Source organism: Achromobacter xylosoxidans A8 (genome assembly GCF_000165835.1).
GTDB classification, from domain to species: Bacteria; Pseudomonadota; Gammaproteobacteria; order Burkholderiales; family Burkholderiaceae_B; genus Achromobacter; species Achromobacter xylosoxidans_B.
The window spans coordinates 956,759-1,012,223 of the sequence record NC_014640.1; the positions used below are offsets into that span (position 1 = coordinate 956,759).

Annotated in this window: 51 protein-coding genes (2 of these 51 cut by a window edge); 22 read left to right on the top strand and 29 right to left on the bottom strand. The window is 67.2% G+C overall.

Annotation, left to right across the window (positions count from 1 at the left end; all coding sequences use genetic code 11):
• The 3 genes in view from AXYL_RS04445 to AXYL_RS04455 are tightly spaced (at most 11 nt apart) and all read right to left on the bottom strand, a layout consistent with a single transcriptional unit that may run on beyond the window.
• Window positions 1-642, bottom strand: partial view of a class I adenylate-forming enzyme family protein gene (locus AXYL_RS04445; protein WP_013391628.1) — the 5' end (the start) only. The gene continues 879 nt to the left of window position 1, outside the view; the window shows 642 of its 1,521 coding nt (coding positions 1-642); the start codon lies at window positions 640-642; its stop codon lies off the left edge, out of view.
• Between the two features lie 11 nt (window positions 643-653).
• Window positions 654-1,826 carry a thiolase gene (locus AXYL_RS04450; RefSeq protein WP_013391629.1) on the bottom strand — a complete coding sequence of 391 codons (1,173 nt, stop codon included), beginning with the start codon at window positions 1,824-1,826 and terminating at the stop codon, window positions 654-656.
• Entirely contained in the window at window positions 1,823-2,227 is a 405-nt protein-coding gene (locus AXYL_RS04455; protein ID WP_041654914.1) for a Zn-ribbon domain-containing OB-fold protein, read from the bottom strand. Before AXYL_RS04455 ends, AXYL_RS04450 begins: the two co-directional genes overlap by 4 nt.
• Window positions 2,228-2,423: 196 nt before the next feature.
• Between AXYL_RS04455 and AXYL_RS04460 the strand changes: the two genes are divergently transcribed.
• From AXYL_RS04460 to paaG, 3 genes are read left to right on the top strand one after another with little or no spacing between them, the layout of a single operon-like run.
• Window positions 2,424-3,614, top strand: coding sequence for an acyl-CoA dehydrogenase family protein (locus AXYL_RS04460; RefSeq protein ID WP_013391631.1), 1,191 nt, complete (start codon window positions 2,424-2,426; stop codon window positions 3,612-3,614).
• Window positions 3,615-3,649: 35 nt separating this feature from the next.
• On the top strand, window positions 3,650-4,762 hold the full coding sequence (locus AXYL_RS04465; protein ID WP_013391632.1) for an acyl-CoA dehydrogenase family protein: 1,113 nt from the start codon (window positions 3,650-3,652) through the stop codon (window positions 4,760-4,762).
• A complete protein-coding gene (gene paaG, locus AXYL_RS04470; RefSeq protein ID WP_013391633.1) occupies window positions 4,759-5,577 on the top strand; it encodes a 2-(1,2-epoxy-1,2-dihydrophenyl)acetyl-CoA isomerase PaaG in 819 nt (272 codons plus the stop codon). Before AXYL_RS04465 ends, paaG begins: the two co-directional genes overlap by 4 nt.
• Before the next feature lie 16 nt (window positions 5,578-5,593).
• Here the strand turns inward: paaG and AXYL_RS04475 are convergent, their stop codons facing one another.
• Window positions 5,594-6,487: a LysR family transcriptional regulator gene (locus tag AXYL_RS04475; RefSeq protein ID WP_013391634.1), complete on the bottom strand. Its 894-nt coding sequence runs from the start codon at window positions 6,485-6,487 to the stop codon at window positions 5,594-5,596.
• A gap of 150 nt (window positions 6,488-6,637) precedes the next feature.
• On the opposite strand from AXYL_RS04475, the gene AXYL_RS04480 reads away from it, so the two are divergent.
• From AXYL_RS04480 to AXYL_RS04495, 4 genes are read left to right on the top strand one after another with little or no spacing between them, the layout of a single operon-like run.
• Window positions 6,638-7,468, top strand: a complete 831-nt coding sequence (locus tag AXYL_RS04480) for a MaoC family dehydratase N-terminal domain-containing protein (protein WP_013391635.1) — start codon at window positions 6,638-6,640, stop codon at window positions 7,466-7,468.
• On the top strand, window positions 7,465-8,658 hold the full coding sequence (locus AXYL_RS04485) for a CaiB/BaiF CoA transferase family protein (RefSeq protein ID WP_013391636.1): 1,194 nt from the start codon (window positions 7,465-7,467) through the stop codon (window positions 8,656-8,658). The genes AXYL_RS04480 and AXYL_RS04485 overlap by 4 nt, the downstream gene beginning before the upstream one ends.
• Window positions 8,655-9,488, top strand: a complete 834-nt coding sequence (locus tag AXYL_RS04490) for an HpcH/HpaI aldolase/citrate lyase family protein (RefSeq protein WP_013391637.1) — start codon at window positions 8,655-8,657, stop codon at window positions 9,486-9,488. Before AXYL_RS04485 ends, AXYL_RS04490 begins: the two co-directional genes overlap by 4 nt.
• Before the next feature lie 32 nt (window positions 9,489-9,520).
• The gene (locus AXYL_RS04495; protein ID WP_013391638.1) at window positions 9,521-10,417 is read left to right on the top strand and encodes a sugar kinase; all 897 of its coding nucleotides are present in this window, start codon (window positions 9,521-9,523) and stop codon (window positions 10,415-10,417) included.
• A 7-nt stretch (window positions 10,418-10,424) separates the two neighbouring features.
• Here AXYL_RS04495 and AXYL_RS04500 read toward each other — a convergent pair whose 3' ends face one another.
• Genes AXYL_RS04500 through hda form a run of 4 tightly spaced genes read right to left on the bottom strand, consistent with a single transcriptional unit; the run spans window position 10,425 to window position 13,681 of the window.
• On the bottom strand, window positions 10,425-10,916 hold the full coding sequence (locus AXYL_RS04500) for a 2-amino-4-hydroxy-6-hydroxymethyldihydropteridine diphosphokinase (RefSeq protein WP_013391639.1): 492 nt from the start codon (window positions 10,914-10,916) through the stop codon (window positions 10,425-10,427).
• Between the two features lie 3 nt (window positions 10,917-10,919).
• Complete coding sequence (gene pcnB, locus AXYL_RS04505; RefSeq protein ID WP_013391640.1) at window positions 10,920-12,284, bottom strand: polynucleotide adenylyltransferase PcnB; 1,365 nt, start codon at window positions 12,282-12,284, stop codon at window positions 10,920-10,922.
• Window positions 12,285-12,983, bottom strand: a complete 699-nt coding sequence (locus AXYL_RS04510) for an HAD family hydrolase (protein ID WP_013391641.1) — start codon at window positions 12,981-12,983, stop codon at window positions 12,285-12,287.
• A complete protein-coding gene (hda, locus tag AXYL_RS04515; protein WP_013391642.1) occupies window positions 12,980-13,681 on the bottom strand; it encodes a DnaA regulatory inactivator Hda in 702 nt (233 codons plus the stop codon). Before hda ends, AXYL_RS04510 begins: the two co-directional genes overlap by 4 nt.
• Window positions 13,682-14,163: 482 nt before the next feature.
• Here hda and purM point away from each other — a divergent pair, with 482 nt between their 5' ends.
• Window positions 14,164-15,213, top strand: a complete 1,050-nt coding sequence (gene purM / locus AXYL_RS04520; protein WP_013391643.1) for a phosphoribosylformylglycinamidine cyclo-ligase — start codon at window positions 14,164-14,166, stop codon at window positions 15,211-15,213.
• A gap of 61 nt (window positions 15,214-15,274) precedes the next feature.
• On the opposite strand, the gene miaA is transcribed toward purM, so the two are convergent.
• Both miaA and mutL read right to left on the bottom strand, forming a co-directional pair.
• Window positions 15,275-16,243 (bottom strand): tRNA (adenosine(37)-N6)-dimethylallyltransferase MiaA, encoded by a 969-nt coding sequence (gene miaA, locus AXYL_RS04525; protein WP_013391644.1) that lies wholly within the window; start codon window positions 16,241-16,243, stop codon window positions 15,275-15,277.
• Between the two features lie 2 nt (window positions 16,244-16,245).
• A complete protein-coding gene (gene mutL / locus AXYL_RS04530) occupies window positions 16,246-18,198 on the bottom strand; it encodes a DNA mismatch repair endonuclease MutL (protein WP_013391645.1) in 1,953 nt (650 codons plus the stop codon).
• 102 nt (window positions 18,199-18,300) lie between these two features.
• Here mutL and AXYL_RS04535 point away from each other — a divergent pair, with 102 nt between their 5' ends.
• Window positions 18,301-18,939 carry a VTT domain-containing protein gene (locus AXYL_RS04535; protein ID WP_013391646.1) on the top strand — a complete coding sequence of 213 codons (639 nt, stop codon included), beginning with the start codon at window positions 18,301-18,303 and terminating at the stop codon, window positions 18,937-18,939.
• Window positions 18,940-19,040: 101 nt separating this feature from the next.
• Here AXYL_RS04535 and AXYL_RS04540 read toward each other — a convergent pair whose 3' ends face one another.
• Window positions 19,041-20,426, bottom strand: coding sequence for an N-acetylmuramoyl-L-alanine amidase (locus tag AXYL_RS04540; RefSeq protein ID WP_013391647.1), 1,386 nt, complete (start codon window positions 20,424-20,426; stop codon window positions 19,041-19,043).
• Window positions 20,354-20,893 (bottom strand): bifunctional alanine racemase/tRNA (adenosine(37)-N6)-threonylcarbamoyltransferase complex ATPase subunit type 1 TsaE, encoded by a 540-nt coding sequence (locus AXYL_RS04545; protein WP_013391648.1) that lies wholly within the window; start codon window positions 20,891-20,893, stop codon window positions 20,354-20,356. The genes AXYL_RS04540 and AXYL_RS04545 overlap by 73 nt, the downstream gene beginning before the upstream one ends.
• A gap of 162 nt (window positions 20,894-21,055) precedes the next feature.
• Here AXYL_RS04545 and fumC point away from each other — a divergent pair, with 162 nt between their 5' ends.
• Window positions 21,056-22,453: a class II fumarate hydratase gene (fumC, locus tag AXYL_RS04550; RefSeq protein WP_013391649.1), complete on the top strand. Its 1,398-nt coding sequence runs from the start codon at window positions 21,056-21,058 to the stop codon at window positions 22,451-22,453.
• 65 nt (window positions 22,454-22,518) lie between these two features.
• Here fumC and AXYL_RS04555 read toward each other — a convergent pair whose 3' ends face one another.
• The gene (locus AXYL_RS04555) at window positions 22,519-23,415 is read right to left on the bottom strand and encodes an AEC family transporter (RefSeq protein WP_041652285.1); all 897 of its coding nucleotides are present in this window, start codon (window positions 23,413-23,415) and stop codon (window positions 22,519-22,521) included.
• Between the two features lie 238 nt (window positions 23,416-23,653).
• Between AXYL_RS04555 and AXYL_RS04560 the strand changes: the two genes are divergently transcribed.
• A complete protein-coding gene (locus AXYL_RS04560; protein ID WP_013391651.1) occupies window positions 23,654-24,646 on the top strand; it encodes a tripartite tricarboxylate transporter substrate binding protein BugE in 993 nt (330 codons plus the stop codon).
• A 90-nt stretch (window positions 24,647-24,736) separates the two neighbouring features.
• Here AXYL_RS04560 and AXYL_RS04565 read toward each other — a convergent pair whose 3' ends face one another.
• Complete coding sequence (locus tag AXYL_RS04565; protein WP_013391652.1) at window positions 24,737-25,642, bottom strand: LysR family transcriptional regulator; 906 nt, start codon at window positions 25,640-25,642, stop codon at window positions 24,737-24,739.
• Between the two features lie 138 nt (window positions 25,643-25,780).
• Between AXYL_RS04565 and ggt the strand changes: the two genes are divergently transcribed.
• Entirely contained in the window at window positions 25,781-27,538 is a 1,758-nt protein-coding gene (gene ggt / locus AXYL_RS04570; RefSeq protein ID WP_013391653.1) for a gamma-glutamyltransferase, read from the top strand.
• Window positions 27,539-27,550: 12 nt separating this feature from the next.
• Here ggt and AXYL_RS04575 read toward each other — a convergent pair whose 3' ends face one another.
• The 3 genes from AXYL_RS04575 to AXYL_RS04585 are packed head-to-tail and all read right to left on the bottom strand — an operon-like array spanning window position 27,551 to window position 31,428.
• Complete coding sequence (locus tag AXYL_RS04575; RefSeq protein WP_013391654.1) at window positions 27,551-28,678, bottom strand: CaiB/BaiF CoA transferase family protein; 1,128 nt, start codon at window positions 28,676-28,678, stop codon at window positions 27,551-27,553.
• A gap of 11 nt (window positions 28,679-28,689) precedes the next feature.
• Entirely contained in the window at window positions 28,690-29,679 is a 990-nt protein-coding gene (locus tag AXYL_RS04580; protein ID WP_013391655.1) for a Bug family tripartite tricarboxylate transporter substrate binding protein, read from the bottom strand.
• 48 nt (window positions 29,680-29,727) lie between these two features.
• Window positions 29,728-31,428 carry an acyl-CoA dehydrogenase family protein gene (locus AXYL_RS04585; RefSeq protein WP_013391656.1) on the bottom strand — a complete coding sequence of 567 codons (1,701 nt, stop codon included), beginning with the start codon at window positions 31,426-31,428 and terminating at the stop codon, window positions 29,728-29,730.
• Between the two features lie 125 nt (window positions 31,429-31,553).
• Here AXYL_RS04585 and AXYL_RS04590 point away from each other — a divergent pair, with 125 nt between their 5' ends.
• Window positions 31,554-32,456 (top strand): LysR family transcriptional regulator, encoded by a 903-nt coding sequence (locus tag AXYL_RS04590; protein WP_013391657.1) that lies wholly within the window; start codon window positions 31,554-31,556, stop codon window positions 32,454-32,456.
• Window positions 32,457-32,713: 257 nt separating this feature from the next.
• Window positions 32,714-34,387 (top strand): SulP family inorganic anion transporter, encoded by a 1,674-nt coding sequence (locus tag AXYL_RS04595; protein WP_013391658.1) that lies wholly within the window; start codon window positions 32,714-32,716, stop codon window positions 34,385-34,387.
• Between the two features lie 55 nt (window positions 34,388-34,442).
• Here AXYL_RS04595 and purU read toward each other — a convergent pair whose 3' ends face one another.
• The 6 genes from purU to AXYL_RS04625 all read right to left on the bottom strand — a co-directional run bounded on the left by purU (window position 34,443) and on the right by AXYL_RS04625 (window position 39,712).
• On the bottom strand, window positions 34,443-35,297 hold the full coding sequence (gene purU, locus AXYL_RS04600) for a formyltetrahydrofolate deformylase (protein ID WP_013391659.1): 855 nt from the start codon (window positions 35,295-35,297) through the stop codon (window positions 34,443-34,445).
• 135 nt (window positions 35,298-35,432) lie between these two features.
• Window positions 35,433-36,542 (bottom strand): NAD(P)/FAD-dependent oxidoreductase, encoded by a 1,110-nt coding sequence (locus AXYL_RS04605; protein ID WP_013391660.1) that lies wholly within the window; start codon window positions 36,540-36,542, stop codon window positions 35,433-35,435.
• The gene (locus AXYL_RS04610; RefSeq protein WP_013391661.1) at window positions 36,539-37,063 is read right to left on the bottom strand and encodes a flavin reductase family protein; all 525 of its coding nucleotides are present in this window, start codon (window positions 37,061-37,063) and stop codon (window positions 36,539-36,541) included. Before AXYL_RS04610 ends, AXYL_RS04605 begins: the two co-directional genes overlap by 4 nt.
• 40 nt (window positions 37,064-37,103) lie before the next feature.
• Window positions 37,104-37,733: a pyridoxamine 5'-phosphate oxidase gene (gene pdxH / locus AXYL_RS04615; protein WP_013391662.1), complete on the bottom strand. Its 630-nt coding sequence runs from the start codon at window positions 37,731-37,733 to the stop codon at window positions 37,104-37,106.
• 105 nt (window positions 37,734-37,838) lie between these two features.
• A complete protein-coding gene (locus AXYL_RS04620; RefSeq protein WP_041652293.1) occupies window positions 37,839-38,501 on the bottom strand; it encodes a gamma-glutamylcyclotransferase in 663 nt (220 codons plus the stop codon).
• 2 nt (window positions 38,502-38,503) lie between these two features.
• Window positions 38,504-39,712 carry an MFS transporter gene (locus tag AXYL_RS04625; RefSeq protein WP_085947784.1) on the bottom strand — a complete coding sequence of 403 codons (1,209 nt, stop codon included), beginning with the start codon at window positions 39,710-39,712 and terminating at the stop codon, window positions 38,504-38,506.
• A 410-nt stretch (window positions 39,713-40,122) separates the two neighbouring features.
• Between AXYL_RS04625 and AXYL_RS04630 the strand changes: the two genes are divergently transcribed.
• From AXYL_RS04630 to AXYL_RS04640, 3 genes are read left to right on the top strand one after another with little or no spacing between them, the layout of a single operon-like run.
• Window positions 40,123-41,307 carry an efflux RND transporter periplasmic adaptor subunit gene (locus tag AXYL_RS04630; protein WP_013391665.1) on the top strand — a complete coding sequence of 395 codons (1,185 nt, stop codon included), beginning with the start codon at window positions 40,123-40,125 and terminating at the stop codon, window positions 41,305-41,307.
• A gap of 1 nt (window position 41,308) precedes the next feature.
• Window positions 41,309-43,267, top strand: coding sequence for a MacB family efflux pump subunit (locus tag AXYL_RS04635; protein WP_013391666.1), 1,959 nt, complete (start codon window positions 41,309-41,311; stop codon window positions 43,265-43,267).
• A 5-nt stretch (window positions 43,268-43,272) separates the two neighbouring features.
• Window positions 43,273-44,709 (top strand): efflux transporter outer membrane subunit, encoded by a 1,437-nt coding sequence (locus tag AXYL_RS04640; protein WP_013391667.1) that lies wholly within the window; start codon window positions 43,273-43,275, stop codon window positions 44,707-44,709.
• Between the two features lie 367 nt (window positions 44,710-45,076).
• Here AXYL_RS04640 and AXYL_RS04645 read toward each other — a convergent pair whose 3' ends face one another.
• A complete protein-coding gene (locus AXYL_RS04645; protein WP_237709977.1) occupies window positions 45,077-45,814 on the bottom strand; it encodes an IclR family transcriptional regulator in 738 nt (245 codons plus the stop codon).
• 161 nt (window positions 45,815-45,975) lie between these two features.
• On the opposite strand from AXYL_RS04645, the gene AXYL_RS04650 reads away from it, so the two are divergent.
• The 4 genes from AXYL_RS04650 (at window position 45,976) to AXYL_RS04665 (ending at window position 50,564) form a co-directional block, all read left to right on the top strand.
• On the top strand, window positions 45,976-47,223 hold the full coding sequence (locus AXYL_RS04650) for a CaiB/BaiF CoA transferase family protein (protein WP_013391669.1): 1,248 nt from the start codon (window positions 45,976-45,978) through the stop codon (window positions 47,221-47,223).
• Entirely contained in the window at window positions 47,223-48,455 is a 1,233-nt protein-coding gene (locus tag AXYL_RS04655) for a CaiB/BaiF CoA transferase family protein (protein WP_013391670.1), read from the top strand. Before AXYL_RS04650 ends, AXYL_RS04655 begins: the two co-directional genes overlap by 1 nt.
• Window positions 48,456-48,537: 82 nt before the next feature.
• A complete protein-coding gene (locus tag AXYL_RS04660) occupies window positions 48,538-49,314 on the top strand; it encodes an enoyl-CoA hydratase/isomerase family protein (RefSeq protein ID WP_013391671.1) in 777 nt (258 codons plus the stop codon).
• A gap of 419 nt (window positions 49,315-49,733) precedes the next feature.
• Window positions 49,734-50,564, top strand: coding sequence for a ThiF family adenylyltransferase (locus AXYL_RS04665; protein ID WP_013391672.1), 831 nt, complete (start codon window positions 49,734-49,736; stop codon window positions 50,562-50,564).
• A 9-nt stretch (window positions 50,565-50,573) separates the two neighbouring features.
• Here the strand turns inward: AXYL_RS04665 and AXYL_RS04670 are convergent, their stop codons facing one another.
• From AXYL_RS04670 to AXYL_RS04680, 3 genes are read right to left on the bottom strand one after another with little or no spacing between them, the layout of a single operon-like run.
• Window positions 50,574-50,885, bottom strand: a complete 312-nt coding sequence (locus tag AXYL_RS04670) for a non-heme iron oxygenase ferredoxin subunit (protein WP_013391673.1) — start codon at window positions 50,883-50,885, stop codon at window positions 50,574-50,576.
• A 17-nt stretch (window positions 50,886-50,902) separates the two neighbouring features.
• On the bottom strand, window positions 50,903-51,376 hold the full coding sequence (locus tag AXYL_RS04675; RefSeq protein WP_013391674.1) for an aromatic-ring-hydroxylating dioxygenase subunit beta: 474 nt from the start codon (window positions 51,374-51,376) through the stop codon (window positions 50,903-50,905).
• Window positions 51,377-51,378: 2 nt separating this feature from the next.
• Entirely contained in the window at window positions 51,379-52,638 is a 1,260-nt protein-coding gene (locus AXYL_RS04680) for an aromatic ring-hydroxylating dioxygenase subunit alpha (RefSeq protein ID WP_013391675.1), read from the bottom strand.
• A gap of 210 nt (window positions 52,639-52,848) precedes the next feature.
• On the opposite strand from AXYL_RS04680, the gene AXYL_RS04685 reads away from it, so the two are divergent.
• Window positions 52,849-53,751, top strand: coding sequence for a LysR family transcriptional regulator (locus tag AXYL_RS04685; RefSeq protein ID WP_013391676.1), 903 nt, complete (start codon window positions 52,849-52,851; stop codon window positions 53,749-53,751).
• Here the strand turns inward: AXYL_RS04685 and AXYL_RS04690 are convergent.
• A complete protein-coding gene (locus AXYL_RS04690) occupies window positions 53,748-54,380 on the bottom strand; it encodes an aminotransferase class IV family protein (protein ID WP_013391677.1) in 633 nt (210 codons plus the stop codon). The two genes, AXYL_RS04685 and AXYL_RS04690, sit on opposite strands and share 4 nt — an antisense overlap.
• Before the next feature lie 89 nt (window positions 54,381-54,469).
• Window positions 54,470-55,465, bottom strand: the 3' portion of a protein-coding gene (locus AXYL_RS04695) for an aminodeoxychorismate synthase component I (RefSeq protein WP_013391678.1). 141 nt of this gene lie beyond the right edge of the window; 996 of the gene's 1,137 nt are visible here — the last part of the coding sequence; its start codon lies beyond the right edge, outside the window; its stop codon occupies window positions 54,470-54,472.

The following is a 55,465-nucleotide window of genomic DNA, read 5'->3' on the forward strand; positions in this document are numbered from 1 at the left end:
GCCGAAGATGTGCGACATGGGCAACGCGGCGTAGCCGATGTCCTGCGGCGTCAGGCGGCGCGAGGCCGCGGAGACGCGCGCGAAATGCAGCAGGCCGCGATGCGGCACCAGGACGCCCTTGGGCGCGCCCGTGGTGCCGGACGTGTAGATCACGGTGGCCACTTCAGCGGCCGTATCTCCTGTCTCGGCCTGCGTGGGGCCGTCCGCCCTGGCAGCCTGCACGCCTGGTCCCCAGACGTCCGGATCGGCGTCAGCGGCGCCCGCGTGTTCGGCGTGAGCCGCGGCGGCGGGCGAGATGCCGCTGGTGTAGAGCAGCAGTTCAGGCTGCGCATGGCTGCGGATGGCGTCGATCTCGCGCGTGGACAGGCGCGCATTGACGCCCACCGGCCAGGCGCCCGTCAAGCTGCAGGCAAACAACGCGGCGATCATGGCCGCGCAGTTTTCTCCCGCGATCAGCACGCGGTGTCCGGGACGCACGCCCTGGCTTTCCAGCCAGGCGGCCGCGGCTTGCACGCGGCGCAAAAACTGCGCGTAGCTCAGCTTGCCGCCGCCTTCCTCGTGCAGGAAGGTGGCGTCAGGCCGCAGGCCGGCTTGCTGCGCCAGCAATTGATGGATGCGGGTAAGAGGGGCTGCCGGGGACATGGTTGCGTCGTTCAAAGCGTAGCCTGGGTGCCCAGGATGGCGGTGGATTGGCTGGACAGGGTGCCGCCGTTGCCGTGCACCAGGGCCAGGTGAGCATCGGCGACCTGGCGCGCGCCGCATTCGCGGCGCAGTTGGCGGACGGCCTCGATCATGATGAAGACGCCGTACATGCCGGGATGCACGCAGCACAGCCCGCCGCCGTTGGTGTTGACCGGCAGCGTGCCACCCGGAGCGATGGCGCCGCCGGCGATGAAATCCTTGCTTTCGCCCTTGGCGCAGAAGCCCAGGTCTTCCAGGAACAGCAGGGTGTTGATGGTGAAGGCGTCGTACAGCTCCACCACGTCGATGTCCTGGGGCGCCACGCCTGCCATGTCGAAGGCCCGTTTGCCGGACTCGGCCGCGGCGGTCACGGTCAGGTCTTCCATGGACGATATCTGGCGGTTCCAGACCGCGGTGGCATTGCCCAGCACGTAGACCGGCGGGCGCGGCAGGTCGCGGGCGCGCTCGGCGCGCACCAGCACATAGGCGCCCGCGCCGTCGGTCACCAGGCAGCAGTCGCGCACGCTGAGCGGGTCGGACACCATGCGGGCCGAGAGGATTTGCTCCAGCGTGGCGGGCTCGCGCAATTGCGCTTCGGGGTTCAGTTGGGCCCATTGGTTGGCGGCCAGTGCCACCTGCGCCAGGTGCTCGCGGCGCGTGCCGTACTGATGCATGTGGCGCGCGGCGGCCAAGGCATAGGACGACAGGGGACTCAGCGGTTCGTAAGGCGTTTCGTAGGGCTGCGGATCGAACTGCTTGCGGACCCGGCCGATCTCGGCGCGGCTCAAGGTGGAGGTGCGCTGCGTGCTGCCGTAGCAGACCAGCACCGCGTTGCACTGGCCGGAGGCCAGCGCATGCAGCGCCGGCAGCAGGTGCGCGACGAAGCTGGAGCCGCCCAGCATGGTGCTGTCGATGAATGTCGGACGGATGCCCAGATGTTCGATCACCGGCATGGCCCACATGGGCGCGGCCACGCTGGCGGTGCAGATGCCGTCGATGTCGCGCATGCTGAGGCCGGCGTCCGCTACCGCGCGCTGCGCGGCCTGCACCAGGATTTCCATTTCGGTGTAGCCCGTGGCCTGGCCCAGGCCCGCGTGGCCGACGCCCGCTACCGCCACGGCGCCGCGCAGATCGTTCAGCGTCATGGCGCCTCCTTGTTGGGAATGAAGACCACCAGGCCGTGACCGGCCTGCTGTGTTACCTGCGCGCGCACCTGCATGCCGATATGCACGGCGTCTGGCGCCACGCCCTCGACCCGGCTCATCAGCCTGACGCCTTCCCGCAGGTCGATCAGTGCCACGTTGTAGTCGCCGCCTGCCTCGGGCTTGCGGCGCACCACGGTGGTGGAATAGACCTCGCCGCGCCCGTCGGGCGTGGCCCAGGCGAGCTTGTCCGCGCCGCAGTGGGGGCAGATCATGCGGGGATAGAACACCGCGCGGTCACAGCCCGCGCAATGCTGGATGAGGAAGCGGCCTTGGTCCAGCGCCTGGCGGTACTGCGCTTCGACGCCTTGCGGCGCGGCAGCCTGGTGATCGGGAACGGTCATGATGCCTACGGGTTCCAGTGGATGACGCTTGCAAGTGTCGGCACTGGCGGCGGGTTCGGCCATTCTTCATTGCTGAAGCTGGCCTTCTGCCGGCCCGTAGTGGGGCGCCCTATGTCCAGCGCGAAGCCCGTCTTCGGAAGAGGCAGATTGTCCGGTGCGCCGGGCCGTGGCTAGATAGCGGAAAAGGAGCCCGACCATGAATCTGACCTGGACGCCGCAGGAGCGGCTATTCCGCGAAGAAGTGCGCGCCTTCGCCACGGACAAGCTGCCGCAGGACATCCGCGACAAGGTGCTGCGGCACCAGCGGCTGGAGCGCGATGACTATGTGCGCTGGCACAACATCCTGGCCGACCAGGGCTGGGGCGCGCCGAACTGGCCCGTCGAACATGGCGGCACTGGCTGGAACGCCTTGCAGCGGCTGATTTTCGAGGTGGAATGCTTCAAGGCCGGCGCACCGCGCCTGTTGCCCTTCGGCTTGTCCATGATCGGCCCGGTCCTGATGAAGTACGGCAGCGCCGAGCAGCAGGCCAGCCTCCTGCCGCGCATCATCCGCGTCGAGGACTGGTGGTGCCAGGGCTACTCCGAGCCCGGCTCGGGGTCCGATCTTGCTTCGCTCTCGACCCGCGCGGTGCGCGATGGCGACGCCTACATCGTCAACGGCCAGAAGACCTGGACCACGCTGGCACAGTACGCCGACTGGATGTTCTGCCTGGTCCGCACCGATCCCGAGGCCCGCGCGCAGCGCGGTATTTCGATGCTGCTGCTGGACATGCGTACGCCGGGCGTGACCGTGCGTCCCATCCGTACGCTGGACGGCGGACACGACGTGAACGAGGTCTGGCTGGAAAACGTGCGCGTGCCGGCGGCCAATCTGGTGGGCGTGGAGAACCAGGGCTGGACTTATGCCAAGTACCTGCTGGGCCATGAACGCACCGGCATCGCGGGCCTGGGCCATTGTCACCGTGAGCTGGGCATCCTCAAGCGCATGGCTGCGGACGCGAGTTCCCGCGGCAAACCGCTGCTTTCGGACAGCCGGTTCCGCGACCGCATTTCGCGCATCGAGGTCGACATCATGGCGCTGGAAATGCTGCTGCTGCGCGTGGCGTCCAGCAACGACGGCACGCCGGGGCCGGAAGCCTCGGTGTTGAAGATCCGCGGCTCCGAGATCCAGCAGGACCTGGCCATGTTGCAGATGGAGGTGGCGGGGCCGGACGCCTGGCCCTACGACCCCGATTGGCTGGAGGCCGGCAACGGCTACGGCGGCCCGGGACCCGAAATGGCGGCCGCGGCCGGCGCGGGCTATGCCGATATGCGCAAGACCTCGATCTACGGCGGCACCACCGAAGTGCAGAAGGGCATCATCGCCCGCCTGGTGCTGGGCCTGTAGGCCCGGTCTCGCGCAACCCGACAGGAATACGACGCATGGATTTCATCTATACCGAAGAACAGCGCATGCTGGCCGACAGCCTGCGGCGCCTGGTGGACCAGGAATGGACGCACGCGCGCCGCCGCGCCCGCCAGGCTGCGGGCAAGCTGGATGCCGACGCGTGGGCCGCGCTGGCGGAGCTGGGCGTGCTGGGCCTGACCATTCCGCAGGATTTCGGCGGGTTCGGCGAAGTGCCGGCCAGCCTGCTGCCGGTGCATGTGGAACTGGGCCGCGGGCTGGTGTCCGAGCCGGTCATCCCCAGCGCGGTCATGGGCGCGGCGCTGCTGGACGCCTGCGGCGGCGAGGCGCGCGGCCTGTGGCTGCCGGCCATCGCCTCGGGCGACGCCATCGTCAGCGTGGCGTACCAGGAACCCGGCCGCCGCTATGAGGCCGATCCGCGCGATTGCCGCGCCGCCAAGATCGCCGAAGGCTGGCGCCTGGACGGCGTCAAGCATCTGGTCTGGCACGGCGCCGCGGCCACGGCATGGCTGGTCAGCGCGCGCGGCGATGATGGCCAGTCCTTGCTGCTGGCGGTGCCGGCCGGCACGGCGGGTGTGCAGCTCACCGATACGCCCACGCTGGACGGCGCGCGCTGCGCCCGGCTGGATCTGAAGTCGGTCAGCCTGCCGCCCGACGCCTTGCTGGCCGAAGGCGCCGCCGCGGACGAGGCCCTGGCCCAGGCGCTGCAGTGGGGCACGGCCGCGCTGTGCGCGCATGCGGCGGGCGCAATGGAACGGCTGCTGGAGATCACCGTCGACTATCTCAAGGCGCGCAAGCAGTTCGGCCAGCCGCTGGCCTCGTTCCAGGCCTTGCAGCATCGCCTGGCGGAGATGCTGGTGGCCAAGGAGCTGGCTTTGTCCATGGCCTATGTGGCGGTGGCGGCCCTGACCGAAACCGACGCTGCCCAGCGCCGCCGCATGATCGCGTCGGCCAAGCTGGAGGCCGCGCGCGCCGGCCGCCTGGTGGCGCAGATGGCGGTACAGCTGCATGGCGGCATGGGCATGACCGACGAACTGGACGTGGGCGACTACTTCAAGCGGCTTACCGTGGTGGACCAGTTGCTGGGCGATACCGCCGAGCAACTGGCCGTGCTGGAGGAACTGGCATGAGCGCGGCGGCGACCCAGGCCGACGGCGGCTATACCCAGATCCGCTTCACGCTGGAACGGGGCGTGGGCGTCATCACCCTGAACCGGCCCGACCGGCTGAATAGTTTCACGGAAGTGATGCATGCCGAACTGGCGCGAGCGCTGGACGTGATGGAGTCCGACAGTGGCCTGCGTGGCCTGATCATCACCGGCGCGGGGCGGGGTTTTTGCGCGGGCCAGGATCTCGGCGAGCGCAAGCCGGCCGAGGACGGCGAGCGCCGCGATCTGAGCCTGATCCTGGAAAAATGCTATCGGCCCCTGATCACCCGGTTGCGCGCCTTGCCCGTGCCCGTGGTGTGCGTGATGAACGGCGTCGCGGCCGGCGCCGGCGCCAGCCTGGCGCTGGCCTGCGACGTGGTGTTCGCGGTGGAGTCGGCGCGCTTCATCCAGGCCTTCAGCAAGATCGGCTTGCTGCCGGATGCCGGCGGCACCTGGTTCCTGCCGCGCCTGGTGGGCTCCGCCCGGGCCATGGGCGCGGCGCTGTTTGGTGAAGCGCTCAGCGCCCGGCAGGCGGAAGCATGGGGGCTGATCTGGCGCGTGGTGCCGGACGAGGCGCTGGCGGCGACGCTGGCGGAAGTCAACGATACGCTGGCGGCCGGTCCTAGCCGCGCCTATGCGGCCACCAAGGCCGCGCTGCACGCTTCCAGCGGCAATACGCTGGCGCAGCAGTTCGATCTCGAATGCCGCTTGCAGCGCGAACTGGGCTACACCGACGACTACCTGGAAGGCATGCGGGCGTTCGCGCAAAAGCGCCCGCCGGCATTCACCGGCACCTGAGGCTTGCGGGCGGCCTTCAGGGCGCCCGCGGCGCCTGAATCTGTTCGATGAGTTCGCGCGCGCAGCCCGGCAGGGCGTCGATGTCGCGCACCAGCAACTTGCGTTCGCGCACCACCCAGGGTTCGTCCAGCTCGACCACGCGCAGTTTCATGTCGGCGCCATAGCGCCGCGCCGCGGAGTCGGGGATGACGCCGATGCCCACGCCTGCCTGCACCATCCGGCAGATGGAATCGAAGCTGTAGAGCTGGATGCGCTGGGGCAGGCGCTGGCCGACCTGGTCCAGCTGGTCGCGCAGGAAGGCGACCAGGGTGGAGCCTTCGTGCATGGTGATGAAGGGATAGCGCACCGCCTCGGCCAGCTTGATCTTTTCCTGGTCCTGCAGCGGATGGCCGTTGGGCACCACCAGCACCAGCTTGTCGGTGCTGAAGTGGATGGTCTGCAAATCGGGGGCGTCCACCGGGCCGGCCACGATGCCCAGGTCGGTGGTGCCGTCCAGCACGCCGCGCACGATATCGCGGGTCAGGCGTTCCTGCAGGTCCACGGTGACGCCGGGGTGGGCGGACAGGAATTGCGCCAGGATGTCTGGCATGAATTCCGTGACTGCCGTGGTGTTGGCGAAGATGCGAATGTGGCCGGCGTCGCCGTCGGCCTGTTCCTGGAAGTCATGTTTCAGGTGGTCCACCTGGCGCATGATGACCCGCGCGTGCTGCAGCAGCTTCTGGCCCGCAGGCGTGATTTCCACGCCGCGGCTGTCGCGGTACAGGAGGCGGGTATTGAGTTGGTTCTCCAGCGCCTTGATGCGCACGCTGACGGCCGCCAGGGACAGGTGCGCCCGCTTGGCCGCCTGGGTCAGGCTGGGGGATTCGGCGATGTGGATGAACAGGCGTAGGTCGGCGAGGTCGAAGTGCATGGGCCATATATTACGGCGCGCGGCGGCGGGCCGGGAGGCGGACGCCCGATTCAGGCGGCGCAAACCCCGCCTTGAGCAAAAACGAATTCACAAGCGGGACGGCTTGCGGGCATGCTTCAGTCTGTAAAAACCCCAGCAGAGGATATCGGCATGACATCTACAGATCCGGCCGCATGGATCGGCAGCGGTGAACGCAAGACGGACGCCATGGACCCCGGCCATGCCGCGCGCATCGCGGCCACGCTGGGCGGCCCCGCACCGGCCCAGGGCGATGCCTTGCCTCCGCTGTGGCAATGGGCGTTCTTCATTTCCACGGTGGACATGGACGGGCTGGGGACAGATGGCCATCCGGCGCGCGGCGGCTTCCTGCCGCCGGCCCAGGACCGCAACCGCATGTGGGCGGGCGGCCGGGTGGAGTTCCGCCAGCCGCTGAAGGTTGGCGTGCCCGCGGAACGCGAGTCCACCGTGATCGACGTCAAGGAAAAAGCGGGGCGCACCGGCGCGCTGCTGTTCGTGACGGTGCGGCATGAGTTCCGCCAGGAAGGCGTAGTGGCCATCCACGAAGAACAGGACATCGTCTACCGTCAGCCGACCCCGCCCAAGCTCAGCGGCAGCGAGCCCGCGCCGCAGGCCCAATGGCGCGATACCGTCGAGCCGTCGCCGGTGCTGCTGTTCCGCTATTCGGCGGTGACCTTCAACGGCCATCGCATCCATTACGACCATCCCTACGTGACCGGGACCGAGGGCTATCCCGGGCTGGTGGTGCACGGTCCGCTGATCGCCACGGAGATGGTCGCCGCCTTTACCCGGGCCCACCCGCAGGCGCGCCTGACCCATCTGGCGTATCGCGGCCTGCGTCCGCTGATTGCGCCCACGCCCTTCCAGGTGGCTGGCCGCTTGACCGAACCGGGCGTGGCCCAGCTCTGGGCCGAGCAGGACGGCACGCTGGCCCACCAAGCTGAACTGAGGTTTACCGAATGAGCATCGAGGCCCCCCGTCCCCTGGACGGCATCACCGTCGTCAGCCTGGAACACGCCATTGCCGCGCCGTTCTGCACCCGCCAGCTGGCGGACATGGGCGCGCGCGTCATCAAGATCGAACGCCCCGGTGGCGGCGACTTCGCCCGCGGCTACGACGAGCGCGTGCGCGGCCTGTCCTCGCATTTCGTCTGGACCAACCGGTCCAAGGAAAGCCTGACGCTGGACCTCAAGCGCGAGGAGGCGGGCGGCGTGATGGAGCGCCTGCTGGAGACGGCCGACGTGCTGGTGCAGAATCTGGCGCCAGGCGCCGCCGCGCGCCTGGGCCTGTCTTTTGATGCCCTGCACAAAAAGTACCCGCGCCTGATCGTCTGCGACATCTCGGGCTACGGCGAGGGCGGGCCCTACCAGGACAAGAAGGCCTACGACCTGCTGATCCAGAGCGAAAGCGGCTTCCTGTCGGTGACCGGCACCAAGGACGATCCGGTCAAGGCCGGCTGTTCCATCGCCGACATCTCCGCCGGCATGTACGCCTATTCCGCGATCCTGAACGCCTTGCTGCTGCGACAGAAAACGGGCCTGGGCAGCCGCCTGGACGTCTCCATGCTGGAAAGCATGGTCGAGTGGATGGGATTCCCCATGTATTACGCGTTCGAGGGCGGCACGCCGCCTGTGCGCGCGGGCGCGGCGCACGCGTCCATCTATCCCTACGGCCCGTTCCCCGTGGGCGACGGCGCCACCATCATGCTGGGCCTGCAGAACGAGCGCGAGTGGCGCGTGTTCTGCGCCCAGGTGCTGCGCCAGGCGGAACTGGCGGAAGACCCGCGCTTCATCTCCAATTCGCTGCGTACCGCCAACCGCGATGACTTGCGCGCGCTGATCGTGGCTGCGTTCGCCGACTTGTCCATTGAACAGGTGACGCAGCGGCTGGAAGACGCGCAGATCGCCAACGCGCGCGTCAACGACATGGCCGGCGTCTGGGCGCACCCGCAGCTACAGGCCCGCGGCCGCTGGAGCCAGGTCGACAGCCCCGCAGGCGTTCTGCCCGCGCTGCTGCCCCCGGCCAGCAGCAACGCCTTCGCGCCGCGTATGGCGGCGGTGCCCGCGGTGGGCCAAAATACCGATGCGGTGCTAGCATCATTGGGATACGCGCCCGATCAGGTGGCGCAGTTCCATGCATCGGAGGTCGTGTGACGCATCCCGTTGTCCGTAGCGCGCTGTTCGTGCCGGCTTCGCGCCCCGAGCGCATTCCCAAGGCGCTGGCCGCCGGGGCCGACGCCGTCATTGTCGATCTGGAAGATGCGGTGGAGCATCTGGCCAAGGCCTCCGCGCGGGAAGCGCTGTGCGATTTCCTGGGAACGAATCCCGGCGCGCGGCTGTGGGTGCGGATCAACGATGCCTCCACTTCCTGGCACGACGACGACCTCAAGGCCTGCCGCGGCAAGCCCGGGGTGGCCGGCGTGCTGCTGCCCAAGGCCGAAAGCCTGGCGCAGGTGCGCCACGTGGTCCAGGCGGGTCTGCGCGTGATTCCCATTCTGGAAAGCGCCCAGGGCATACTCAATGTTGCTGAAGTCGCCGCCACCCCCGGGGTCGAGCGCCTGGCGTTCGGCAGCCTGGATTACGGCCTGGACTTGGGATTGACACCCGATACGCCGGGCGCGGAGACGGTGCTGGACCAGGCGCGCGTGCAGGTGCTGCTGCACAGCCGCGCCGCCGGCCTGGCGCCGGCCCTGGACGGCGTGTTCCCGGGCGTCCAGGATCAGTCCGGGCTGGCGCACGCCGCGGCTCGCGCGCAGCAGATGGGGTTCGGCGGCATGCTGTGCATCCATCCCACGCAGGTGCCGGTGATCCATGCGGCCTTCGTGCCTGCGGCGCAGGAACTGGCATGGGCGCGCCGCGTCATCGCCACGCACCGCGACACCTCGGCCGGCACCTTCATGCTGGACGGCAAGATGGTCGACGCGCCCGTCATCGCGCGCGCGCGGCTGGTGCTGGCGCAGGCGGGCGAAACCACCGGTTTCTAGGCCGGTTCCGATCACTTCTTTCCGGCAGGTCTATGAGCGAAGCGCTCTTCATCGGACATACTTATATCGACGTCACCGTGCTGGCGGACGAGTGGCCCACGGGCGATGAAAAAAGCGTGGCGCGCGACTACGCCGTGTCTTTCGGCGGCAATGCGGTGACGGCGGCGTTTGCCTGCGCGCGGCTGGGCACGCCGCCCGATCTGATCTGCTCGCTGGCTTCGGATTGGCTGGGCCACATGTACACGGACATGGCGGCGGCGCACGGGGTCTCGCTGCATGCGCGCAAGGTGGGCCGGTCGTCCCTGTCCTTCATCATGCCCAATCACGGCAAGCGCGCCATCGTGCGCGCGCGCGACGTGGATTACCTGAACGATTTTCCCAGGCTGGACATCGGCGGCTATCGCGCCCTGCACCTGGACGGCCATCAACCGGACGCCGCCCTGCACTACGCGCAGGCCTGCAGGCAGGCGGGCGTGCTGACCTCGCTGGATGGCGGGGGTGTGCGCGAGAACACCGATGAATTGCTGCGCTATATCGACGTGGCGGTCTGCGCGGAGCGCATGTGCGAACAGTTGGGGCTCACGCCGCAGGGGCTGCTGGATCTGCTGAAGGCCCGCGGCTGCCGCATAGGCGCCGTGACCATGGGCGAGCACGGCATGCTCTGGTACGACGAGACGGGGACGGTGGCAGTCCTGCCCGCGCTGGAGGTGCCGGCCGCCAGCATCGTCGATACCTCGGGGGCCGGGGACGTGTTCCACGGCGCCTACGTCTGGTCCTATCTGAACCGTCCGGAGCTGCCCTGGGCGGAGCACTTCACGTTCGCGCGCGCCGCCTCGTCCCATAAGATCCAGCATCTGGGCAATGAAGCGGGCCTGCCGCGGGTCGAGGACGTGGAGCGCGCGCTGATGGCCTACGCGCCGAAGGAGTAGCGGGCGCTCAGTCCGCGATGCGTGCTATCGGCTGGTCGTGGATCGTGCCGATCCAGTGGTCGATGAGCTTGCCTTGCAGCGACAGCCCGGGAGCAAGATCGCGCAAGGGCATCAGCACGAAGGCGCGCAGGTGCATGCGGGGATGCGGCAGAACCAGCCGCTCATGGTCCAGCGCGGTGTCGCCATACAGCAGCAGGTCCAGGTCCAGCGTGCGCGGCGCGTTCTTGTAGGGCCGCTCGCGGCCATGCAGATTTTCCAGCGCCTGCAACGCGTCCAGCAGGGCCAGCGGCGCCAGGCGCGTGTCCAGCGCTGCCACGGCATTGGTGAAATCCGGTCCAGAGGCTTCCACCGGCGCGGTGCGATAGAACGGCGATGCTGTCACCGCCACGATGCCGTCGGTTTCCTTCAATTCGGCCAAGACACGGCGCAGGGTTGCTGCGCCGTCGCCCAGATTGGCGCCCAGGCCGACATAGGCGCGGACGAGGGCTGTTGCGGACATGGCTCAGTCGGCGCTGGGCGTGCCGCGCGACGGCGAACGGCGCGGGCGGCGGCGCTTGCGCGGGGCGGCGGCCGGCGCATCGCCGGCTTCGCGCGGCTGGCGGGCCACTTCTTCGATCATCTCGCTGCGGGTGACGTCGTCGGCGTTGGCCAGGTCCATCCACCATTGCGCCAGCACGCTGTCGAATTCGCCGGCGGCGGCGCGCAACTGCAGGAAATCGCAGGCGGCGCGGAAGCGCGGCTGCTCGATCATGCGGTAGATGGTCTTGCCCATGCGGCGTTCGAAACGCGGCTGCATGAACCAGATCTCGCGCATGTCCGACGAGAAGCGGCGCTGGATGGCGAGCTTTTCGGTCTGTTCGTCCAGCACCGAATCGGCGGCCTGCGACAGCGCGGGAATGGTGTGTTCGCCCTGCGCCCGCAGCTGCTTCCAGCGCGCCTCGACCTGCTGCCATAGCAGCGCGGCAAACAGGAAGCTGGGGCTGATGGTCTTGCCGGAGCGCACGCGCGCGTCGGTGCGTTCCAGCGCCAACTCCACGAAATGTTCGCCGCCGGGCTGCTCCAGCACCACGTCCAGCAGGGGCAGGAGGCCCTTGTGCAGGCCGTCGGCGCGCAGCTGGCGCAGGCAGTCCATGGCATGGCCGCAGGTCAGCAGCTTGAGCATTTCGTCGAACAGGCGCGAGGCCGGCACGTTGTCGATGAGCTCGGCCATGGTGCTGATAGGCTGGCGCGTGGCCGGGTCTATCGTGCCGTTGAGCTTGGCGGCGAAGCGCACGGCGCGCAGCATGCGGACCGGGTCTTCGCGATAGCGCTTGGCCGGGTCGCCGATGATGCGGACCTGGCGCTTCTTGAGGTCGGCCACGCCGTTGTGGAAGTCGATGACTTCCTCGTTGTGCGGGTCGTAATAGAGCGCGTTCATGGTGAAGTCGCGGCGCGCCGCGTCTTCTTCGTGCGAGCCGAACACGTTGTCGCGCAGGATGCGGCCGTGCTCGTCGGTCTCCTGGTCTTCCGAGGCGGGCGCGCGGAAGGTGGAGGTTTCGATGATTTCCTGGCCGAAGACCACGTGCACCAGCTGGAAGCGGCGGCCGATGATGCGGGCGCGGCGGAACAGCGGGCGGATCTGCTCGGGCGTGGCGTTGGTGGCCACGTCGAAGTCCTTGGGCTCCAGGCCCACGATCAGGTCACGCACGGCGCCGCCGACGATGTAGGCGTCATAGCCATGCTGGCGCAGCACCTCGCAGACCTTGATCGCGTGGCGCGAGACGTTGCGGCGGTCGATGCCGTGTTTGTCGCGCGCGATGCGCAACGGCCCCCGGGGTGCCGGCGCGAACAGTCGGCCGACGAATTTTTTTATGGTTTCAGTGATCATTTAGGACTTCGAATCTTCCATGTGGTCGAACAAGTCGATCACTTGCCAGCCGCGTTCCTGGGCGATGCCGCGCAGGGTGGGGCTGGGGTTGGCGGCGATCGGACGGGTCACTTTTTCCAGCAGCGGTACATCGTTGACCGAATCGCTATAGAAAAACGATTCCGAAAAATCCGCAAGCCCCAATCCCATGCCGGCCAGCCAGTCGTTGACGCGCACCACCTTGCCTTCCTTGAAGCTGGGCGTGCCCAGGATGCGGCCGGTGTAGCGCCCGCGCAGGTATTCCGCGTCGGTGGCCACGAGGTGGGGCACGCCGAAGGCGCGTGCGATGGGGGCGGTGACGAAGCTGTTGGTGGCCGTGACCACCGCGCACAGGTCGCCGGCTTCCAGGTGCGATTGCACCAGGTCGCGCGCGGCGGGCGTCATGGACGGGCGGATCACTTCTTCCATGAAGGCTTCGTGCCAGGCCGCCAGGTCATAGGGCGTGTGCGCGGCCAGCAGTCCGAGCATGAACTCGGCGGCCTGCTCGGCGGTGAGCTCGCCGCGGTTGTAGCGATCCATCAGATCGTCGTTTTGGCGGCGGGCTTCGGCGGGATCCCCGGCGCGGCCCGTGCGTGCCAGATAGTCGGCCCATTGGTAGTCGCTATCCAGCGGCAACAGGGTGTGATCCAGGTCGAACAGGGCGAGACGTCGGGAGGTCATGTGCGTTGTGAATCAGGGTCTGCGAGCATGGCCCGCAACAGAGGCAGGGTGATGGGACGGCCGGTGGCCAGGGAATAACGGTCCAGCGCGTCGATCAGCTCCGCCAGCTTGCGGATGTCGCGCTCGTGGTGCGTGAGCATCCAGTTGATGATTTCGGGCGCCAGGTGCATGCCACGTTCGGCCGCCTGGGCCGACAGGGCGGCCAGCTTGTCGGCGTCGGACAGCGGGTCCAGGCGGAACACCAGGTCCCAGCCCAGGCGCGTGCGCAGGTCCTCGCGCAGCGGCATCGACAGCGGGGCGCGGTCGCCCGCCAGCGCCAGGGCGAAGGCGCGGCCGGTGGCGGCGGATTCGCGCCAGCGGTTGTAGAGCGCGAACAGGGCGGCCTGGCGGCTGTCGTTCATACGGTGCACGTCGTCAACCGCGACGAACTTGGGCATGGGCGACTTGGAATCGGCTTCGGCCAGGCGGCGCAGCATGTTTTCGCCCGTTTCGGCGTCGATATAGACGGCGTCGGGGCGGGCGGTCAGCGCGCGCAGCAGATGGGTGCGGCCGCAGCCCGCGGCGCCCCAGATGTACAGGGCGCGGCCCGGAATCAGCGCGCGCACCGCCGCCAGCGCTTCCCCGTTGGGGCCGGCGATATAGTTGTTCAGCGATGGCGCTGGCGCGGGAAGAACGTCGAGCAGCAGCTGGCGGTTCATGGAAGCTTACAGGGTGCCGAAACGAGGCGGGTAGTACTGGTCAATACAGCTATGGGTCAATACAGCAAATCAAGACAGGCTGGCCGGGCCCGACGCCTGTGGAGTCGTTAAAACCCTTGGGGTCAAAACCTCCGGGTCAAAACCTCCGGGTCAAAACCTCCGGGTCAAAACCTCCGGGTCAAAACCTCCGGGTCAAAACCTCCGGGTCAAAACCTCATACACTGGCAAAATCAATACCGGCCAACCCTACACTTTAAACCACCTCGGGTTACGGTGTCGCGTCCAGGGCCCTGGACTGGCTTGGGTTTGCGCCGATTCCGCCCTTCTTGCCGGTCTGGCCGGGCGCGCCTGGGTTCGTTCCGGTCCGAAGCGCTTTCACGGCGCCCCGGCGGGGACGATCCCTGCTTGCGCCCGCAACATCGTAAAATGCAGGGCGTTCCACCCAAATCCCAGCAATTGTTACATACCCCACGGCATTTCTCATGACGAATCAACCTACCGCCCCTCTGACCTACCGCGATGCCGGTGTCGACATCGACGCAGGCGACGCCCTGGTCGACCGTATCAAACCGCTTGCGGCGCGCACCATGCGTCCCGGGGTGCTGGCCGGTATCGGCGGCTTTGGCGGCCTGTTCGAAGTGCCGAAGTCGTACAAGGAACCCGTGCTGGTCTCGGGTACCGACGGCGTGGGCACCAAGCTGCGCCTGGCGTTCGACTGGAACCGCCACGACACCGTGGGTATCGACCTGGTCGCCATGAGCGTCAACGACATCCTGGTGCAAGGCGCGGAACCGCTGTTCTTCCTGGACTATTTCGGCTGCGGCAAGCTGTCGGTGGATACGGCGGCCGCGGTGGTGGGCGGCATCGCCAAGGGCTGCGAGCTGTCGGGCTGCGCGCTGATCGGCGGTGAAACCGCCGAAATGCCGGGCATGTACCCGGACGGCGAGTACGACCTGGCCGGTTTCGCGGTGGGCGCGGTCGAAAAGTCCGCCATCATCACCGGCCAGTCGATCAAGACGGGCGACGTGGTGCTGGGCCTGGCTTCCAGCGGCGCGCACTCCAACGGCTATTCGCTGCTGCGCAAGATCCTCGAACGCGCCAACGCCAAGCCCGACGACGATTTCCACGGCCAGCCGCTGGTCGACGTGGTCATGGCGCCGACCCGCATTTACGTGAAGCAGGTGCTGGCCGCGCTGGCCAAGCACGGCGCAGCCATCAAGGGCCTGGCCCACATCACCGGCGGCGGCCTGCTGGACAACGTGCCGCGCATCCTGCAGCCCGGCCTGTCGGCCCAACTGCACCGCGCCAACTGGGAAATGCCCAAGCTGTTCCAGTGGCTGCAACAGCAGGGCCAGGTCGAGGACACCGAGATGTATCGCGTCTTCAACTGCGGCATCGGCATGGTGCTGGTGGTGGATCCGGCACAGGCCGAAGCCATCGCGGCCACGTTGCGCGAGCAGGGCGAGACCGTCAGCACGCTGGGCGAAATCGTCGAGCAGAAGGAAGGCATGGCGCAGACCTTCGTGGTGTAAGCCTGGGTCTGCTCAACGAAAAACCGCGCCACGGCGCGGTTTTTTTGTGCCTGCCGGCTGGCTAGGCCCGTTCCGCCAGGGCGATGGCCATCGCGTCTATGGTCTGCGCCACGGCATCCGCCGCCAGGCAGTCGACGATGACGCGCTCGGGTTGCGCGCGCAGCCAGGTGATCTGGCGCTTGGCCAGCTGGCGCGTGGCGGCGATGCCTTGTTCGCGGGCCGTGGCCAGGTCGACCTCGCCATCCAGGTGGGACCACATCTGCCGGTAGCCCACGCAGCGCACGGAAGGCAGACCGGTGTGCAGATCGCCCCGGGCGCGCAGGGCGCGCACTTCATCGAGCAGGCCGCGGTCCAGCATGGCGTCGAAGCGTTGCTCGATGCGGGCATGCAGGGCGGCGCGGTCGGAGGGTTCCAGGCTGATGGTGAGGTACTGGTTGCCCTGGTCGGCGCGCGGGCGCTGGCCGCGCAGCAGCAGGGCGGACATGGGCTGGCCGGACAGCATGCAGATTTCCAGCGCGCGCTGGATGCGCTGGCTGTCGTTGGGCGCCAGGCGCGCGGCGGTGGGCGGGTCCAGCAGCGCCAGTTCGGCGTGCAGCGCGGGCCAGCCCTGGGTGGTGGCGCGCGCTTCGAGCTCGGCGCGCAGCGCCGGATCGGCCTGGGGCAGATCGTCCAGGCCGTCGCGCAGCGCCTTGTAGTACATCATGGTGCCGCCCGCCAGCAGCGGGATGCGCCCGCGTGCGCGGATCTCGTCGATCAGGCGCAGCGCATCGGCGACGAAGTCGGCGGCGGAGTACGACTGGATGGGATCGAGGATGTCCAGCAGATGCTGCGGCACCAGCGCCTGTTCTTCTGGCGAGGGCTTGGCCGTACCGATGTCCATGCCGCGATAGATCGTGGCCGAATCGACGTTGACGATTTCCAGCGGCCAGCGTTCGGCCAGCGCCAGGGTGGAGGCGCTTTTGCCGGCCGCGGTAGGGCCGGCCAGGCAGATCACCAGCGGCGCCGCGTTGGGGGAGGAGGACGGCGACAAGCTTATTGCCCGCGCAGGAAGAGCTTGTCCAGGTCGGACACCGACCACTGGATCCAGGTTGGGCGGCCGTGGTTGCACTGGTCGGCGCGTTCGGTGGCTTCCATCTGGCGCAGCAGGCCGTTCATCTCTTCGATGGTGAGCTTGCGGTTGGCGCGCACGGAGCCGTGGCAGGCCATGGTGGACAGCAGTTCATTGCGCTGTTCGGTCAGCAAGCGGGAAACGCCCACCGCGCCGAGATCGCGCAGCACGGCGCGGGCCAGCGTTTCGATGTCGCCGCGGGCCAGGATGGCCGGCACGGAGCGCACGGCGATCGAGGTGGGGCCGGACGGACGCATTTCGAAGCCGAGTTCGTTCAACTGATCTTCGAATTCCTCGACCAGCGCCACGTCCTTTTCCTGGGCGTGGAACACCACGGGCACCAGCAGGTCCTGGCGCGGCAGGCTGCGCGCGTCCAGGGCGTGCTTGAGCTGTTCGTAGACCACCCGCTCATGCGCGGCGTGCATGTCCACCAGCACGATGCCGCGGCGCGTCTGCGCCAGGATGTAGATGCCGTGCAGCTGCGCCAGCGCCATGCCCAGCGGATGTTCCTCGTCGGCGGGCAGGGCGGTGGCGGGAGCGGGCGCGGGTTCGCGCAGCGGCGCCGTCTTGGCGGCCGAGTCCTCATCGAGCGGCCGGTAGAGCGATTGCCAGTCGGCGGCCGGGATGCCGGCGGGTTCGGCATGCAGGCGGAACGGGACCTGGGTGTGTGCGCGCTGCGGCGCGGGCGAGGGCCGCAAGCCGTAGGACGACGATAAGCCGCCGCCGTTGTAGGCGGGCCTGGGCGTGTCCGCCATGGGGCTGGCGGCGGGCGCGTAGGGCGCGGCCTGCGGGGCGGCGCCCTCGGCTGAGGCGGCGGGCCTTGCCACGGTTTCGAAGCCGGCATCGTCGGCGTCGTCGTTCTGCGCCGGAGCTACAACGGCGGACGCGCCGCCGGTCTGCGCCAGCGTCTGGCCGACCGCGTGGGAAACGAACCGATGCACCGCGCCGCTGTCGCGGAAGCGGACCTCGTGCTTGGCCGGGTGCACGTTCACGTCCACGGCGGCCGGGTCGATGTCCAGGAACAGCACGTAGGCGGGCTGGCGGTCGCCATGCAGCACGTCCGCGTAGGCGGCGCGCAGGGCATGGCTGACGGTGCGGTCGCGCACGTAGCGGCCGTTGACGTAGAGATACTGGCGGTCCGCGCGCGCGCGGGCCGCGGTGGGGCGCGTGATCATGCCCGCCAGGCTGACCGTGCCGACCGAGTGCGACAGTAGCAGGCCGTGCTCGGCGAACTCCGCGCCCAGCACGTCGCGGATGCGCTGCGGCGGTTCGGCGGGCAGCCATTGGCGCTGCGCGCGGTCATGGTGGAACAGGCGGAAGGCGATCTGCGGGTGCGCCAGCGCGATGCGCTCCATGGCGTCGACGCAATGGCCGAATTCGGTGGCTTCGGAACGCAGGAACTTGCGGCGCGCCGGCACGGCGTCGAACAGCTGGCGCACGTCGACGGTGGTGCCCGGCGGGCCCGAGGCGGGGCTGACCTGCATGCTGCCGGCATCGATCTGCCAGGCGTGCTCGCCGTCGCGGGTACGGGAAATGATGGTGACCTGGGCCACCGAGGCGATGGAGGCCAGGGCTTCGCCGCGGAACCCCATGGACGCCACCGATTCCAGCTCGTTCAGGGAGCGGATCTTGCTGGTGGCGTGGCGCGCCAGCGCCAGCGGCAGTTCCTCGGGCGGAATGCCGCCGCCGTCATCGGTCACCGCGATGCGGCGTATGCCGCCGCCTTCCAGGCGCACTTCGATGGCGCGTCCGCCGGCGTCGATGGCGTTTTCAAGGATTTCCTTGAGCACGGACGCCGGCCGTTCGATCACCTCGCCGGCGGCGATCTGGCTGATCAGCAGGTCGGGAAGCGCAAGAATGGAGCGGCGTTCGGTCATGTGGCTGGCGTTCAGGTATGGCTATGTGGATGATTTTAGCGTCATGGGCGGGTGGGCTATAGTCGCGGACTGATATCCCATTCCGCTGGCAGGGTTGCTTCAATGCTCGAATTTTTCAATATGGTGCTCCACATCGACAAGACGCTGGGCGTCTGGGTCGCGCAGTACGGCGTGTGGGTGTACCTGGTGCTGTTCCTGATTGTTTTCGCCGAGACCGGGCTGGTCGTGTTGCCGTTCCTGCCGGGGGATTCGCTGCTGTTCATCGCGGGGGCGTTCGGTGCCACCGGGCACATCGACCCGTTCCTGATGGGGGGGCTGCTGATCGTCGCGGCCATCACCGGCAATACGCTGAACTACGCCATTGGACGCTATATCGGGCCGCGCGTGTTTTCGATGAACCTGCGCTTCCTGGACCGCGGCGCGTTGATGCGCACGCACGCGTTCTATGAGAAGCACGGCGGCAAGACTATCGTGATGTCGCGCTTCATCCCCGTGGTGCGCACCTTCGCGCCTTTCGTCGCGGGGGTGGCCGACATGCCGCTGTCGCGCTTCCAGCTGTTCAACATCCTGGGCGCGCTGCTGTGGGTGGTGAGCCTGGTGGCCGCGGGTTATTTCTTCGGCAATATCCCGCTGGTGCGCGAACACCTGAACACCATCGTGCTGCTGGGTCTGGCCGCCGCCATCGTGCCGGTGATCGGGGCGGGCGTGTTCAAGCTGATCAAGGCCAGGCGCGGCGCCTGAGAGCGCGGCGGTGCGCGCCACCGCTCCAGTAACAGGCAAGTAAAAGGGCGTTGCGCCGTAAAGCGCAACGCCCTTTTTTCATGCGTCCTGCTGCCGCTGCTTCAGCTCACGTCGCCCAGCCGCGCCAGCGGCGGATTGGCGGTGAAGTAGCGCTGGATGCCCGTCATCATGGCCTGCGCCAGCTTGTCCTGGTGCGATGTGCTGCGCAGCAGGGCTTCTTCCTGCGGGTTGCTGATGAAGGCGGTCTCGACCAGCACCGAGGGAATGTCCGGCGCCTTCAGCACGGCGAAGCCGGCCTGTTCGACGCTGTTCTTGTGCAGGCGGTTGATCTTCTTGATTTCGTCCAGGAAGGCGTTGCCGACCTTGAGCGAATCGTTGATCTGCGCGGTGGTGGACAGGTCCAGCAGCACCTTGGCCACCTGGCGGTCGTGGCTGCCGAGGTTGACGCCGCCGATCAGGTCGGCCGCGTTTTCCTTGTCCGCCATCCAGCGCGCCTGGGCGCTGGTCGCGCCGCGCTGCGACAGCGCGAACACCGACGAGCCGTTGGCCGAGGGCTTGACCCAGGCGTCCGCGTGGATGGAGATGAACAGGTCGGCGTGCACGCGGCGCGCCTTCTGCACGCGCACATGCAGCGGCACGAAGTAATCGTCGTCGCGCGTGAGGTAGGCGCGCATGTAGGGCTGGCTGTCGATCAGCGCCTTCAGGCGCCGGGCGATGCGCAGCACCACGTCTTTTTCGCGCAGGCCGCTGCTGCCGATGGCGCCCGGGTCCTCGCCGCCGTGACCGGGGTCCAGTGCGATGGTCAGCATGCGCTGCTTGCCGCGGCTGGCCGTGGCGGGCGGGGGTTTGGGCGCCGTGGGTAGCGGGGGCGCCGGCTGCTGGCCGCGCACGCGCGGCGGTTCGGGCGGATCGGCGCGGGCCACCGGGTTGCGCTGGATATCTTCCAGGATGCGCGCCAGCGGGTCGTCCACGTCGGGGCCGCTCTGCTTGTTCAGGATCGCGATCAGCGGGTCCTGGGCGATCTTCGGATACAGGTCCAGCACCAGACGATATTGATAGTCGGCCACCGGCTTGAGCGTGAACACCTGGGGCGCCACGGGCTGCTTCAGGTCGAACACCAGGCGCACCACGTTGGGGCGGTTCTGCGCCACCCGCAGGCTCTGGATGTAGGGGTCGTCCGGCCGGACCTTGGAAACCAGGTCGTTCAGCGCCGCGCTGATGGTCAGTCCCTCAATGTCCACCACCAGGCGATGGGGATTTTCGAGCGTGAACTGTTCAGCCTTGAGCTCGCTGTCGAGCTCCAGCGTGACGCGGGTGTATTCATCGGCCGGCCAGGTGCGCACGGCCAGGATCGTTGCCGCCTGCGCCAGGCGCGGCAGAACCGGCAAGACGAGCAGAGTGGCGGCGACGCTGATCAGGCGGCGCCGGGTGGCGCCTGCCGAGGGGAGGGCGCCGACTGGGGCGGGGGGACAATCGCGTTCAACCATGTTTGTCCTCGAGCGGTGTACGCGGTCAGGGTGGCGTCGCGTCCGTCGCCTGCATAGGCTAGGGAAATCAGCAGGTCGGGAGGGGGCAAAAGGCCCCCGGCCCGCTCCGGCCATTCGATCAAAACGACCGCTTCGTCACGCAGTAAATCCCGGAATCCTGCGTCCAACCATTCGCGCGAATCACTAAATCTATAAAAATCAAGATGATAGAAGTATAAGTTAGAAACTTTATAGGATTCAAGCAGCGCGTAGCTTGGACTTTTGATCCGGCCGGTGATGCCGCATTCCCGCAACAGGGCCCGCGTGAAGGCTGTTTTCCCCGCGCCCAGGTCTCCCTGGAGATGTATGTGTCCCCCGGCCGGACCGGTCTGGCCGCCGGAAACCAGGGGCGCGAGCTGCCGCGCCAGCGATTCCGTGGCGGCTTCGTCGGGCAGGTGCAAGTTCAGGCTGCAAAGAGGGGCGGACATGGCGCGGGGCGAGTGGTAAAAACGGTGAAGGAGCACGGATGTTTGCGCAATTATAGGAATGCGGGTTTCTGCTAACCTAGAATTGATTGTCATTCTCAACTTTCTCGCGACTGGCGCGCCGCCGCCAGCCGAAACCGACGTCGCCACGGAGTAGCACGCGCCATGAAGACCCGCATTGAAAAAGACACCTTTGGTCCCATCGAAGTCCCGGAAGATCACCTCTGGGGCGCCCAGACGCAGCGTTCGCTGCATTTTTTCGCGATTTCCACCGAAAAGATGCCGGTTCCGCTGGTCGAGGCGATGGCGCGGCTCAAGCGCGCGGCTGCCAAGGTCAATGCCGACCTGGGCGAGCTGGATCCGAAGATCGCCGACGGCATCGTCCGCGCCGCCGACGAAGTGATCGCCGGCAAGTGGCCCAATGAGTTCCCGCTGTCGGTCTGGCAGACCGGGTCGGGCACGCAAAGCAATATGAACATGAACGAGGTGCTGGCCAACCGCGCCTCGGAGCTGCTGGGCGGCGTGCGCGGCGAAGAGCGCAAGGTTCACCCGAACGACCACGTCAACCGCGGGCAGTCGTCCAACGACACCTTCCCGACCGCCATGCACGTGGCGGCCGCGGTGCAGGTCGAACATCATCTGTTGCCCTCGCTGAAGGCCCTGCGCGCGACGCTGGCGGCCAAGAGCGCCGAGTTCTACGACATCGTCAAGATCGGCCGCACCCACCTGCAGGACGCCACGCCCCTGACCCTGGGCCAGGAGCTGTCGGGCTATGTGGCCCAGCTGGACTTGGCCGAGCAGCAGATCCGCGCCACCTTGCCGGGCCTGCACCAGCTGGCCATCGGCGGCACGGCGGTGGGCACGGGCCTGAATGCGCATCCGCAGTTCAGCGCCAAGGTCTCGGCGGAACTGGCGCATGCCACGGGCACCGCCTTCGTGTCGGCGCCCAACAAGTTCCAGGGTCTGGCCTCGCACGAAGCGCTGCTGTTCGCGCATGGCGCGCTGAAGTCGCTGGCCGCCGGCCTGATGAAGATCGCCAACGACGTGCGCTGGCTGTCCAGCGGCCCGCGCTCCGGTCTGGGCGAGATCAGCATCCCCGAGAACGAGCCGGGCAGCTCTATCATGCCGGGCAAGGTCAACCCGACCCAATGCGAAGCCATCACGATGCTGGCCGCGCAGGTGCTGGGCAACGACGTGGCCATCAATATCGGCGGCGCCAGCGGCAATTTCGAACTCAACGTGTTCAAGCCGCTGGTGATCCACAACTTCCTGCAATCGGTGCGTCTCCTGACCGACGGCATGGCCAGCTTCAACGAGCATTGCGCCGCGGGCATCGAGCCCAATCTCGAGCGCATCGCCGAACTGGTCGACCGTTCGCTGATGCTGGTGACGGCGCTGAATCCGCATATCGGCTACGACAAGGCCGCGCAGATCGCCAAGAAGGCGCACAAGGAAGGCCTGTCGCTGAAGGAATCGGCGCTGGCGCTGGGCTATGTGACCGAAGCGCAGTTCGCCGAATGGGTGGTGCCGGCTTCCATGACCAACGCGCACAAGTCCTCGTAAAGGGCCGCCATGCGCATGAAAAAGACCGCCTCGGCGGTCTTTTTTGCGTTGGAGAGGGAGACGTCTCAACCGCCCGTGAGCATCAGCCACAGCGGTATCGTCAGCACCGACAACAGCGTGCCCAGCGATATCAGCAGCGCCACCATGCGGCCGTCGCCGCCCATGCGCATGGCCAGCACGTAGGCCGCGGACGCGGTGGGCAAGGCCGCGAACAGCAGCAGCATCTGCGATTCCAGCGGCGGCAGCGCCAGCACATGCGCCACCAGCAGGGCCACGGCGGGCAGCGCCGCCAGCTTGACCGCGAGCATCCAGGCGATCAGCGCGCCATGGCCCTTGCCGCCCTCCCAGGAGAGGCTGGCGCCCACGCAGATGATGCCCAGCGCGATGGCCGCCGCGCCCAGCCGCGCGAGAGCCGTGTCCAGCGGGCCCGGCAGGTGCAGGCCGGCAAGGTTGCAGGCCAGGCCGGCCAACGTGGAAATGACCAAGGGATTGCGGGCCAGTTCGCGCAGCAGGTTGCCGCCGCTATGGCGGGCCAGGCCGTAGACCGCGGCCATGTTGGCCATGGGCACGGCGAAGCCGACGATCAGCGCCATAACCGTCTGGCCTTGGGCGCCGCCCAGGCTGGCCGACAGCGCCAGGCCCAGATAGGTGTTGAAGCGGTAGCCGCATTGCGCGGACGAAGCCAGGCTCAGCGAGGATGGCCGCAGCACCCAGCGCGCCAGCCACGTCAGCGCGACGCCGGCCGCGATGATGGCCGCGGAGGCCTGCAGCAGCACAGCGGCGTTGCCGACGGTGATGGGGGTGCGCAGGATGGACTGGAACAGCAGCGCGGGGAGCAGGACGAAGTAGACCAGCCGCTCGGTGCCGGCGAAGAATTCGCGGGAGAAATTCAGTTTGTGACGCAGCGCCCAACCCAGCGCAACCAGCATGAAATCAGGGAAAACCAGAAGGGCTACCGACATGGACAAGTACGTATTTGATGCGCGTCAGACGGGGATCGCTGCGCTATGCGTCTGTAAGTATTTGCTGCTATTCTCCGTCATTCTGGCGGGCGCGTGTGCCACAAGCAACCTATAAAAAGTGCTCTCCCTGCGCACAGAGCATGCGTCCACCACCGTTAATTGCGGACCTGTCCACAGGCAGGCGCATCACACAACGGTCCGTATACACACGGGCTCGCATATTGGAGGAAACACACCTATGAATAAAGTCCGCTCCCTGGCTGTGGCGATCGCCCTGGCCACCGGCGCTGCCGGCACCCTCGGCGCCTCCGCCGCCCTCGCTGCCGACAAGTACCCGAGCAAGCCGATCCGCGTCATTGTTCCGTTCGCGCCCGGCGGTTCCACCGACATCATCGCGCGCCTGGTGACGCAGCGCATGAGCCAGGAACTGGGCCAACCCATGGTTGTGGAAAACAAGGGCGGCGCTGGCGGCGCCATCGGCGCATCCGAAGCCGCGCGCGCCGATGCCGACGGCTACACGCTCTCCATCGCCACCGTGTCGACGATGGCCGTGAACCCGGCTTGCCGTCCCAACGACCTGCCCTACGATCCGATCAAGGATTTCCAGCCGGTCACCAACTTCGCCAACACCGCCAATGTGGTGGCCGTGAACCCGAAGTTCCCCGCCAAGGACTTCAAGGGCTTCCTGGAAGAACTGAAGAAGAATCCGGGCAAGTACTCCTACGGCAGTTCGGGCACCTGCGGCGTGCTGCACCTGATGGGCGAATCGTTCAAGATGGCGACTGGCACGGACATCGTGCACGTGCCGTACAAGGGTTCGGGCCCGGCCGTGGCTGACGCCGTCGGCGGCCAGATCGAAATCCTGTTCGACAACCTGCCCTCGTCGATGCCGCAAATCCAGGCGGGCAAGCTGCGCGCCATGGCCATCGCGTGGCCGACCAACATCGATGCCATCAAGGACGTGCCGACCTTCAAGGACGCCGGTTTCCCGGTGCTGAACCAGCCGGTCTGGTACGGTCTGCTGGCGCCCAAGGGCACCCCGATGGAAGTCGTGAACAAGCTGCGCGACGCTGCCGTCGTGGCCCTGAAGGACCCCAAGGTCATCAAGGCGCTGGACGATCAGGGCTCGGCGCCGTCGGGCAATACGCCGGAAGAATTCGCCAAGGAAATCAAAGAGCAGTATGACTGGGCGAAGGACGTCGTGAAGAAGCAGAACATCAAGCTGGACTGATGTTGCACGGGGCGGGCGTTGCCTGCCCCCGTCTGCAAATGATGACGGGCGCCTTCGGGCGCCCGTCGTGTTTTGTGCACAAGCCGCGCGTCAGGCCGCGGCGTCGAGCCCGGCCTGCAGCGCCTCGCAAGCGGCGCGCAGGCGCTCGATGAGGTCGCGGTGCAGCGCGGAAAGCGGATCCTGGTTGCGCACCATGATGCTGATCGGCACGCGCAACGCGGGGTCCAGCCGGCGCAGGTTCATGCCGGGGCGCAGCATCGCCTGCCCGGTGATCGCGTCCACGATGGCGTCGCCGCAGCCCGCGTCGACCAGCGCGCAGGCCACGTAGTGCGTCTGCACCTGGATGGCGACCTGCGGATCCAGGCCCTGCGCGTCCAGCGCCATCTGCAACAGGGCGCCGGAGGCATCGGCCGCGTCCAGCACGATCAGCGTATCGCCCGCCATGGACGTCAGCTCCGCCAACGGCAGCGGACCCGTGCCGGGCTTGCGACTCAGGTGCACCAGTTCGGTGTGGCCCAGCCCCATGCGGGTCAGGCCCGGATAGTCGTTGGTGTCGAAGGTGATGGCCAGGTCCAGTTCCCGCGTCAGCAGCCCCTGCACCAGCTCGCTGCTGTGATGCGTGTGGATGTCGAAGGTGATGCCAGGCTGCGCCGCGCGGCTGTCGCGCACCACGCCGGGTAGCAGTCCCAGGCCCAGCGCCGGCGCGCAGCCCACGCGCAGGTGGCCGTTGGGATGGTCGCGCAGGCTGGCGGCCAGCCTGCGCACGCTGTTGAGGTCCTGGTTCAGGCGCGCGACCTCGGGCGTGAGGATCTCGGCTTCGCGGGTGGCGACGAGCCGGCCCTTCACGCGCTCGAACAGCTTGAAGCCCAGTTGCGCCTCGGCATGCGCCAGCAGCTTGCTGGCTGCGGGCTGCGAGATATGCAGCGCGGCCGCGGCCTCGGTCAGGGATCCGGTACGGCGGATCGCTTCGAAAATCTCGATGTGGCGCAAACGCATGGCACGGTGGGGACGGTGGGCGGAAACCGCGATTCTAAGCCGGATGCGGCATATGGGCGGGAGCTGCGCCGCGACAGCCGCCGGCGCCTTGACTATCATGAACCCCTGCCGGACAGCCGGCGCACACCGGAGCCCTCCATGCGAGCACCTCGTCATGCCGCCGCCCTCCTGCTTGCCGCCGCGCTCGCGGCCATGCCTGCCGCATGGGCGCGCACGCCGCAAGCCGTCGAAGATCTGAACCCCGAAGCCGCCAGCGGCACGCAGACGCGTCAGCTGGTGCGGGCGCCGCACTTCATGATGGCCTCGGCCAATCCGCTGGCGACGCAGGCCGGCGACGCGATGCTGCGCCGGGGCGGCAGCGCGGTGGATGCGGCTATCGCTAGCCAACTGGTGCTGAACCTGGTGGAGCCGCAATCGTCCGGCATAGGCGGCGGCGCCTTCATGGTGGCGTATTCGGCCCAGAGCGGCCGCATCCAGACCTATGACAGCCGCGAGACCGCGCCCGCGGCGGCCCAGCCGCAGCGTTTCCTGGATCCGGACGGCAAGCCGGTACCCTTTGCCCGCGCAGTGAATAGCGGCCTGGCGGTGGGCGTGCCGGGCCTGCTGCGCGGGCTGGAGTTGGCGCACAAGGAGCAGGGCGTGTTGCCCTGGGCCGACCTGTTCCAGCCGGCGATCCGGCTGGCCGAGCAGGGCTTCCCCGTGTCGCCTCGCCTGCACAAGCTGCTGGCAGGCAACAAGGAGCTGCGCGCGCAAGCCGCGGCCGCAGCCTATTTCTACGCGCCTGACGGCACCCCGTGGCCGGTGGGCCATGTGCTGAAGAACCCCGAATTCGCGCGTACGCTGCGCGCAGTGGCCGAACAGGGCGCGGATGCGTTCTATCAGGGCGACATCGCCGCGGACATCGTCGCCGCCGTGCGCGGCCATGCCGTGCCGGGCGACCTGACCCTGGCTGACCTGGCCGGCTATCGCGCCAAGACGCGCGATCCCGTCTGCGGCGCCTATCGCGGCTATCAGCTGTGCGGCATGGGACCGCCCAGCAGCGGCCCGATCGCCGTGTTGCAGATGCTGGGCGAACTGGAACAGTTTCCGCTCGCCAGCTACAAGCCCGGCAGCCTGGAGGCGGTGCATTACTTCTCCGAGGCCGGCCGGCTGGCGTTCGCCGACCGCGACTTCTATGTGGCCGATCCGGACTTCGTGCGGGTGCCGGTGCGCGCCATGCTGGACCCGGCTTATCTGCGCGCGCGCGGCGCCTTGATCCAGCCGGACCGCAGCATGAAGGTGGCGCTGCCCGGCGATCCGGAAGGCAAGCTGCTGTCGCTGGGCAAGGACGATGCGCTGGCATTGCCCTCGACCAGCCATCTGGTGGCGGTGGACGCGCAGGGCAATGCCTTGAGCATGACAACTACCATCGAGAACGAGTTCGGCAGCAAGATCTTCGTGCGCGGCTTTTTGCTGAACAACGAGATGACGGACTTTTCCTCGTCGTACAAGGATCCCGAGGGCCGTCTCGTCGCCAACCGTATCGAGCCGGGCAAGCGCCCGCGCAGTTCGATGGCGCCGATGATCGTGCTGCGCGATGGCAAGCCCTATCTGCTGGTGGGGTCGCCGGGCGGCAGCGCCATCATCAACTACGTGGCCAAGACCATCGTGGGCGTGCTGGACTGGGGGCTGGACATCCAGGCGGCCATCGATCTGCCCAACATGGGCAGCCGCAACAAGGAAACCGAACTGGAGAAGGGCACCGCCCTGGAGGCGCTGGCGCCTGAGCTCGAGCGCATGGGGCACCCGGTGCGGATACTCGAGTTTCCCAGCGGCATCCACGGCATCGTGATCGACGCCGGCGGCTTGCAGGGCGGCGCCGACCCGCGCCGCGAAGGCGTCGCCCAGGGCGGTTGAGGCCGCGCGGCTTTACTCGCTGGCGTCGGCGGAGCGCAGCGCCGGCGGCAGCTTGCGCAGCGTGGCCGGGGTGCGCGACAGCTTGATCGGCGAGCCCACGCCACGATAGTCGCCTTGCTCCAACACCATGCCGCGATGGCGGGTGTGCGGATGCGCCAGCGCCTGGTCCACGGTCTGCACGGCGGCCGCGGGCACGCCGCAACGTAGCAGGCGGTCGGCCAACGCGGCGGCGTCGTGGTTCGCGAGCAGCGCGGACAGGTCGTCGCGCAGGGCCTGGCGGTTGCGCAGGCGGTCGGCGTTGGTGCCATAGCGCGCATCCTCGGCCAGCCCCGGCGCCTCCAGCGTCTGCGCCAGTTGCGCGAACTGGCGGTTGTTGCCGACCGCCAGGAAGATCGGGCCGCTGGCGGTGGGCAGCGTTTCGTAGGGCGCGATGTTCGGATGCGCGTTGCCGCTGCGCGCGGGCACCTTGCCGCTGTAGAAGTAATTGGGCGCGTGCGGATGCAGCAGCGACAAGGCGCAGTCGTACAGCGTGATGTCCAGGAATTGCCCCAGGCCGCTGCGTGTGCGCTCATTCAAGGCCAGCAGGATGGCCACGGCCGCATTCAGGCCGGTCACCATGTCCACCACCGGCAGGCCGACGCGGGTGGCGTCGCCGTCCGCGTCGCCGTTCACGCTCATCAGGCCGCACATGGCCTGGGCGCAGGCGTCGTAGCCGGGCAGGCCGCCCAGCGGCCCGTCCGCGCCGAAGCCGCTGACCCGGCAATGGATCAGCGCGGGGAAGTCGCGGCTCAGCGTGTCGTATCCCAGACCCCATTTCTCCAGCGTGCCGGGCTTGAAGTTCTCCACCAGCACGTCGGCATCGGCCAGCAGATGGCGCAGCAGTTCCTGCCCCGCGGCCTGCGACAGGTCCAGCGTCATGCCGTCCTTGTTGCGGTTCACGCCGATGAAATAGGACGCCGTGTCGCCCAGGAAGGGCGGCCCCCAGCCCCGCGTCTCGTCGCCGCCGGGCGGCTCGATCTTCAGCACGTCGGCGCCGTGGTCGGCCAGGATCTGCGTGCAATAGGGGCCGCCCAGCACGCGCGACAGGTCTATCACTTTGCAGCCGGCCAGGGCGCCGGCGTTGGGCAGGGTTGCAGCCATGTGGGGTCCGTTCAGTCGATGGAAACGTGGGCGCTCTTGATCAGGTCGCGCCATTTGGGCACTTCGGCCGAGATGAAGGTGGCCAGGCCCTGCGGCGTCTGGTCCTGGGCCTCGACGATGCCCTGGCTGCGCAGCGTCTGCGCGACCTCGGGATCGGACAGCGCGGTCTTGAAGGCGCGGTTCAAAGTGTCCACCACATCAGGGGGCGTGCCCTTGGGCGCCACGATGCCGAAGAACACGCTGACGTCGTAGCCCTTGAGTCCCTGCTCGGAAAGCGTGGCCAGGTCAGGCAACGCATCCGAGCGCTGGGCGCTGGCCAGGCCGATGGCGCGCAGCTTGCCCGCCTTGATGTAGGGCAGCGCGGTGAGGATGTCGGTGAACGACATCGACACCTGCCCGCCCAGCAGGTCATTGAGCGCCGGACCCGTGCCCTTGTAGGGAATGTGCATGATCTGGGTGCCGGCCATGTTGTTGAAAAGGATGCCGGCCAGATGCGACGAGGCGCCGTTGCCCGAAGAGGCGTAGCTCAGCTTGTCCGGGTTCTTCTTGGCGTAGGCAATGAGCTCCTGCGCGTTGTTGGCCGGCACCGACGGGTTCACCACCAGGATGTTGGGCAGGTGGCCGATGCGGATGATGGGCGCGAAGCTGGTCTCGGGGTTGTAGCCCTGCTTCTTGTACAGGCTGACGTTGATCGCCAGCGGGCCGGAGGTGCCGAACAGCAGGGTGTAGCCGTCGGGCTTGGCCGTGGCGACGTATTCGGAACCGATGTTGCCGCCTGCGCCGGCGCGGTTTTCGACGATGACGTTCTGGTTCAGCGGCTGGCGCAGCTTGTCGGCCAGCCGGCGCGCCAGGGCGTCGGTGGGGCCGCCGGGCGGGAAGGGCACGATCAGCGTCACGGGCCGCGCCGAAGGGTAGGCCTCCGCGGCCAGTGCGGGCGCGGTCGGGGCGATGGCGGCGGCGGCCGCGGCCGCCAGCAGCCAGGGGGCGAGGGTTCGGGTCATGGTTGTCTCCAGTGGGTTGCGCGCCGGCTGTGCCGTCGGCGTCGGTTTTTACAGCGCGTATTGCAGGATGGTCCGGCACGCCACGCTTTCGTCGGCCGGGATGGCATAGGGATCGCGCGGGCCGAGGCGGTGCTGTAGCACCTGGTCGGCCAGCAGCGCGCGGCTTTCGAGGCCGGGTTCGGTGGCTTCCCAGCGCAGGGCGGCCATGGATACCGCGTGGTACAGCAGCGAAGCCGCCTGGCGCGCCAGTTCGGGACGGTCGGCCTGCGCGGCGTGCTCGGCCAGCGCATAGGTCTGTTCCAGGGCGCGCGCTTGCAGCTCGGCCAGCTCGGGCGGGCAGGGACGGCCCTCGGCCAGCAGGCTGTCGATGTGGCTGCGCAGCGCCGGCAGCGAGTTTTCCTTGTTGATCGCGCGCAGCACGTCCAGCGCCACGATATTGCTGGTGCCTTCCCAGATGGAGCCCAGATGGGCATCGCGCACCAGCCGCGGTTCGGTCCATTCCTCGATGTAGCCGCAGCCGCCGCGCACTTCCATGGCGTCGCCGGTCACCTTGCGGGCATCGCGGCAGGCGCGGAACTTGATCAGCGGCGTGAGGATGCGCGCCAGCGCCGGATCAGCCACGCCCTGGTCCGCGCCGGCCAGGGCGCGCGCCGTCTGGAACATCACGCTGCGGGCCTGTTCGGCCCAGACCGTCATCTTGACCAGCTGGCGCTGCATCAGCGGCATGTCGATCAGGCGTTTGCCGAAGGCGCGCCGGTGCTGCGAGACGTAGACCGCCTCGGTCACGGCGCGGCGCATCAGGCCGGCGGCGCGCATGCCGTTGGACAGGCGCGAGTTGTTGATCATGTCGGCCATGTGCTTGAAGCCGCGGCCGCGTTCGCCCACCAGCCAGGCTACCGCGCCTTCCAGGCGGATTTCGCCGCTGGCCATCGAGCGCGTGCCCAGCTTGTCCTTCAGGCGCAGGATGCGGTAGTGGTTGTGGCTGCCGTCGGCCAGGTCGCGCGGCAGCAGGAACAGCGACACGCCCTTCAGGCCGGGCTGGGCTTCGCTACGCGCCAGCACCATGGCGTAGCCCGCGTCCGGGTTGGAGCAGAACCACTTGTCGCCGTGGATCAGCCAGGTGCCGTCGTCCTGCGCGGTGGCGGTGACCTCGGTGGCGCTGACATCCGAACCCGCGCCCTGTTCAGTCATGAACATGGCGCCCTGGCGCAGCGTGTCGAAATCCTGCGAGGTCACCTCGGGCAGGACCCGCTCGACCAGCTCCGGGTCGCCGAACTTGCGCAGGGTGCGGGCCAGCGAATCGGTCATGCTGACCGGGCAGCACAGGCCGAACTCCGCTTGCACGAACAGATGGCTGAGGGCGTATTTGGCGGCCGCGGGCATGGGCTCGGGCCAGCCCAGCACGCCGCCGCGGTGCGACAGCGCGGCCAGGCCGAACTCGCTGTAGGCCAGGCGTTCCAGTTCGACATAGGCGGGGTGCTTGTCGATGCGCGACTCGTCGGTGCCGGCGCGGCTGCGCACGGACAGGGTGGGCGGGTGCTTGTCGGCGGTGGCGGCCAGTTCGTCCATGACGCCGCCGGCCAGCGCGCCCAGGCGCTCCAGGTGGGGCAGCAAATGGGCATGCAGCGCGGCCGGCAGATAGCGCCGGCTCAGCGCCTCGGCATAAGGGTCCGCGCTGAACAGATTCTGTCCGCGCGAATCCGGGACGGGAGTGGCGGCGGGGGGCGCGGTCTTGACGGGGGTATCCATGGCGGCATCCTGCTGAAGACGGGAACGATGCCTGTGATGGTGCTGGCATGGATTAATCTATACAAATACTGTTTGTGTGTAGAACAATCCAAAAAAAGTATGGATTGAAGTCGCGGGGGAGACAAATGGACCTGGATCCGCGCTTGTTGCGCTATTTCATTGCCGTGGCCGAAGAGCGCCATTTCAGCCGCGCGGCCACGCGGCTGCACATTTCCCAGCCGCCGCTCAGCTACGCCATTCGGCAGCTGGAGGACAACGTCGGCGCCCGCCTGCTGACGCGCACCAGCCGCCACGTGGAGCTGACCGACGCCGGCCAGGTGCTGTATCGCGAAGCCTTGACGCTGCTGCGCCAGGCGGAAGAGGTGCGCACGCTGGTGCAACGCGTGGACGCGGGCCTGCGCGGCCGGCTGCGCATCGGTTTCGTGGGCTCCATGCTGTACCGCGGCCTGCCGGCGCTGCTCAACGCCATGCGCGCCGAACTGCCGGACGTGGAGCACGTGCTGACCGAGCTGAATTCCCATGACCAGATCGAGGCCGTGCGCCGCGGCGAGCAGGACCTGGGCTTCATCCACGCCAATCCGGTGCCCAACGGCGTGCTGGCGCGCGACCTGATGGCCGAGCCTTTCGTGGTGTGCCTGCCGCAGGCGCATCCGCTGGCTGGCCGCAACTCCTTGCGGCTGGCGGAGCTGGCGACGGACGATTTCGTCTTTTTCGCCCGGGCCGCTTCGCCCAGCTATTACGAGACGGTGCTGTCCATGTGCGTGTCGGCGGGCTTCATGCCCGTGATCCGGCACGAGGTGCGGCATTGGCTGAGCGTGGCGTCGCTGGTGTCGCAGGGGCTGGGCGTGTCCATCGTGCCGGCCTGCCTGTCGCGCAGCGGGCTGGCGGGGACGCGCTTCATCGCTTTCGAGCACGAGGCCCGCTCGCTCAGCCAGATGATCTGGCGCGAGGCCGCGCGCACGCCGCTGCAGGAAAAAGCGGTGGAAATGGCGGCGCGGCATGACTGGGATAGCCTCGAAACGCCATGAAGCGCGCATTGCGGGTAGGCAGAACCCGCCCGAAGGCTTATCGTTAGCGGTATCCCGGCGCCGCCAGTATCCGGCCAGGGATGGAACCGTTTGCACACGAACGAACGCGAATTCCGGGTTTTAGCCATGTCCTACCGACCAGTCCTGCCGCTGACGCGCCGCAGGCGTTTCATCACCAGGCTGCGCCACTGCGGCCCTCCGGCGAAGTACTGAACCCCACAGCAGGGCGTTTCGGTTCCACTTCTCCGGAGTCTTTCGTGGAAATTCCTTTTTCGTTTCGTCCGCGTCTTTTTGACGCGTTGCGCGGTTACGACCGTGTCCGCTTCGCGCAGGACCTGGGCGCGGGCCTTACCGTGGCCGTGGTCGCGCTGCCGCTTGCCATGGCGTTCGCCATCGGGTCGGGCCTCAAGCCCGAGGCCGGCCTCTTCACTTCCATCATCGCGGGCTTCCTGGTCGCCTTGCTCGGCGGCAGCCGGGTGCAGATCGGCGGGCCGGCGGGCGCCTTCATCGTCATCGTCTACGACATCGTGCAGCAGTACGGCGTGGCCAATCTGATCATCGCCACGGCGCTGTCCGGCGTGCTGCTGTTTGTGATGGGGCTGCTCAGGCTGGGCACGCTGGTGCGTTTCATCCCGGTGGCGGTGATCATCGGCTTCACCAATGGCATCGCGGTGCTGATCGCGCTGTCGCAGGTCAAGGATTTCCTGGGCCTTGCGATTCCCAAGATGCCGGGCGACTTCTTCGGCATCCTGGGCGCGCTGGGCAGCCATCTGTCCACGCTCAACCCCTGGGCCGCCGGCGTGGCGCTGCTGTCGCTGGCCGTGATCGTCGGCTGGCAGCGCTGGCTGCCGGCATGGGGCGGCCGGCGGATGGCCGGGCTGGCCCGCGTGCCGGGCTCCATCGTCGCGCTGGTGCTGGCGACCGCGGCGGTGGCCGTATTCGGCCTGCCGGTGGAAACCATAGGCAGCCGCTTCGGCGGCATACCGGCGGCGCTGCCGGACTTCACCTTGCCGGCGTTCAGTTGGGAATCGGCCCGCTTCCTGCTCATGCCCACCATCACGCTGGCGGCGCTGGGCGCCATCGAGTCGCTGCTGTGCGCGCGGGTGGCCGACGGCATGATAGGCGACCGGCACGATCCCAATCAGGAGCTGATGGCCCAGGGCATCGCCAACTTCGTCACGCCTTTCTTCGGCGGCATGCCGGCCACGGGCACCATTGCGCGCACCGTGACCAATGTGAAAAGCGGCGCCACCAGCCCAGTCGCCGGCATGGCGCATGCGCTGGTGCTGCTTGCGGTGATGTTGGCGGCCGCGCCCTTGGCGGCCTCGATACCACTCGCGACGCTGGCGGCCATCCTGATGTTCGTGGCCTGGAACATGGGCGAATGGCGCGAGTTCGCCCGGCTCAAGACCTACCGCTTGCCGTACCGGGTCACGCTGGTGTCGGTGTTCCTGCTGACGGTGGTCTTCGATCTGACGGTGGCGGTGGAGTTCGGCATCTTCGCGGCCTGCCTGACCTTCATCTACCGCATCTCCAGCCTGTCGCGCGCCGAACGCATCACGGCCGCGGAGCAGCCCCTGCTCGCCGGCCAGGACGGCAAGATCGCGGTCTGGCGCCTATACGGCACGGTCTTTTTCGGCGCCACCAAGCTGGTGGAATCGCTGGAAGACCGCCTGCCGGCCCGCGCGCTGGTACTCGATCTGAAGAACGTGATCTACGTCGATTCGACCGGCGCCGAAGCGCTCGAAGGACTCAACAAGGCGTGCGAGACGCGAGGGGTGACGCTGATCGTTTCAGGCTTGATGGGGCAGCCGATGGACATCGTGCGCCGCATCGGCCTGTACCAGCGGCTGCAGGGCCATCTGCAACCCGACGTGGCGAGCGCCACGGCGGCCGCCCTGGCCGTGGCGCAGGCGGAGGAGAGGTCCTAGGCGGCGCGCGCGCCGCCCTTGTCGCGAAGGGTCGCCTGACGGCGGCCCCCTGCCTTTAGCGGAAGACGACGGTCTTGTTGCGGTTGAGCAGGATGCGGTGCTCGACGTGGCTGCGCACGGCGCGCGACAGCACCAGGGACTCGATGTCGCTGCCCACCTGGGTCAGGTCCTGCGCGGTCATCGTGTGGTCCACGCGCTCGATGTCCTGGTCGATGATGGGGCCTTCGTCCAGGTCCGAGGTGACGTAGTGGGCGGTGGCGCCGATGATCTTGACCCCGCGCGCATGCGCCTGGTGGTAGGGGCGCGCGCCCTTGAAGCTGGGCAGGAAGCTGTGGTGGATGTTGATGGCGCGGCCATTCAGCGCGCGGCACATGTCTTCCGACAGGATCTGCATGTAGCGGGCCAACACCACCAGGTCGATGCCTTCCTTCTCGACCAGGGCCAGCACCTGCTGTTCCTGCTGCGCCTTGGTGTCGGCGGTAACCGGCAGGTGGTGGAACGGGATGCCGTAGGACGCCGCCAGGCTGGCATAGTCGTTGTGGTTCGACACGATGGCGGCTACTTCGGCGTGCAGATGGCCGCTGTGCACGCGGAACAGCAGGTCGTTCAAGCAGTGGCCTTGCTTGCTGACCATGATCAGCAGGCGTTCCTTGCGGCGGGCGTCATGCAGCTTCAGCTCCATGCCGTACTCGGCGGACATGCCATCCAGCCGTGCGCGCAGGTCGTCCGCGGACACGGCGGCGGGCACGTCGAAGTGCACGCGCAGGAAGAAGCGGCCGGTCTCCTCATCGCCGAACTGCTGCGAATCCAGGATGTTGCAGCCCAATTCGAACAACAGGCCGCTGACGCGGTACACGATGCCCGTGCGGTCGGGGCAGGACAGGGTCAGGATGTAGTCGTTGTGCTGCATGGTTCAGGGAAGAGGAGAGAAGGAGAAAAGGGTGATGGCAGTGTAGAGCCCTCCCGCCGGGCCGCCCCAAGGGAGGGCAGCCCCCTCGGGGGGCAGCAAGCACGCGCAGCGTGTGCGGCGTGGGGGCTATCCGGCCTATCCATTCAGGCGGGCCAGCGTCTCTTCGGCCAGGGCCAGGCTGGAGGTCAGCCCGGGGGATTCTATGCCGAACAGGTTCACCAGGCCGGGCACGCCATGCGCGGCCGGACCGGCGATGACGAAGTCGGCCGCCGGTTCGTGAGGGCCGGAGATCTTGGGCCGGATGCCGGTGTAGCCCGGCGCCAGGGCGTCGTCCGGCAGGGCCGGCCAATAGCTGCGCACGGCCTCGTAGAAGACCTCGGCGCGAGCCGGGTCCAGCGTGTAGTCTTCGGTGCCGACCCATTCGGTGTCGGGGCCGAACTTGGCCTGGCCGCCTAGATCCAGCGTCAGGTGCACGCCCAGGCCCGCATGCTGCGGCACCGGGTAGATCAGGCGCGAGAACGGCGCGCGGCCGGACAGCGTGAAATAGCTGCCCTTGCACAGGTAATCGGTGGGGATGCTGGATGCCGGCAGGCCGTCGATGCGGCGCGCCAGCGCCGGCGCGTGCAGGCCGGCCGAATTGATCAGCACGTTACAGCTCAGGGTCATGCCTTCATCGCCGCCGAACTGCAGCTCGAAGCCGCCCTCGGGGCGAACCCGGCCGGACACCAGCGGCGTGTGGAAGACGCACTGGGCGCCCGCGTTCTCGGCGTCGCCCTGGAACGCCAGCATCAGCGCATGGCTGTCGACGATGCCGGTGGACGGCGAGGACAGCGCCGCGGTGCAGCGCAGCGCCGGCTCCAGGCGCATGGCGTCCTCGCCGGAGATGAACTGCAGGTCGTCCACGCCGTTGGCGCGGGCGCGCTGGGCGATGCCCTCCAGCTGCGCGGCCTGTTCCGTGGTGGTGGCGACGATGAGCTTGCCCAGCCGCTTATAGGGCACGCCGCGCTCGGCGCAATAGGAATACAGCAGGTGCTTGCCGCGCACGCAGAGGCGAGCCTTGAGGCTGCCCGCAGGGTAATAGATGCCAGCGTGTATGACTTCCGAATTGCGCGAACTGGTGCCGGTGCCGATAGCCTCGGTGGCTTCCGCCACCAGCACCTCGCGTCCGGACTGGGCCAGCGCGCGCGCGACCGCCAGGCCGACCACGCCCGCTCCGATGACGACGCAATCCACATCCACGCTCATGGTGTTTTCCTTTCCGAACGCGCGCCGGCCGGGGTCAGGTCGAAACCGCCGGCATGGAACACCAGCGGCGGCTCGCCGCTATGGCCGCAGCGTTCCACTTCGCCCACCATGATGACGTGGTCGCCCTCGACATAGCGGCTGCGGTTGTGGCATTCGAACCAGGCGGCGCAATGGCCGTCCAGCATGGGCGTGCCGCCCGGCGCGTGATGCACCGTCAGCCCGGCGTAGCGGTCCGGCGTCTTGCCGGTGGCGAAGCGGCGCGCCAGCGCGATCTGCTCCGAACCCAGCACGTTGACGACATAGCGCTCGCACTGCTCGAAGGCGGCCAGCGACGACGAGCTGCGCGACAGGCTCCACAGCACCAGCGGCGGATTCAGCGACACGGAGTTGAAGGAGCTGACCGTCAGCCCGATGGGCGCGCCATCGAGGTCGGCGGCCGTGACGACGGTCACGCCCGTGGCGTAACGGCCCAGCGCGGTGCGGAAAAAGGCAGCGTCAAAATCAGGGGAGGAGGCGGTCATGCAATCGTTGGTTGGGGGCGGGCGCGCGCGGCGCCCGGCATCAAGGCGACAGACGTTCGATCTTCCAGCCCTGGCCGTCCGCGACATAGCGCAGGCGGTCATGCAGGCGTGAAGGCCTGCCTTGCCAGAATTCGAAGGCGGTGGGCTTCAGGCGGTAGCCGCCCCAGTGCGGCGGGCGCGGCGGCTGTTCGCCGAAGCGCTCGCGGAACTCCTGTTCGCGGGCTTCCAGCTCTTCACGGGTGATGGGCTGGCTCTGGCGCGAGGCCCAGGCGCCGATGCGCGAACCGGCGGGCCGGCTGTGGTAGTAGGCGTCCGACTCGTCGTCGGCCACTTTTTCGACCACGCCCTCGATCCGGACCTGGCGTTCCAGCGGCTGCCAGAAGAACAGCAGGCCGGCGCGGGGCTCGGCCTGCAGGTCCAGGCCCTTGCGGGATTCGTAATTGGTGAAGAACGTGAACCCGCGCTCGTCAAAGCCCTTGATCAGGACGATGCGCGCACTGGGCTGGCCGCTGGCGTCCACCGTGGCCAAGGTCATGGCGTTGGGCTCGGGCACCTTGGCGGCTAGGGCCTCGTCGAACCAGCGGGTGAATTGCTCGAACGGGGAGGCCGCGGCCTGGCCTTCGAGCAGCACGTTCTTGTCGTAGCTTTGACGCAGATCAGAGACGGACATGGGGCTAGTAGTTCAGCGTTGATAACAAGGAGTTTATACCGCCTGGGAGGCGGTACCCTTATTGACCCCGCTCAGGGCGCAGGCAAGATTTTTCGGGCGCGCGCCTCAGGCGCCTTCCGGCAGGACATGCCCGTCCAGCTCCAGCCGGCGCGCGATGGCGTCCAGGCGGGCGTCATGGATGCCCGCGGCGCGTAGCGCCTGGGCGGTCTGCACCACGTATTCGGTGCAGGGGCCGTAGCGTCCTGCGGCCCGGCGCACGATGGCCAGCAGCTCGGGCTCGGGCAGGGCGCGGATGTAGGCCGGGTTGTCCCGGTTCATGATGAAGACCAGCGCCCGGACGGTGCCGGTCTCGGTGCTGCAATTGATCCAGCGCGGCAGGTAGGCGCCGGTGGACATTTCCCGCTCCCAGAGCGCGGGGAAATAAGTCGGCACCTGCTGGCCCGCCAGGCGGTAGACCACCCCCCGGCAGGAGCCGCCCCGGTCCAGGCCGAACACCAGGCCCGGGCATTCCGGCGTGCCGCGGTTGACTCGCGACCACAGGCACAGCGCCCGATGGTGGCCGCGCAGGGTCGCCAGCCGGCGCTCCACGAAGTCGAAATCGGGGCGCCAGATCAGGGAGCCGTAGCCGTATACCCACACGTCTTCGCCGGATTGCCAGTGGCGCAGGGCCTCGTCCAGCGATTCCTGCCGCTCTTGCGGAGTCCAGAGGCGAAAGGGCAGGCTGGCGCCGGCGTTGCCGGCGGCGGGAGGAGAGGACTGCATGTTCACGGCTACGGTTTACGGTCGGATTCGATCGGGGGATTGCGGTTGGCCCAGCCTCCGGCCATCAGGGCCACGGAATAGGCCCAGAAGAGAGGGGCAACGCCAATTACCGCACCGAGCGCGCCGAAGGTCAACGGCAGGGAGACTTGCGAACCGTTGATCAAGGCCATCCGCAGGCCCACGGCCTCGGCGGCCCGGCCCGGCGGGGAGTGCTGGTGCAGCAGGGAGAGCATGCTCGGCTGGCAGCAGCCCAGGGCCAGGCCGAGGATGAAAGACAGCACGATCAGGACGTTAACGTCGGTGAACAGCGGATAAAGCATGAAATCGATGGCGGCCGTCGCCATCGCTACCCGCACCAGCGTCCAGGACCGCACGCGGCGCTGAATGAAGGGCAATATCAGGCGGATAACGAAAGTAGCCGCCGCGAAGGACGCAAGAATGATGCCGATCGTGGTCGCCGACAGGCCGATGGCGACGCCGAAAATGGGCACGACGAACAAATGGGTGTCCCATGCGCCGGACAAAATCGTGTTGACCATCAAGATGCGGCGCAATGCCGGCACTTCCAGCAATTCAGTAACGCGCCGCTTTTCAGCCTCTTTTTTGCCTGACAGCTGCGAATCGACTGCCTTCAATTGGTGACGCAAGGCATAAAGTCCGCCCGCCGAAAGCAGTGGACCCATGGTCAGCAGGCCGAACGCCATGCGCGTGCCCAGATGGTCGATCGCCAGGCCGGCGATCAATGGTCCCGAAAATCCGGATCCCGCCAGCGCCAGCGACATGAAGGAGAAATTGCGCAGCCGTTGCGCCGGTTCGGCATGGCCCAGCAGGTCTTGCGTGGCGACCTGATGCAGCATGAAGCCGATGCCGATGCAACAGGACGCAATAAGCAGGGCGAACTGGGTCTGGGAGATGAAGGGCAGCGCGGTACCCGCAGCGACCAGGGAAGTGCCGATGACCAGAGGCCGCACGATACCGACCCGGTCGACCCAGCGGCCGGCGCGGACCGAAAACAGCATGGGCAGCACGGCGAACACCGCGACCAGCGTGCCGACCTTGAAGGTCGACAGCCCCATTTGCAGCGCGGTGAGCGAGACAGTGATCCGTCCCCCTGTCAGCGCCACATGATTCATCATGGCCAGGAGGCACAAAAGCACCGCCCCGGAAAACTCCGGGGAACCAGGTGGCGAAGAGGGGGATCTATGAGAAGTGGACACGGATACGGCTTAACTGCGTTCATTCTGGCCATATCGTCGCCCTATGTCGAGGCAAGGCTGTTCCGCAGCGCCGCAAACAGATATTGGCGCCAATCGCACGATAGCGGCCATCTAGGGGCGAAGTCGCATGCTTATTGCGCAAGATGGCGGCACGTTCGCCGCATCTGCGGACTAGGGGTTTGATGGGCGCCGGACAAAGCGTTGTATCGTTCATGCAACGGAACAATCGGGCGGGCCTTGACGTTCCGCCCCGCTTTACTGTTTTTCACCGTTTCGCCACAGATCGTCGATGGTTCTGGCGGGCGAGACGTTTAGGATGAGCAGGCATCGTGGGCAAGATCGCTTGCCTGGTCCGCAATTCGCAATACCGGCGCCGGTCCCGAGAGACGGCGCCACATCCGGCAGGTTCAATGAAAAAGTCCCGCAGCAAGTTCAAGCGCTACTCCCTGATCGCTGTTTTGCTCCTGTTAGCCGTGTTCGGCGTGCGCGCCGCGTTTTTTTCCGCGCCGCCGCCGCCCACTTTCGCCGTGGCCGAAGTCACCCGCGCCAATCTTGAGGATAGTGTCCTGGCCAGCGGCACCATCGACGCCATTGAGCGCGTCAGTGTGGGCGCGCAGGCCACCGGCCAGTTGAAATCCCTGAAAGTGGCGTTGGGCGACCGCGTCAAGAAGGGCCAACTGGTCGCCGAGATCGACGACATGACCCAGCAGAACGAACTGCGCAACGCCGAGGCCGCCCTGCAGACCCGGCGCGCCGAGCGGGCCGCCAAGGTCGCCATGCTGAAGCAGGCCGAGCTTGCCTTCCGCCGCCAGCGGCAGATGCTGGCGGCCGACGCCAGCTCGCGCGAGTCCTATGAGAGCGCCGAGGCCACGCTGGGGGTGACCCGCGCCGAAATCGCGTCGTTGGACGCGCAGATCGCGCAAGCCGAGATCCAGGTCGACACCGCCCGCGTCAATCTGGGCTACACCCGCATCGTCTCGCCCATCGACGGCATGGTGGTGGCGGTGGTCACCAAGGAAGGCCAGACCGTCAACTCGATCCAGAGCGCACCCACCATCATCAAGGTGGCCCAGGTCGACACCATGACCATCAAGGCGCAGATCTCGGAGGCCGATGTGACCCGCGTGAAGCCGGGCCTGCCGGTGTACTTCACCATCCTGGGCGAGCCCGACGAGCGCTACCGCGCGCAGCTGCGCGCGGTGGAACCGGCGCCGGACTCGGTGCAGAAAGACGACGCGACGGCTTCCCTGACCGGTTCGGCCAGCGGCAGCTCCACCACCGCCGCGGTCTACTACAACGGCCTGTTCGACGTGCCCAACCCGGACGAGAAGCTGCGCATCTCCATGACCGCCCAGGTCTTCATCGTGCTGGGCGAAGCCAAGGACACCGTCGTGGTGCCGTCCTCGGCGCTGGGCAAGCGCGGCGAGGACGGCCGCTACGCCGTGCGCGTGGTCCTGAAGGACAACAAGACCGAAACGCGCCAGGTCCGGATCGGCATGAACAACAACGTCCAGGCGCAGGTGCTGGAAGGGCTGGAGGTGGGCGAGCGCGTTGTGGCGGCGGACGCCGCGCCGGCCGTGGCGCCGGGAGCCTGACATGAGCGGGCCTCTGATCTCGCTGACGGGCGTACGCCGCGAGTTTCCCGCGGGCGAGCAGACCATCGCGGTCCTGAAGGACATCAACCTGACCATCGAGGCCGGCGAGATGGTGGCGATCGTGGGCGCGTCCGGTTCGGGCAAGTCCACGCTCATGAACATCCTGGGCTGCCTGGACCGCCCGACCCGCGGCGAGTACCGGGTCGACGGGCGCAGCACGGGCGAGCTGGATCCGGACGAACTGGCTGAATTGCGCCGCGAACATTTCGGCTTCATCTTCCAGCGCTATCACCTGCTGTCGGACCTGACGGCGCAGGGCAACGTCGAGGTGCCGGCCGTCTACGCCGGCAAGCGGCGCGAGGCGCGCCTGGCGCGTGCCGACGAACTGCTCAAGCGGCTGGGCTTGGGCGACAGGTCCAGGCACCGTCCCGGCCAGCTGTCCGGCGGCCAGCAGCAGCGCGTGAGCATCGCGCGGGCGCTGATGAACGGCGGCGACATCATCCTGGCCGACGAGCCGACCGGGGCGCTGGATACGCACACCGGCCAGGAAGTGCTGCGCATCCTGGAGGAGTTGAACGCCGCCGGCCACACCATCATCATCGTCACGCACGATATGAACGTGGCCCGCCATGCCCAGCGCATCATCGAGATCAGCGACGGCGAGATCGTCGCCGACAAGCGCAACCCCGATGCGCCGCGGACCGAACGCATCAAGGAAGACGCGCCGGCGCTGGCCGCGCGGCCTGTCTGGCAGGCCTATCTGGACCGTTGCCGCGAGGCGCTGCGCATGGCGCTCCTGGCCATGAACGCGCACCGGCTGCGCACCTCGCTGACGATGCTGGGCATCATCATCGGCATCGCGGCCGTGGTGTCGGTGGTGGCCCTGGGCGAGGGCTCGCGCCGCAAGATCCTGGACGACATCAGCGAAATCGGCACCAACACGGTGGAGATCTTTCCCGGCAAGGACTTCGGCGACGAGAAGGCCGTCAACATCCGTACGCTGGTGCCAGCCGACGCCGATGCCCTGGCGCGAGAATCCTATGTGGACAGCGTGACGCCGGAAGTTTCCACCAGCAACACGCTGCGCTACCGCAACGTGTCGGTGAACGGCGTGATACAGGGCGTGGGCGAGCAGTATTTCCGCGTGCGCGCCATCAAGCTGGCCCAGGGCAAGTTCTTCGACGAAACCAGCGTGTTGCGGCGCGCGCAGGAAGTGGTGATCGACGACGCCACCCGACGCAAGCTGTTCGGCTCGCATACCGAGCCCATCGGGCAGGTGGTGTTCCTGGGATCGATGCCGGCGCGCGTGATCGGGGTGACGCAGAAGAAGGACACCGTCTTCGGCAGCAACGACACGCTGAACGTGTGGGTCCCCTATACCACCGCGCTGTCGCGCGTGCTGGGCCAGCAGCATCTGAAGAGCATCACGGTGCGCGTCAATGACGCTTCGCCGCCCGCCGCGGCGGAGCAGGCCATCGTGCGCGTGCTGACGCGGCGCCACGTGACCAAGGATTTCTTCGTGTTCAACACGGATGCGATCCGCAAGACGATTGAACGCACCACCGCCACCATGACCTTGCTGGTGTCCATGATCGCGCTGATTTCGCTGATGGTGGGCGGCATCGGCGTGATGAACATCATGCTGGTATCGGTGACCGAGCGCACCCGCGAGATCGGCGTGCGCATGGCGGTGGGCGCGCGGCGCAGCGACATCATGCAGCAGTTCCTGATCGAAGCGGTGCTGGTGTGCCTGATTGGCGGCGCCATCGGCATCGTCCTGTCCTTGGGGCTGGGCGTGCTGGTGTCCAAGGCCACGCGCGGTTCGTTCCAGATGGTTTATTCCACGGCATCGATGGTGGCGGCATTCAGCTGCTCGACCTTGATCGGTGTGCTTTTTGGCTATTTGCCGGCGCGCAATGCGGCGCGCCTGGATCCCGTCGAGGCCTTGGCCCGGGAATGAGGAAGATGAAAGCGGTTTCCCCGATCTGCAAACCCGCCGTCTTGGCCTTGCTGCTGGCCCTGGGCGGCTGCGGCAGCCTGCTGCACACCGACTTCGAGCCGCCGTTGACCTCCACGCCCGCGGCCTGGTCTCATGCGCCGGCTGGCAGCGCCCAGCCTGAGCCGCTGGCCGATGGCGGCGAGTGGTGGCGCAACTTCAGCGATCCTACGCTCAACGGTCTGGTCGATGCCGCACTGGCGCGCAACAACGATCTGGCCGCCGCCGCGATCCGGGTGCGCCGGGCCCAATACCAGGCAGGGATTACCGAGGACAAGCTGTTGCCGCAACTGGGCGGCAGCGCCGATGTGACGCGCAACCGCAACCTGTACGGCGATCGAGCTATCTCCCGGACCAATGCGGCGCAGCTCACCGTCAGCTACGAAGTAGACCTGTGGGGCAAGCTGTCCAGCCAGCGCGACGCGGCGCAATGGGACGCGCTGGCGACCGAGCAGGACCGCCAGAGCGCCGCGTTGTCGCTGGTGGGCACCACCGCCACGCTGTACTGGCAGACCGCCTTCATCAACCAGCGTATCGCCAGCAGCGCCGAGAGCATCGCCTACGCGCGCAAGACGCAGGACCTGGTGCGGGCGCAATACGCGGCGGGCGGCGCGTCGGCGCTGGAAATGGCCGAGGCCGAACAGACCGTAGCCAGCCAGGAAGCCGCGCACGCGCTGCTGGTGCAGCAGCGGGTGGAATACGCGAATGCGCTGGCCATTCTGTTCGACGGCCCGCCGGACCGCATGATGGCCGATCCCGCACGGCTGCCGCAGTATCCGCTGCCGCAAGCCCGCGCCGGCGTGCCAGCGGAACTGCTGGGCCGCCGCCCCGATCTGCGCGCCGCCGAGCTGCGGCTGCGCCAGTCCCTGTCCACGGTCGACGCGACCCGCGCCAGCTTCTACCCGCCGTTGACGCTGACCGGCGCGTTGGGAAGTTCGAGCCCGACGCTGTCCGATGTACTCAAGAACCCGGTCGGTTCGCTGGGCGCGGCGCTGACGCTGCCGTTCCTGCAATGGAACCAGATGCAGCTCAACATCAAGATCTCCAAGGCCGACTACGAGGAGCGCGTGGTGAACTTCCGGCAGGCGCTGTACCAGGCGATGGCGGATGTCGAGAACGCCTTGTCGAACCGCACCCAGCTGCGCTTGCAGGGCGAGCAGCTGGACGCGTCGTTGAAGGCGGCGCGCGAGGCTGAGCGGCTGTACGAAGTGCGCTATCGGGCGGGGGCGGTGCCGTTGAAGGACTGGCTGGATGCGCAGGAGAAGCGGCGGGTGGCTGAGGTTTCCCGGGATGAGAATATGTTGAATCGGTTGGTGAATCAGGTGACGGTTTATCAGGCGCTTGGTGGGGATGATGATGGTCGAGGCGGTTCGGGAGTTGCTGCTGGCGTTGCGGCGGGTTCTTGAGCCGTCTGGCGCGTCGGGGGCCTGGGGCGCGCGGGGCAACGATTGCGGTCCGGAGCCTTCGCTCCGGACTGCCCCATCGTCATCCTCGTCCTCGCCTTCGGCGACTCCTACGGATTCCCTCGGGCTTATCGACGCCCCGCGCGCCCCAGGCCCCCGACGCGCCAGACTCCACTTTTGAAACTTGACGTCAACTGGGTCGGGCTGGTCTTCGTAGGGTTCTCGCCGACGGTGGGGATGGGCGGGGATCTTGCGGTGCCCGCCCCAGGCCGGCCGCCCGGGCGGCCTCTTGGGGCTTACGCGGTATCTTGCGGCGGGCGCTGCCGTTGCCGCTGCTAGTGATGTGGGCTCGTCTGGAGATTGGCGGCGACTAGCTGGCGCGGCCAGCTAGTTCGGCCTCGATCTGCGTGACTGCGTCGGTGAGGTAGCCGGCAACCAAAGTGCTGCGATTCTGGTCCAGGCGGGCTGCGATCGCCGTGACGCTGATCGCGCCGACCGGGGCGCCATCCGGTTGGCGTATCGGGACGGCCACCGTTCTGACGCCGGGGATCTCGAGCGCGTCCTTGATGACGTATCCGCGTGCGCGCGCTTCAGCCAGATCGCGCTGCAGTTCCTCGGGGCTGTAGCGCGGGAACCGTTCTTTACTGCGGGCGTCATTGATATCGCAGATTCTTTGCGCTTCGGACTCGGACAGGGCGGACAGGATCGCCAGGCTGCCGCCGCCCACCGTAAGCGGTCGGCGGCGGCCGACATCCAGGATCAGGGCCTTGATCGGAAAGCTTCCCTCGGCTCGATCCATGCAGACGCCGTCGAACTTGGAGCGCTCGATGAGAAAGACCGTATCGCCGGTCTGTTCCGCCAACACTCTCAAGTACGGATGGCATACGTCTCGAACGGCCATTCGCGGCGCGGCGGCAAGGCCCATTTCGTACATGGCGGCGCCAAGAAAATAGCGCTTGCTGGCGGCGTCCTGCCGCAGCATTCCTTCACTGAGCAAGCCTTGCAGGATGCGATGGACAGTGGGCTTCTCGATCTCACTCATTCTGTGCAGGTCGGTCAGTCGCAATCCCGTCCGGTTGTGCGTCGTGATCAGGCGCAGCAGCGCCATGGCGCGCCGAAGGGCCTGCGTGCCTGTGGCCGACTCGCGATCAGAAGGGGGCGGTTTTGGCATTTTCAATATATGGACCAAATTCCAAAGGCCAAGCATACCCAATCCACGAGGTACTGCGTAGAGTCTGCTCGTCCGCTCGTTAATGATGAGTCCAATATATGGAAAATAGAATTTCTAGGCAGACGGCCTTGCAAGGGCTGCGCGTCCTGGACTTCTGCACGCATGCGACGCAGTACTGCGGGAAGCTGTTAGCCCAACTCGGAGCAGAAGTGATCCTCGTCGAGCCTCCGGCCGGGTCTGCAACCAGGCGCAACGGGCCGTTCATCGGCGATGAGCCTCACACGGAACGCAGCTTGTCGTACGCGTACCTCAACCAGGGCAAGAAGAGCGTCTGCCTGGACCTCTCCCGGCCAGAAGGCCGTGATCTGGCGCTGCGGCTGGCCCAGACTGCCGACATCATGATTGAGGACCAGGGCGTAGGCGTGCTGGAGCGCTTCGATCTGGGCTATGCAGACCTCTGCGCGGTACGCCCCAGCCTGGTTCTGACCCGCATCAGCCCTTACGGCCTGACAGGGCCGTATGCCGCGTATGCCGGCGATGACCTCTCCACCTTGGCTATGGGCGGATTGCTGTATCTGGGCGGCTATCCCGATACGGAACCGCTAGCCGCATACGGGCAGCAAGCCTACCTGGCGGCGGCGCAATTCGCTGCGGTGGGTTCCTTGATCGCACTGTGGGAATGCGAAACCCATAGTGGCAGCGGACAGTTGGTCGACGTGTCGATACAAGAGTGCGTATCGATGGCCTTGGAGAATGCGGCACAGTTCGTCGACCTTGAAGAGACCGTGCGGCGCCGGAATGGCGGCCAGCAACGCCAGGCGGGCACCGGCGTATTTTCGTGCCGCGACGGCATGGTCTACCTGATGGCGGGCGGAATCGCCGCCAATCGTTTTTGGGCCGCCACGGCCAAATGGCTCATGGATGCCGGCGCTCCCGGCGCTGCCTCGCTGCTGGAGCCCCAGTGGCAGGATCCCGAGTTTCTTGCGAGTGACGGCGCCAAGGAAAAATTCGAGCAAATCTTCCTGCCGTACGCCGCCACCAGAACAAAGGCGGAACTGTACGCGGACGGGCAGCAGAGACGAATTCCCATTTGCCCGGTCAGCACCAGCGCGGACCTCTTGGTCAATCCGCAACTCCGGCATCGGCATTTCTTCCAGATGACGGCACACCCGTACACGGGCGCGTCCTTCGCCGTGCCTGGCGCTCCCTATCGCCTGACTGAAACGCCGTGGCAGCTGGGCGCTCCAGCTCCCCGCCTCGGAGAACACACGGCATCGATCTTGAGTGAACTTGGAATTGAATTCATGGACCAGGAAATCTTGCTGCTTTCGGGGGTCACTGCGTGATGAGCGATAGCAAATCAGCGGGGCCGCTGAGCGGCATCACCATCATCGATTTCACCTGGATAGGCGCGGGCTCCTTCACCACCAAGCTGTTTGCGGATTTCGGCGCCGATGTCATCAAGATCGAGAGCGCCGATCGCCTGGACTCGTTGCGGCAAGCCAAACCATTCAAGGACGGCCTGCCGGGCGTGAATCGCAGCGGCTACTTCGCCGACCGCAACTCCAGCAAGCGCAGCATCACCTTGAACCTCAAGTCTCCAGAGGCCTTGTCGGTGGTGCTGGAGCTGATCAAGGGCGCCGATGTCGTCGCCAACAACTTCACCCCTGGCGCCATGGACCGTTTGGGCCTGGGATACTCCGCGGTACGCGACTGCAACCCATCCATCATTTACCTGGCAATGTCGATGCAGGGCGATGAAGGGCCGCAGGCCAGCTACCTGGGTTACGGCCTGACCATGGGGGCGCTAACCGGCCTGCAGCACTTGTGCGGCCTGCCCGGCCGTCCGCCCGCGGGAACCGGCACCAACTTTCCCGACCATATTCCCAACCCCACACACGCCGCCGTCGCCGTGCTATCGGCATTGCGCCATCGCCGCCGCACAGGCCAGGGACAGTACATCGACCTCGCGCAGATCGAACCCACGATCGCGCTTCTTGGCACCGCGGTCGCCGAATACTCCGCCAATGGCCGGGTCGCGGCTGCACGCGGCAATCTGCACGAGCCGTTTTCTCCGCACGGAGTCTATCCATGCGCGGGAAAAGATCGCTGGATCGCCTTGTCCGCCAAGAACGATCGCCAGTGGCATGGACTACAGACCGCGCTGGGCAACCCCGTCGCGCTGCAAAACGCCGACTACGGGACGCCTGGCCTGCGCCTGCGCCATCGTTCCCAACTGGACCAGGACATCGCCCGCCTGACCAGAGGCGAGGCCGGCCACGCCCTGATGGAACGAGCGCAGGCGCAAGGGGTACATGCCGGACTGGTCCAAGACGCGGCGGACGTTCTACGCAACGACCCCCAACTCGCGCATCGCGGCCATTGGCGCTGGCTGGATCATCTTGAGATGGGCGTGTCCGTCTACAGCGCGCCGCCCATGAAGCTTTCCCGGACGCCTGGTGATGCGAGGTCTCCAGCGCCTTTGCTGGGACAGCACACAGACCAGGTCTTGAAAGAGCGGCTCAGGCTGAGCGACGCCAGGATTGCCGAATTGCGCGGCATCGGAGCGCTGCGATGAATCCGGCACGGAAGGCGCCGGCCTACGCCGCGAATTGCATTGGAAAGCGGCTGCCGTCCAGGCCAGGAACAGAGGATGCATCATGACAGTACATACCCATGTGGACGACGGCGTCGCAACCATCACGCTTGATCGCCCGGAGGCGATGAACGCCATAGACCCCGAGACGCGGGCAGAGCTCCGCACGGCATTGGCAGACATCTCCAACGATGACACGATCCGTGTGGTGATCTTGACCGGGGCTGGCGACAAGGCTTTCAGCACGGGCTCCGATCTGAAGAAGACCATGCCCCCAAAAGAAAGCTTCGCGGAGCTGACTTTCGGCCGCAATCAATCCGACTCCATCATTGCCGCCATGAAAATCGCACAGCCGATCATCTGCGCCATCAACGGCCATGCGATTGGAGGAGGGCTGGAGCTCGCGCTCGCTTGCGACATCCGCATCGCTTCAAGAGACGCCAGCTTCGGATTGTCCGAAGTCCGCATCGGCAGCATACCCAGCGGCGGCGGAACGCAGCGTCTGCCACGGGCCATCGGATTATCCAGCGCAATGCTCCTGCTACTTACCGGTGACCGCATCGACGCCGACGAAGCGCTGAGAATAGGACTGGTCAGTCGTATCGCCCCGGCCGAGGACCTTCTGCCCATGGCTCAGGCCATAGCCCGCCGTATTGCATCGAACGCGCCGCTCGCCGTTCGAGCCGTCAAGCGATTGGTCCGGGAAGGCATGGAAATGCCGCTCGATGGCGCGATCGAACTTGAACGCTACGCCTTCGGCGTGCTGCGGGACACGCAAGACCGCATCGAGGGGCGACGCGCATTTCAAGAGAAGCGGGCGCCGCAATATCGCGGACGCTAAGCCATCACTTGGCCCCATCTGCTTCGAATGCCAGGCCCGCCCGTAGCACCCCCCCACATCTCCAAAGACACCCGCACAACACCCATATGCCAAAGCAGGCCGCCCGCGCGGCCGTCTTTGGCGTCCCTGCAAGATCTTTTTCTCTCCCCAACCGGGGAGAAGAATGCCAAGAACACCGCCCGCCCCAGCGGCCGGCAAGATTCAAAAGCGGAGCCTGGCGCGGCGGCGCCCTGGGTGGCGCGGGGCGTCGATAAGCCCGAGGGAATCTGAAGGAAAGGCCGCAGGCCTTGACGAAGATGACGACGGGGCAGTCCGGAGCGAAGGCTCCGGACCGCAATCGTTGCCCCGCGCCACCCAGGGCGCCGCCGTGCCAGGCGTCTTAAGAACCCGACCGTCCGCCTGCAATAAAATACGTCCCCATGAACACCCCAGAATCCCAAGCCGACCTCGACCGCCGCTTCGGCAGCCTTTCCCGCCTGTACGGCCCCGAAGCCCCGACCCGCCTGCGTAACGCCCACGTGGCAATAGCAGGCCTGGGCGGCGTAGGTTCCTGGACCGTCGAAGCCCTGGCGCGCTGCGGGGTAGGTGCGCTGACGCTCATCGACCTGGACCATATCGCCGAATCCAACGTCAACCGCCAGATCCACGCGCTGACCGAGACGCTCGGCCAGTCCAAGGTCGATGCCATGGCCGAGCGCGTGCTGGCGATCAATCCGGAATGCCGGCTGACGCGGGTGGATGACTTTGTTTCGCCCGAGAACGTCGCCGAGGTCCTGCCCGGCCCGTACTCCGTCATCATCGACTGCACCGACCAGGCCGTGGCCAAGATCGCGATGATCCTGCATGCGCGCGAAATCGGCGTGCCCATGCTGTTATGCGGCGGCGCCGGCGGCAAGACCGATCCGCTAGCCCTGCGCGCCGGCGACCTGTCCGCCGCGGTCAACGACGCCCTGCTGTCCAAGCTGCGCAACAAACTGCGCCGCGAACATGGTTTTCCGCGGGCCTCCGACCAGAATGGCAAAGCCTTGAAGCGCGTGCCGAAGATGGGCATCCACGCCCTGTGGTTCGACCAGCCCGCCATCCTGCCCGACGCCTGGACCCGCCCCACCGAAGGCGAGGACGACATGGGCGCCTCGGGCCAGGCCCTGGCGCCGCAAGGCCTGTCCTGCGCCGGTTATGGCTCGGTCGTGACCGTCACGGCCGCCATGGGCATGGCGGCAGCCAACGAAGCCCTGCGCCTGGCCGTCTGAACCGCTGCCCTACAACGCCACGAACACCACGCCGTCCTCGATCCTGACCGGATAAGTGGCAATGTTCTCGCGCAGCGGCGAACAGAGCGCGCGTCCATCGCGCACGTCGAAGCGTCCCTGATGCAGCGGGCATTCGATTTCATGGCCCATCAGGAAGCCATCGCACAGCCGCGCATTGCCGTGCGTACAGAGGTTGGCGGTGGCGTAGACCTCGCCGTCCACGCCATACAGCGCGATTTCGCGGCCGCCGGCCTGCACGGCGATGACGTCTTCCTCAGGCACTTCATCCCGCGCGATGGCCTTGATCCATTGCGTGCTCATAGCTGTCATGTCCTTGGTCAGATGGGATAGATAAGCGAATTCGGCACCAGCTCGCTGTCGAAGATGCACAACCGCGATTCGAACTTGAGCCCGTCCGGGCCGCGCCGAACCACGTCCAGGTAACGGCCCACGTTGAACACCGTGGTCAGCTGGCTGGGCTTGGTGCGGAACACGGCGTAGTTGGCCTCGGACTCGATCCGGTCGCCCTGCACCGACAGCACGCGCGGCGCGCCGACCACGTGGCGCTGGTAGTAGGGATCGTGGAAAATGGTGTCGGTGGCGCCGTAGATGCGGTCCTTCAGCATGCCGCGGCTTTCGAACGCCATGGTTGCCAGCGGATAGCCGCGCTCGTGGTTCTCGCGCGGCAGCACCTTGTACACGCAGTCCTCCAGGAAGAACTCGGGCCACTTCTCCCATTCCTCCGCGTCCAGCGCGGCGGCGTAGTCGTTGTACAGGCAGGTCAGTTGGTAGTAGAGGGAAAAGTCCAGCATCGTCAGGCCTCCATGACCCGCCGCCAATACGCGTACATGCCGCGGATCAGCGTTTCCGTGACCATGTGGTCGGTGTTCTCGGCGGTCTTGCCGCCCAGTTCCGCCACGCTGCGGTGCCAGGGCTTTTGTTCAAAGCCCGATTGCGAGAATTCGATGACCTCGCCATCGTCCGCCGACACGAAGCCCGCCGGGCCGAACAGATTGGCCTGGCGCAGGCGGCGGCGCGTCATCTCGGGCGCGTCCTCGGCGAAGCCGAAATGCGTCCAGACGAAGTCGAAGGCGTCGTGGCCCACCGGCTGGATGTGGCGCGTGGACAGCGAGTTCACCTGCTGTTGGATGATGACGCTGGGAAACAGCGTCATCAGCACGGCGGTGGGGCCGTTCCACCAGGGTTCCGGCACGATGTCCAGGAAGCGGTCGTCGTTCAGCGACATCTGTTCCTTGAAGCTGGACACGCCGCTGGTCACGCTGCCCTTGCCGCCCTGGCCGCGCGTCGAGATCATGGCGGCGTGGCGCAAGTGCTGGTCCATCTTCAACTCGGAGCGGTTGTCCGCCCGCCACAGGCCGAAGGTGACGAACCAGGTGTGCAGCAGGCCAGGATGATAAGGATCCTTGATGTTCTCCTGCATCAGCTTCCAGTTGCCCGGGATGCGCTGGCGGCTGTAGCCATGGATCACCAGTTCGCGGCCATCGAAGACGCGGTCGAAGTAATGCAGGATGTCCGGACCCAGATAGTCCTCCAGCGGCTCCACGTCGTGGTCGAACGAGGCGAACACCACGCCGTTGCGGCAGGCCACGGCCAGCTTGGTCAGGCCGTGCTCTTCCGGCTTGAAGTCGGGCGGCATGCCGCCATTGACCTTGCCGTCCTGCTTGACGCCGCGGCGGAACGGCACGCCGATCAGGTTGCCCTGCAGGTCGTAGTTCCACTGGTGGTACGGACAGACGAATTCGCTGCGGTTGCCGGAACGCTCGCGGCAGAACTGCACGCCGCGGTGGGCGCACACGTTCTCCACCACGCGCACCTGGCCGTCGTTGTCGCGCAGCAGGATGACCGAGCGTTCGCCCACGGCCGTGCGCTTGAAATCGCCCGGGTTGGGGATCTCGGCTTCCAGGCCCACATAGCTCCAGTGCGCGCGATAGAAGAACCGCTCCATTTCCCGCTGGTGCAGGGCGGCGTCGGTGTAGACGCCGAAGGGGATGCGGTGGGATCCGTCGGTTTGCCAGCGCGGGGCGAATTCGATCGGTTGCTCGGGGGCATTCATGATCCGCTCCGGCGACAGGGCGCGGCGGCGGGCAGCGTACAGGCACGCATGGCAGTCTCCTTGGTTCGGCGGACCGCGGGGGCGGTCCGGCAGAGCCGGCGCGGCATGGGCGCTGGCGTTTGTTGCATCATCGGGCAGGCTGTGAAATAAATAAATAGAATCTGCATGATGAGATAAATCACCAGAATCAATATTGGTGGAGACAAGCCGATGAACCTGCAAGACGTGGACCTGAACCTGCTGGTGGTCTTCAATGAACTATGGAAGCACGGCCGGGTGTCCGCCGTGGCCGAGAGCCTGGGCATCTCGCAACCCGGCGTCAGCAATGCGCTGGGCCGGCTGCGCAAGCTGCTGGGCGACGAGTTGTTCCTGCGGACCTCGCGCGGCATGGTGCCCACGCCCTATGCGCAGGACCTGGCGCAGCCCATCGCCGCCGCGTTGGAAGCGCTGCACAGCACCCTGAACGCCCGCGCTGCGTTCGACCCGGCGCACAGCGGACGCGCCTTTGTGATCGGCGTGAACGACGTGGGCGAAAGCTACTTCCTGCCGCGGTTGATGCGCGCGCTGGACCGCGCCGCGCCGAATGTCACGGTGCGCACCGTGCGCACCACCTCGATCGACGTAAAGGACGAAATGGAGCGCGGCCGCATCGACTTGGCCATGGGCTTCCTGCCCGACCTGAATAGCGGCTTCTTCCAGCGCCTGCTGTTCCGCCAGCCCTATGTGTGCATCTTTCGTCGCGATCATCCCCTGGCGCGCACCGGCGTATCGGCCCGCCAGTTCCGTGCGGCCGAGCACGTGGCCATCGCATCGGAAGGCACGGGTCACGGCGTGGTGGATCAGGTGATAGGGCAGGCCGGCATCCGCCGGCGCCTGCGCCTGACGGTGCCGCACTTCATCGCGGTGGGGCCGGTGCTGGCCGCCACCGACATGATCGCCGTGGTGCCGCAGCGTTTTGCCGACTGCGCCTGCGGCCCGTTCGGCCTGGCGACCGCGCCCTGTCCGGTGAAGATCCCGGAGTCGGTCATCAATGTGTTCTGGCACGCCCGCAACCACCGCGAGCCGGCCAACCAGTGGCTGCGGCAGGTGGTGGTCGACGAGTTCGCGGACTAAGCCTCGCGCAGCGTGACGGGAAGCCAGCCGCGCAGCGCGTTGGAGAGGCGGATTTCCTCGGCGGCGTGCAGGTCGGCCAGGGTCAGCACGCGTTCCTCCACCTGGCCCGTTTCCAGCAGTTCGGCGCGCTGCACGCCCGGCAGGCAGCCGCTGTCCACGGGCGGCGTGTACCAGTCGCCGTCCAGGCGCAGATAGACGTTGCTGCGGCTGCCTTCGCAGAGTTCACCGCGTTCGTTCAGATACAGCAGGTCGAAGATGTGAGGATGCGAGGGCAGCCATTCGATGGTCTTGGTGTACCAGGGGCGGTAGGTGGTCTTGTAGCGCAGCAGCGGCTCGGAAGAGCGCAGCGCTTCGGGCGCCAGCATGGCTTCCTGCACGGCCGGCAGGGGTGGCAGCGGCGCGGTCTGGATGTTGCGGCTGCCGTCGCGCGCCACCAGCAGGCGCAGCCGGTACGGCCCGGGGGTGGACAGGCCCAGCGCGGTGATCATGATGTCGGCCTCGACGGCCCGGCCGCCCCAGCCATAGCCCAGGGCCTTGCAGGAGGTTTCCAGGCGCTTGAGGTGGCGCGCCAGCAGCGGCACGCGGCGTTCGGCATCGACCAGGATGGTCTCGATCAGTTCGGGTTGCATGGGAGTCTCCTGGTGTGTAGATGCCGCGGGCGCGCTCTATCCTACTACCGATGTCCGCGCCGGTGGCGCGGGCGCCAGGGCAGGCGGCTTCAGGTCCGCAGGATTCGGGCTTTCCAATGGCATTCCTGCCATTCTTCGGCCGGGTCGGAATCGTGCACGATTCCGCCGCCCACGCTGTAGATCCCATGTCCGGCCTGGTCCAGCACCAAGGTGCGGATCGCGACGTTCAGCGAGAAGTCGCCGTCGGGCGCCAGCCAGCCGATGCTGCCGCAATACAGGCCGCGCGGCGCCGTCTCCATCTGGCGGATGCGGCGCATGGCCGCCACCTTGGGGGCGCCGGTGATGGAGCCGCAGGGAAACAGCGCGCGCAGCACGTCTGCAAGCGTAGCCCGCGGCGCCAGCGCCGATACTGTGGAGGTCATGGTCCAGACCGTGGGGTAGCGCTCCAGCGAGAATAGGGCGTCGACCCGCACCGAGCCCGGCTCGGCCAGCCGGCCCAGGTCGTTGCGCAGCAGGTCCACGATCATCAGGTTTTCGGCGCGGTTCTTTTCGCTGGCGAGCAGCGCCTGGCCCAGCCGTTCGTCCTCGGCCGGATCGGCGTGGCGCGGGGCCGTGCCTTTCATCGGCCGCGTGGTCAGGCGCGGGCCGTCGCGGCGCACGAACAGTTCGGGCGAAAACGACAGTACCGTGCGCTCGCCATCTTCGATGTAGGCGCCGTGCGCCACCGGGTTGCGGGCCGCGATGCGCCGGTACAGCATGGCTGCGTCGCCCTGGAACTGCAGGTCCAGCGGCTGGGTGTAGTTCACCTGATACAGCTCGCCGTCGCCGATCAGGCCGCGGATGGCGTCGATCTGGCGCACGTAGTCGGCCTCGGTCATGCGCGGCGCGGGCAGGCTGAGGGCGGCGGGCGCACTGCCGGATTGCGGCGCGTCCCAGGGCGCTTCGTCCTGCTTGCGTTCGAACACCAGCGCCGTCAGGCGTGGATTGCCGTCATCGCGCGGCGGCGTCCAGGGGCCGGCGGGCGGCGCCATGGCGGCCTCGGGCAGCAGCCATTCGCCCAGTTCGTAATCCAGCAAGAGGGCGAT

Bases quoted from the DNA above. Each gene is read 5' to 3' on its own strand.
- AXYL_RS04450 (WP_013391629.1), bottom strand. From the start codon at position 1,826: ATGACGCTGAACGATCTGCGCGGCGCCGTGGCGGTAGCGGGCGTCGGC.
- AXYL_RS04455 (WP_041654914.1), bottom strand. From the start codon at position 2,227: ATGACCGTTCCCGATCACCAGGCTGCCGCGCCGCAAGGCGTCGAAGCG.
- AXYL_RS04460 (WP_013391631.1), top strand. From the start codon at position 2,424: ATGAATCTGACCTGGACGCCGCAGGAGCGGCTATTCCGCGAAGAAGTG.
- AXYL_RS04465 (WP_013391632.1), top strand. From the start codon at position 3,650: ATGGATTTCATCTATACCGAAGAACAGCGCATGCTGGCCGACAGCCTG.
- paaG (WP_013391633.1), top strand. From the start codon at position 4,759: ATGAGCGCGGCGGCGACCCAGGCCGACGGCGGCTATACCCAGATCCGC.
- AXYL_RS04475 (WP_013391634.1), bottom strand. From the start codon at position 6,487: ATGCACTTCGACCTCGCCGACCTACGCCTGTTCATCCACATCGCCGAA.
- AXYL_RS04480 (WP_013391635.1), top strand. From the start codon at position 6,638: ATGACATCTACAGATCCGGCCGCATGGATCGGCAGCGGTGAACGCAAG.
- AXYL_RS04485 (WP_013391636.1), top strand. From the start codon at position 7,465: ATGAGCATCGAGGCCCCCCGTCCCCTGGACGGCATCACCGTCGTCAGC.
- AXYL_RS04495 (WP_013391638.1), top strand. From the start codon at position 9,521: ATGAGCGAAGCGCTCTTCATCGGACATACTTATATCGACGTCACCGTG.
- AXYL_RS04500 (WP_013391639.1), bottom strand. From the start codon at position 10,916: ATGTCCGCAACAGCCCTCGTCCGCGCCTATGTCGGCCTGGGCGCCAAT.
- pcnB (WP_013391640.1), bottom strand. From the start codon at position 12,284: ATGATCACTGAAACCATAAAAAAATTCGTCGGCCGACTGTTCGCGCCG.
- AXYL_RS04510 (WP_013391641.1), bottom strand. From the start codon at position 12,983: ATGACCTCCCGACGTCTCGCCCTGTTCGACCTGGATCACACCCTGTTG.
- hda (WP_013391642.1), bottom strand. From the start codon at position 13,681: ATGAACCGCCAGCTGCTGCTCGACGTTCTTCCCGCGCCAGCGCCATCG.
- purM (WP_013391643.1), top strand. From the start codon at position 14,164: ATGACGAATCAACCTACCGCCCCTCTGACCTACCGCGATGCCGGTGTC.
- mutL (WP_013391645.1), bottom strand. From the start codon at position 18,198: ATGACCGAACGCCGCTCCATTCTTGCGCTTCCCGACCTGCTGATCAGC.
- AXYL_RS04535 (WP_013391646.1), top strand. From the start codon at position 18,301: ATGCTCGAATTTTTCAATATGGTGCTCCACATCGACAAGACGCTGGGC.
- AXYL_RS04540 (WP_013391647.1), bottom strand. From the start codon at position 20,426: ATGGTTGAACGCGATTGTCCCCCCGCCCCAGTCGGCGCCCTCCCCTCG.
- AXYL_RS04545 (WP_013391648.1), bottom strand. From the start codon at position 20,893: ATGTCCGCCCCTCTTTGCAGCCTGAACTTGCACCTGCCCGACGAAGCC.
- fumC (WP_013391649.1), top strand. From the start codon at position 21,056: ATGAAGACCCGCATTGAAAAAGACACCTTTGGTCCCATCGAAGTCCCG.
- AXYL_RS04555 (WP_041652285.1), bottom strand. From the start codon at position 23,415: ATGTCGGTAGCCCTTCTGGTTTTCCCTGATTTCATGCTGGTTGCGCTG.
- AXYL_RS04560 (WP_013391651.1), top strand. From the start codon at position 23,654: ATGAATAAAGTCCGCTCCCTGGCTGTGGCGATCGCCCTGGCCACCGGC.
- AXYL_RS04565 (WP_013391652.1), bottom strand. From the start codon at position 25,642: ATGCGTTTGCGCCACATCGAGATTTTCGAAGCGATCCGCCGTACCGGA.
- ggt (WP_013391653.1), top strand. From the start codon at position 25,781: ATGCGAGCACCTCGTCATGCCGCCGCCCTCCTGCTTGCCGCCGCGCTC.
- AXYL_RS04575 (WP_013391654.1), bottom strand. From the start codon at position 28,678: ATGGCTGCAACCCTGCCCAACGCCGGCGCCCTGGCCGGCTGCAAAGTG.
- AXYL_RS04580 (WP_013391655.1), bottom strand. From the start codon at position 29,679: ATGACCCGAACCCTCGCCCCCTGGCTGCTGGCGGCCGCGGCCGCCGCC.
- AXYL_RS04585 (WP_013391656.1), bottom strand. From the start codon at position 31,428: ATGGATACCCCCGTCAAGACCGCGCCCCCCGCCGCCACTCCCGTCCCG.
- AXYL_RS04590 (WP_013391657.1), top strand. From the start codon at position 31,554: ATGGACCTGGATCCGCGCTTGTTGCGCTATTTCATTGCCGTGGCCGAA.
- purU (WP_013391659.1), bottom strand. From the start codon at position 35,297: ATGCAGCACAACGACTACATCCTGACCCTGTCCTGCCCCGACCGCACG.
- AXYL_RS04605 (WP_013391660.1), bottom strand. From the start codon at position 36,542: ATGAGCGTGGATGTGGATTGCGTCGTCATCGGAGCGGGCGTGGTCGGC.
- AXYL_RS04610 (WP_013391661.1), bottom strand. From the start codon at position 37,063: ATGACCGCCTCCTCCCCTGATTTTGACGCTGCCTTTTTCCGCACCGCG.
- pdxH (WP_013391662.1), bottom strand. From the start codon at position 37,733: ATGTCCGTCTCTGATCTGCGTCAAAGCTACGACAAGAACGTGCTGCTC.
- AXYL_RS04630 (WP_013391665.1), top strand. From the start codon at position 40,123: ATGAAAAAGTCCCGCAGCAAGTTCAAGCGCTACTCCCTGATCGCTGTT.
- AXYL_RS04635 (WP_013391666.1), top strand. From the start codon at position 41,309: ATGAGCGGGCCTCTGATCTCGCTGACGGGCGTACGCCGCGAGTTTCCC.
- AXYL_RS04640 (WP_013391667.1), top strand. From the start codon at position 43,273: ATGAAAGCGGTTTCCCCGATCTGCAAACCCGCCGTCTTGGCCTTGCTG.
- AXYL_RS04645 (WP_237709977.1), bottom strand. From the start codon at position 45,814: ATGGCGCTGCTGCGCCTGATCACGACGCACAACCGGACGGGATTGCGA.
- AXYL_RS04650 (WP_013391669.1), top strand. From the start codon at position 45,976: ATGGAAAATAGAATTTCTAGGCAGACGGCCTTGCAAGGGCTGCGCGTC.
- AXYL_RS04655 (WP_013391670.1), top strand. From the start codon at position 47,223: ATGAGCGATAGCAAATCAGCGGGGCCGCTGAGCGGCATCACCATCATC.
- AXYL_RS04660 (WP_013391671.1), top strand. From the start codon at position 48,538: ATGACAGTACATACCCATGTGGACGACGGCGTCGCAACCATCACGCTT.
- AXYL_RS04665 (WP_013391672.1), top strand. From the start codon at position 49,734: ATGAACACCCCAGAATCCCAAGCCGACCTCGACCGCCGCTTCGGCAGC.
- AXYL_RS04670 (WP_013391673.1), bottom strand. From the start codon at position 50,885: ATGAGCACGCAATGGATCAAGGCCATCGCGCGGGATGAAGTGCCTGAG.
- AXYL_RS04675 (WP_013391674.1), bottom strand. From the start codon at position 51,376: ATGCTGGACTTTTCCCTCTACTACCAACTGACCTGCCTGTACAACGAC.
- AXYL_RS04680 (WP_013391675.1), bottom strand. From the start codon at position 52,638: ATGAATGCCCCCGAGCAACCGATCGAATTCGCCCCGCGCTGGCAAACC.
- AXYL_RS04685 (WP_013391676.1), top strand. From the start codon at position 52,849: ATGAACCTGCAAGACGTGGACCTGAACCTGCTGGTGGTCTTCAATGAA.
- AXYL_RS04690 (WP_013391677.1), bottom strand. From the start codon at position 54,380: ATGCAACCCGAACTGATCGAGACCATCCTGGTCGATGCCGAACGCCGC.